Genomic DNA, 57,548 nt, shown 5'->3' with positions numbered 1-57,548 from the left:
CCGGGCGCGAGCGACGCGATGCGCGCCTCCTGGCCCGCCGCGGGCACGTGCACGGCGTCGTCCGGCGTTGCGCCGTCGAACTTCGCCTTGCGCGTGTCGGCAATCGCGATCGTGCTGCCGTCGGACAGCGTCAGCGTGCCGCTGTCGCCGGCCTGCCCGCCGCCGAGCGGATAGAACACGGTGCGGTCGAGCCGGATGCCGTCATCACCGACGGCTGCAACGACGGCCTCGCATTGCGTCAGATAGGCATCTTCACGAAACAGCGCCTCGGTCGTCATCGGGCGAACCTCGTAGCGATGGGGAAACGGTCAGTGTCGTGCCGCGCCGGACAGGCGGCCAGACGCAGATCGCCCGGCGGCCGGACGGCGGCGTACCGGTCGATCAACCGGGCCGGTTGCGCATCCAGTCGGCCGTGTCGTAGAAGGAATGCATGAGCCGCTCGCGCAGCGGCTCGGGCAACCCGATGTCCTCCATCGCCCACGCCATGCAGCGCAGCCATTGGTCGCGCTCGACCGACGCGATCGGGAACGGCAGGTGCCGTGCGCGCAGCCGCGGATGGCCGAACCGGCTGATGTAGTGGTCGGGGCCGCCGAGCCAGCCGCACAGGAACCAGAACAACTTGTCGCGCGAGCCGTCGAGCGACGCCGGATGCAGCGCGCGAATCTCCGCGAACTCGGGCTCGAGATCCATCAGGTCGTAGAAACGGTCCACCATTTCGCGCACGCGGGCTTCGCCGCCCACGAGCTCGAACGCCGTCGGCTGCGACGGCGCATCATCATTCACATCGGTCATACGGATAATCGGAAACGGGATATTGGGGCCGCCGGCAACGCTCATGCGTCGCGCAGCGACTGCAGCGCGGGGCGCCGCAACACATTATGCAGGCTCAGCCAGCCGGCCGCACCGGCGCACGCGACACCAGCCGCGATGCCGGCCGGCACGAGCCACGGATCGACGGCGAGCTGGAAGTCGAACACGCGCGACGCAAGCACCCAGCCGACCACGATCGCGCCCGCCGACGCGAGCGCGCCGGCCAGCGCGCCGACGACGATGAATTCGGCGCGCTGCACCGCGCTCACCTGCGCGCGCGACGCGCCGAGCGCGCGCAGCAGCGCGGCCTCGCGCACGCGCTCGTCGCGCGAGCCGGCAAGCGCCGTGTACAGCACGAGCACGCCGGCCGCGAGCGTGAACGCAAACAGGAACTGCACCGCGCCGACCACCTGCAGCATCATCCGCTGCAGTTGCGCGAGGATCGGCGCGACGTCGATCGCGGTCAGGTTCGGGTAGCGCGCGATCAGCGGATCGAGCAGCGCCGCCTGCTCGGCCGGCAGGTGGAAGCTCGTCAGGTACACGGCCGGAAAATCCTTCAGCACGGGCGGCGGCATCAGCACGAAGAAGTTGACGCGGAACGAGCCCCAGTCGAGCTTGCGCACGCTGGTGATCGGCGCGTCGACCGTCAGCCCCGTCACGTCGAAGCGCAGCGTGTCGCCCGGCTTCACGTTCAGCGTCTTCGCAAGCCCTGCCTCGATCGAGATCTGCGGCCTGGCCGAATGGCCGAACCAGTCACCCGCGACGATCCGGTTGTCGGACGGCAGCTCGGTCGTATACGACAGGTTGAACTCGCGGTCGACGAGCCGGCGCGCCTCGTCCGACGGATACGCGTCCGGGTTCACCGGCTTGCCGTTGATCGCGACGAGACGGCCGCGCACCATCGGCGCCGGCACGGCGTCGCGCACGCCGTGCGCGGCGAGCCACGTGGCGACGTCGGCGCGCTGGTCGGGCTGGATGTCGATCAGGAACTGATTCGGCGCATCGGGCGGCATCGACTGCCGCCAGCCGGCGACGAGGTCGTTGCGCGTGATCGCGATCAGCAGCAGGCACATCAGGCCCAGCGCGAGCGCGGTGATCTGCAGCGCGCTCGCCGTGCCGCGCCGGTGCAGCGACGCGAGCGCGTAGCGCCAGCCGATGCCCGCCGCCACGCGCGCATTGCGCACCGCGCGCGCCGCCGCGTACAGCACGGCCCGCGCGATCAGCGAAAAACCGACCAACGCGCCTGCGAACCCGCCCGCGACGATCAGCCCGAGCTTCAGGTTGCCCGCCGCGACGATCAGCAGCCCCGCGAACAGCACGACGCCGATCGCATACGCGGCCCACGCGGTGCGCGACGCGTCGCCCCAGTCGCGCCGCAGCACGCGCACCGGCGGCACGCGCGTGAGCGGCGCGAGCGGCGGCAGCGCGAAGCCGAGCAGCAGCACGAGCGCGGCGCCGATGCCGACGAGTGCGGGCCAGAGTGTCGGCGGCGGCAACACGACGTCGATCAGGCTGCCGAGCGCAGTCAGGAGCGCCCAGTGGCCGCCGTAGCCAAGCACCGCCCCCGCTACGCCCGAGACGATGCCGATGCCGGCGAATTCGAGCGCGAACAGCGCGCCGAGCGTGCGGCGGCTCACGCCCAGGCAGCGCATCGTCGCGCAGCCGTCGAGATGGCGCCGCATGTAGCGCTGCGCGGCCATCGCGATCGCGACCGCCGCGAGCAGCGCGGTCAGGAGCGCGACGAGCGTCAGGAAATGGCGCGCGCGATCGAGCGTCTGGCGCACCTGCGGCTGGCCCTCCTGCAGCGATTCGAGACCGACGCCGCGCAGCTTGCCGCCGTCGACGCGGCCGTGCGCGTAAGCCTCGAAGCGCGCGACGGCCGGCGTGTCGCCGGCGACCAGCAGCCGGTACGTGACGCGGCTGCCGTAGCCGGTGAGCCCGGTCGCGGCGAGTTCGTCCGCGCGCATCATCAGCCGCGGCGAGAAATTGACGAACGAGAAACCGCGATCGAGTTCGCGGGAGATGGACGCGGCGACCGTGAACGTGCGCAGCCCGACGCGCACGGTGTCGCCCGCCTTCAGATGCAACGCATCGAGCAGCGCCGGATCGGCCCACACGGTGCCGGGCGCGGGAATCGCGCTCGCCTTGTGCGCGGCGATCGCGCCGGCCGGCACGATCTCGACCGCGCCGCGCAATGGATATCCGGGCGACACGGCCTTCACGGCCGCGAGGCGCGAGGGCGCCGCATCGCTCGCCTGGCCGCCTGCGGCCGACGCGATCATGCTCGGGAAGATCGCGGTCGTCGCGGTGCGCAGCCCGAGTGTGTGCGCCTCGCGATCGAACGACGGATCGACGGGATGATCGGCACGCACGACGAAATCGGCGCCAAGCATCTGGCGCGCGTCGCGCTCGAGCCCCTGGCGCAGCCGGTCGGCGAGAAAACCGACGCTCGTCAGCGCCGCGACCGCGAGCACCAACGCCAGCACGAGCAGCGTCAGTTCGCCGGCACGCCAGTCGCGCGCGGTCATCCGCGCGGCCTGGTGGATCAGGTCGCGCCAGCCGAAGCGGCCGGCATGGCCGGGCCGCCCGGCCGGCGACGGGTCAGCGTGCTGCCGCTCGGCGGGTGACGGCGCCTTCAATCGCGCTTGCCCCCGATCGAGTTGAGCCGCGTCACCATGTGGTTCGCCATCCCGCGGAACCCGCCGGACACGCCGCGCCACAGACGCGGCAGCGCCCAGGCCGACGCCGCGATGAACGCCGCGAGCAGCACCAGGAATGCGAGCGGAACGAAGAATGCGAGCGCGAGGCCGCCGAACACGAGCCCGTCCTCGGTGGACGATGCGACCCAGTTGGAGATGGGTTCCGGGGACAGGTTGATCAGCGCGCGCGTGCCGGCCTTCGCGATGTGCGCGGCACCGGCAAGCGAACCACCGGCGAGCCCGGCGACCGCGAGCACGGTCGGGTCGGCATGGCCGAGCGCACCGGCGGCCAGCACCGCGCCGGCCGGAATGCGGATGAAGGTATGCACGGCGTCCCACAGCGAATCGAACGCGGGAATCTTGTCGGCAAGGAATTCGGTGACGGCAAGCACGGCGGCGGCACCGATGACCCACGGCGACGTCAAAACCGCGAGCGTATCAGGCAGATGGAGCCAGCCGACCCGCGCAAGCACGCCGGCGATCAGCACCGTCAGATAAAGGCGCAGCCCGCTCGCCCACGCGAGCCCCGCGCCGAGCGAAATGGCTTCGATCATGGCCCTCTCCTTGCACTTTCCGTGCGCTTTGCCGATTGATCGGATCGAGTCGGTATGACCGGCCGCGCGGCGCGTGGCGACCGGCGCCGCCTGCCGCGAACGGCGCAACGGCATTCAGGCCCGAATGCGTTCCATTATAGACAGGCTATCAGGAGGGCCGGCGCAATTCCGCAGTGCGTCACGGCCGGGCGCGGGCGCCGGCCGGCGCCCGGCGGGTCGGCTTCAGGCAGCCGACGACAGTTTCAGGCCGATCAGCCCAAGCACGATCAGCGACGCGCTCGCGACGCGGGCGACGGTCAGCGCCTCGCCCATCATCACGATCCCGAACACGAACGCGCCGACTGCGCCGATGCCCGTCCACACCGCATACGCGGTGCCGAGCGGCAACTGGCGCATCGCGACCGCGAGCAGCCCGAAGCTGGCGAGCGCCGTCACGATCGTAAACACCGACGGTCCGAGTTTCGTGAAACCCTCGGACGATTTCATGCCGGCCGCCCAGGCCACTTCCAGCAAACCGGCGATCAATAACAATACCCACGCCATCTCGACGTACTCCGTATCGGATGGGGCCGTCCCCGTTGAAGCGAATGACCCAAGGTCGTCCCCGGGTGGCGCCGAGTATAACAAGACGCTTACAGGCATGCCGGCCGGGGCGGCCTGGGGCAAACGGAGCGCCGGGCCGGAGCACGGCCCGGGCACGCCCGCTCCGCCGCGCTCAGTTCGACACGCGCTTGGCGCCGACACCGCCGACGCAGCGGTCGTCGCGGTACAGCGCCCATTCTTCGCACACGCGGCCGTCCTTGAACACGCACATCCCGACCTGCCCGCTCGACAGGTCGCGGATCACGTGGCGACCGCCGAGCTTCTCGCAATTGACCGACGCGGGATTGGCGAGCGCCGTTTGCGGCGCCGAAGGCTGCTGACCAGGCGGCAGCGGCTGCGCGAACGCGCCGGGCGCAGCAAGCGCCAGCGCACCGATGACGACCAGGCGGACGGACATTGCACGCTCCTCGGTTTCGTTCATGGAACGGTCAGCATAGCGGGGAATGCGGGGCCGGTGTGCGCGGCCGGCGCATGCGGCGCCAATGTCGCGTCGATGCAACTTCACCGGCGTGCGGCCTTGCATTCCGGCCGCATCGCGCGGCTGGCATCACGCCGCGCCGACGAGCCGGTAGCCGACGCCCGTTTCGGTGACGATGTGCTCGGGCTGCGCGGGATCGCGCTCGAGCTTCTGGCGCAGGTGCGCCATGTAGATGCGCAGGTAATGATGGCTCTCGACATGCGACGGGCCCCACACGTCGCGCAGCAGCTGGCGATGCGTGAGCACGCGTCCCGCGTGCCGCACGAGCGTCGCGAGCAGCCGGTACTCGAGCGGCGTCAGGTGCACGATCTCGCCGTCGCGCCACACCTGGCGCAGCGCGAGATCGACGGTCACGCTGCCGAAGCCGACCTTCGGCGATTCGTTCGCGCCGCCCTGGTTGCGCCGGCGCAGTTGCGCGCGGATCCGCGCGCGCAGCTCGGACACGCCGAACGGCTTGGTCAGGTAGTCGTCGGCGCCCGCGTCGAGCGCGGCGACCTTCTCCTCTTCCTGCGTGCGCGCGGACAGCACGATCACCGGCACCTCGGACCAGCCGCGCAGTTCGCGGATCACGTCGAGGCCGTCGGTATCGGGCAAGCCGAGGTCGACGATCACGAGATCGGGCTTGCGGGTCGCCGCATCGATCAGCCCCTGCTTGCCCGTCTCCGCCTCGAACACGGCGATGTCCTCCTCTTCGAGCGCGGCGCGCACGAAACGGCGGATCTGTTTTTCGTCCTCGATCAGGACGACGGTCAGGCTCGGTTCACTCATGGTCTGGCAATGGCTCGGAGGGGGACGATGCGCCGGGTACGTCGGTTTCGTCATCGGGTACGGCAGGCACGGCCGGCGGCGTGTCGACCGGCAGCGTGAACCAGAAGCGCGCACCCGTTACGCGGCCGTCGGCCGCCGTGCGGTTGAGCGCGCCGATTCTACCGCCGTGCGCCTCGACGATCGCGCGGCAGATCGCGAGGCCGAGCCCGATGCCCGGCGTCGCCGATTCCTTCTCGCCACGCGTGAACTTGTCGAAGATCCGCGTTTCCATCCCGGCCGGCAAGCCCGGGCCGTGATCGTCGACATGCACGCGCACGAACGGCCTGCCGTCGTCGGTCACGCGTTCGGCGCCGATGTCGATCGACGTGTCGGCCGGCGTGTACTTCGCCGCATTCTCGAACAGGTTGGTGAAGAGCCGCTCCATCAGCACCGCGTCCATCTGCAACAGCGGCAGGTCGGCCGGCAGCGCGACGCGCGCGGGATGACGCGCAAGCACGCGCTTGCATGCGGCAAGCGCCGCGCCGACGGTTTCCTCGAGCAGCGACCACTGGCGCTTGAGCTGCAGGCTGCCGGCCTGCAGCCGCGCCATGTCGAGCAGGTTCGTGACGATGCCCGTCATCCGCAGCGCCTCGTCGTGGATCGCGTCGACGAGCTCGCCCTCGCGCTGCGCGGAACGTTCGGCCGCCGCGGCGTCACCGCGTTGCGCAGCCGCACGCCCGTTCGCGAGCATCGACGAGAAGCCGACGATCGTCGTGAGCGGCGTGCGCAGGTCGTGCGAGATCGCCGACAGCAGCGAGTTGCGCAGCCGTTCGGACTCCATGTTGACGAGCGCGTCGCGCGCGATCTCGACGTAGTGCACGCGTTCGAGCGCGAGCGCGATCTGCGCGGCGAACGCATCGAGCATGCGCAGTTGCTCGGGCACCTCGAGCTCGCGCGGATCGCGCGACGCCACCGCGAGCACGCCGCGCGTGCGCATCGGCGCCTTCAGCGGCAGGTACAGCGCGGCGGTCGCGGGCAGCGTGTCGGTGCCGCGGCCGGCCGGTTTCTGCTGGTCGTACACCCACTGGCCGACGTCACGGTCGAGGTCGGCGCCCGTCAGCGTGACGGCCGCGTCGGGCTCTTCGATCTTCTGCCGCACCTGGTCCGCGCTGTCGGGCAGCAGGAACGCGACGCGCGCGCGAAACACCTCGCTCACGTGGCGGCTGCCGATCTCGACGATCTGCTCGGTCGTCAGCGCCGCACCGAGCTCGCGCGCCATCGCATAGATCGCGCCGGTGCGGCGCTCGCGGCGCTGCGCGATGCTCGCCTGGCGCGTGAGCGTCGACGTCAGGTGGCTGATCACGAGCGACGTGAGCAGCATCCCGAAGAAGGTCAGCAGGTACTGCGTGTCGCTCACCGAGAACGACATGCGCGGCGGCACGAAGAAGTAATCGAACGCGGCGACCGACAGGAACGACTGCAGCACGCCCGGGCCGCGCCCGAGCCGCACGGCCGAGAACACGACGCCGAGCAGGTACAGCATCACGAGGTTCGTGAGGTCGAGCCGCTCGGACACGATGCTCGCGACCCCGGTGATCGCCGCGCAGATCGCGGCCGCATACAGGTAGTGACGCGGCGGCGAACGCCGCATGCCGAATTGCGCGAACGCGTCGCGCCAGTCGCGTGCGCGCGCGTCGAGCGGCGCCGCGCGCACTTCGTCGCTCGCCGACGCGCGAATCAGCATCAGGTCGACGTCGCCCGCGCGTTCGGCGAGCTTTTCGCCGAACGGTCGCGCGAAGCGGCGCGCGAGCCCCGTCTTCGGCGAACCGCCCGCAACCAGCTTCGACACGTTGCGCACCTTTGCATAACCGATCAGCGCGGCGACCGCGTCGTCGCCGGCGAGCGTGGCCGTCTCCGCGCCGAGCTCGGCCGCGAGCTTCAGCGCATCGAGCGTGCGCTGCCGCCGCGCGTCGGGCAGCCGCTGCAGCCGCGGTGTCTCGACGTACACGGCGATCCAGTCGGCCTTCACGCTCGCGGCAAGCCGCGCGGCCGCGCGCACCAGCGTCGGCGCCTCGGGGCCGGGCCCGACGCACACGAGCAGCCGTTCGCGCGCCTGCCAGATGCGCTGGATCGAGCGGTCGGCCCGGTACTCGCGCATCTGCGCGTCGACGCGGTCGGCCGTGCGCCGCAGCGCCAGTTCGCGCAGCGCGATCAGGTTGCCCTTGCGGAAGAAGTTGCGCACCGCGCGCTCCGCCTGCTGCGCGAGATACACCTTGCCGTCGCGCATCCGCTCGAGCAGTTCCTCGGCCGGCAGGTCGACCAGCGTGACCTCGTCGGCCGCGTCGAACACGCGGTCGGGCACGGTCTCCCACACGCGGATGCCGGTGATCGCACCAACCACGTCGTTCAGGCTTTCCAGATGCTGGACGTTGACGGTGGTGTACACCTCGATGCCCGCGTCGAGCAGTTCGTAGACGTCCTGCCAGCGCTTCAGGTGACGCGCGCCCTGCACGTTCGAATGCGCGAGTTCGTCGACGAGGATCAGCTGCGGCGCGCGCGCGAGCGCGCCGTCGAGATCGAATTCGGCAAGCGTGCGGCCGCGATGCTCGATGCGCGCGAGCGGCAGCACGTCGAGGCCGTCGAGCAGCGCGGCGGTTTCGCCGCGGCCGTGGGTCTCCACGATGCCGACGACAACGTCGATGCCATCCTGCAGGCGCTGGCGCGCGGCCTGCAGCATCGCGTAGGTCTTGCCGACGCCGGCTGATGCGCCGAAGAAGATCTTGAGCTGGCCGCGCCGCTGCTTTTCTTCGTCGCGCTGCAGCTTGTCGAGGAGTTGGTCGGGATCGGGGCGGTTCATGCGTGACGAAGGCGAAGCGCCGGGTTGCGCGCGAGTACAGGCATTGTTGTTCCAAATCGCCGCAAAAGGCAAAGACGGCGCATGCGCCGCCGGAAAAGTCGGACCCGGCGCGCCGCAAGCCGCGCCGGAGTGTCCGGATTCGCGTTCAGTGCGTGGCCTGTGCCGCGTCGAGCGCAAGGTTCAGCTTCAGCACGTTCACGCGCGGCTCGCCGAGCACGCCGAACTGGCGGCCCGCCGTGTTCGCGGCGACGAGCAGCGCGACCGCGTCGGCCGTCAGGTTGCGCGCCTTCGCGACACGCTCGACCTGATACGCGGCGGCGGCCGGCGTGATCTCCGGATCGAGGCCGCTCGCCGACGCCGTCACGAGGTCGACCGGCACGGCCTTCGACAGGTCGGTGCCCGCGTCGCGCAGCGCGGCGATGCGCGCCTTCACCTGATCGGCGAGCGACGGATTCAGCGGGCCGAGGTTCGAGCCGCCGGAGCCGCTCGCGTTGTACGGCATCGGCGACGTGGCCGACAACCGGCCCCAGAAGTACTTTGGCGCATCGAACGGCTGGCTGATCAGCGCGGAGCCGATCGCACGGCCGTCCTTCTGGATCAGGCTGCCGTTCGCCTGCGACGGGAACACGGCCTGGCCGAACACGGTCGTCACGGCCGGGTAAGCGAGCCCCGTCACGACGGTCAGTACGACAAAGATCACGACGAGCGGGCGAATCAAGGTTTTCATGATGGTTCCTTCAGGTGCGGCGCATCAGGCCCAGCCGAGCGCGGCGAGCGTCATGTCGATCAGCTTGATGAACGGGAACGGCAGCAGCATGCCGCCGAGGCCATACACCAGCAGGTTGCGGCGCAAGAGCGACGCGGCGCCGAGCGGCCGGTAGGTGACGCCCTTCAGCGCGAGCGGGATCAGCGCGACGATGATCAGCGCGTTGAAGATCACCGCCGACAGGATCGCGGATGCCGGCGAGCTCAGGTGCATGATGTCGAGCACGCGCAGCTGCGGGTACGTCGTCACGAACGCGGCCGGAATGATCGCGAAATACTTCGCGATGTCGTTCGCGATCGAGAACGTCGTCAGCGAACCGCGCGTCATCAGCATCTGCTTGCCGATCTCGACGATCTCGATCAGCTTGGTCGGGTTCGAGTCGAGGTCGACCATGTTGCCGGCTTCCTTCGCGGCCTGCGTGCCGGTGTTCATCGCCACCGCCACGTCGGCCTGCGCGAGCGCCGGCGCGTCGTTGGTGCCGTCGCCCGTCATCGCGACGAGGCGCCCCGCCGCCTGGTGCTCGCGGATCGTCGCGAGCTTGGTTTCCGGCGTCGCTTCCGCGAGGAAGTCGTCGACGCCGGCCTCCGCCGCGATCGCCGCGGCCGTCAGCCGGTTGTCGCCCGTCACCATCACGGTCTTGATGCCCATCCTGCGCAACTCGGCGAAGCGCTCCTTGATGCCGCCCTTCACGATGTCCTTCAGCTCGATCACGCCCAGCACGCGCGCCACGCCGTCATGCAGATCGGCCACGACGAGCGGCGTACTGCCGCGGCGCGCGACGTCGTCGACCGCCCGGCGCACTTCTTCCGGAAAGCGGCTGCCGTGCGTCTCGACGTAGCGGCGGATCGCATCGGCCGCGCCCTTGCGGATTTCTCGGCCGGGAAGATCGACGCCGCTCATCCGCGTCTGCGCGGAAAAGCCGAGGAACGTCGCATGCAGTTGCGCCATGTCGCGCTGGCGGATGTTGAAGCGCTCCTTGGCCAGCACGACGATGCTGCGCCCTTCCGGCGTTTCGTCGGCGAGCGACGACAGCTGCGCGGCGTCGGCCAGCGCTTCCTCGGTCACGCCCGGCGCGGGCACAAACATCGACGCCTGGCGATTGCCGAGCGTGATCGTGCCGGTCTTGTCGAGCAGCAGCACGTCGACGTCGCCGGCCGCCTCCACCGCGCGGCCCGACGTCGCGATCACGTTCGCCTGCATCATCCGGCTCATCCCCGCGACGCCGATCGCGGACAAGAGCCCGCCGATCGTTGTCGGGATCAGGCACACCAGCAGCGCGACGAGCGCGGTGATCGTCACCACGTCGCCGGCCTTCATTGTTTCGACGGAGAACATCGAAAACGGCAGCAGCGTCGCGGTTGCCAGCAGCATCACGATCGTCAGCGCGACGAGCAGGATCGTCAGCGCGACCTCGTTCGGCGTCTTCTTGCGCTTCGCGCCTTCGACCATCGCGATCATCCGGTCGAGGAACGCCTCGCCGGGATTCGCCGTCACCTTCACGACGATCCAGTCCGACAGCACGCGCGTGCCGCCCGTCACCGACGAGAAGTCGCCGCCCGACTCGCGGATCACCGGCGCGGATTCGCCGGTGATCGCCGATTCGTCGACCGATGCGACACCGTCGACGACTTCACCGTCGGCCGGGATCACGTCGCCGGCCTCGACCAGCACGACGTCGCCACGGCGCAGGTCGGACGCGGTCGTGATGCGGATCGGCGACTTCGGGTGCGGCTCGTTCAGCTTCTTCGCCATCACGTCCTTCTTCGCGCTGCGCAGCGACGCGGCCTGCGCCTTCGAACGCCCTTCGGCAAGCGCCTCGGCGAAGTTCGCGAACAGCACGGTGAACCACAGCCACAGCGCGATCGCGAGGATGAAGCCCGCGGGCGCCTCGGCCTGGCCGGCGAGCGCCGCGATCCACAGGATCGTGGTCAGGATGCTGCCGACGTACACGCAGAACATCACCGGGTTGCGGAACTGCGTGCGCGGCGTGAGTTTCTTGAACGAGTCCACGATCGCCGGACGCAGCAGCGCCGGATCGAACATGGACCGTGTTGCGGAATGTTGAGTCATTGCGATCTCTTCAATCTCTTCAGTCTTTTCAAGGTGTCGTCATGCGCTCGCGCATCACGCGCCCAGCCACATCATCAGATGCTCGACGCCCGGGCCGAGCGCGAGCGCCGGCACATAGGTCAGCGCGCCCACCAGCAGCACGGTGCCGAGCAGCAGCACGACGAACAGCGGACCGTGTGTCGGCAGCGTGCCGCTCGTCACCGCGATGCGCTTCTTCGCGGCCAGCGAGCCGGCGATCGCCAGCACCGGCACGATCGTGCCGAAGCGGCCGAACCACATCGCGACCGCGGTCATCCAGTTGTAGAACGGCGTGCCGACCGTCAGGCCCGCGAACGCGCTGCCGTTGTTGTTCGCAGCCGAGCTGAACGCGTACAGGATTTCCGAGAAGCCGTGCGGGCCCGGATTCGCGATGCCGGCCTTGCCCGCGTCCGCCAGCACCGCGATCGACGTGCCGAGCAGCACGAGCAGCGGCGTGAGCAGCACGACGATCGACACCATCTTCATCTCGTACGACTCGATCTTCTTGCCGACGTATTCGGGCGTGCGGCCGATCATCAGGCCGGCGACGAACACCGCGAGCAGCGCGAACACGAGCATCCCGTAGAGGCCGGAACCGACGCCGCCGTAGATCACCTCGCCGAGTTGCATCAGCAGCATCGGCACGAGGCCGCCGAGCGGGGTCAGCGAATCGTGCATCGTGTCGACCGCGCCGCACGACGCGGCCGTGGTCGCGACCGTGAAGATGCCGGTCTGCGCGATGCCGAAGCGCGTTTCCTTGCCTTCCATGTTGCCGCCCGGCTGCAGCGCGCTCGTCGACTGGTCGACGTGAAGCGCTGCGAGCGTCGGGTTGCCGGCCTGCTCGGCGCTCACCTCGACGCCGATCGCCACGGCGAACGCGACCGTCATCGCCGCGAGCACCGCGATCCCCTGCCGGCGATCGCCGATCACGCGGCCGAACACGAGACACAGCGCGGCCGGGATGATCAGGATCGAGAAGACCTGGATGAAGTTCGTGAACGGCGTCGGGTTCTCGAACGGATGCGCGGAGTTCGCGTTGAAGAAGCCGCCGCCGTTGGTGCCGAGCATCTTGATCGCTTCCTGCGACGCGACCGGGCCCATCGCGAGCGTCTGCTTCACGAGCGGGGTCGGCACCGTGACCGGATTGCCCTTGTCGTCCTTCACCGGACTGCCCTGCGCGTCGAGCTTCGGCGCCGCATAGGTGCTCGCCTGCAGCACCGGCACGTCCTGGTACGCCTTCATGTTCTGGATCACGCCCTGGCTCATCAGCAGCGCGGCGATGATCATCGACATCGGCACGAGCACGTACAGCGTCACGCGCGTGAGGTCGACCCAGAAGTTGCCGATCGTCTGCGCGGTGTGGCGCGCAAAGCCGCGGATCAGCGCGATCACGACGACGATGCCGGTCGCCGCCGACAGGAAGTTCTGCACGGTCAGGCCGAGCATCTGCGTCAGGTAGCTGACGGTCTGCTCGGGCGTGTAGTCCTGCCAGTTCGTGTTGGTGACGAAGCTGACAGCCGTGTTGAACGCGCCGTCGACCGTCATCGCGCCGAACTGCTGCGGGTTGCCGGGCAGGGCGCCCTGCAGGCGCAACAGGCCGTATAGGAACAGCGCGCCGAGCGCGTTGAACGCGATCGTCGCGACCGCGTATTGCTTCCAGTTCATTTCGGTGCCGGCATCGACGCCGGCGATGCGGTACAGCACGCGCTCGAGCGGCCCGAGCACGCGCACGACGCGCGAGCTGCCGTCCATCACGGCGGACAGGTAGCGCGCGACCGGCACGGCCGCCGCGAGCAGCACGACGATGAACAGCAGCGTCTGCAACAGGTTGTTCGCGTTCATTCGATGTCCTCCGCGCGCAGCAGCGCAAAGACGAGATACGCGAACAGCAGGGCCGTCGAGGCGCCCGCCAGCCAAAGCATCCAGGTCATGCTCGCCCCCCGCGACCGTATTGCGCGAGCTTCTCGCAACCGGCAAGCAAACCGAGGATCAGCGCTGTGAACAGCACCAGTGCGCCGATGAAAACCCCATCCATTTTTGTGTTCTCCGTCGTCGAAATCGGACGACTAGAACCTTATGGGAACGCGCGTAAAGGACGGATCAAAGGTAACCGGGCGGATATAAAAAACGCGTAAACGCGCGCGGCGGGGAATGGCGGGCGGGACAAGAGAGAGGACGGGCGGCGGCCAGCGCCGCCGCGAGGGTGCGTGCCGGCGTGGTGCCGGCACGCAGGGATGCGTCAGGGAACGAGGATCGTCGAGCCGGTCGTCTTGCGCGACTCGAGGTCGGCATGCGCGCGGCCGACTTCCGCGAGCGGATAACGCTGGTTGATGCTCGTCTTCACCTTGCCTGACAGGATCACGTCGAACAGCTCGGCGGCCGCGGCTTCGAGATCGGCGCGCTTCGCGATGTACGAGAACAGCGTCGGGCGCGTAAAGAACAGCGAGCCGCGCGACGAGAACTCCTTCGAATCGATCGCCGGCAGCGGGCCCGACGCATTGCCGAAGCTGACGAAGTAGCCAAGCGGCGCGAGGCAGTCGAGCGAACCGATGTAGGTATCTTTGCCGATCGAATCGTAGACGACCGGCACGCCCGCGCCGTTCGTGATCTCCTTCACGCGCTGCGTGAAGTTCTCGCGCGTATAGACGATCGGATGATCGCAGCCGTGCGCCTGCGCGAGCGCGGCCTTTTCGTCGGAACCGACCGTCCCGATCACGGTGGCGCCGAGCGCCTTCGCCCACTGGCACACGAGCAGGCCGACACCGCCGGCCGCCGCGTGGATCAGGATCGTGTCGCCGGCCTTCACCGGATACGTGCGGCGCAGCAGGTAGTGCGCGGTCAGCCCTTGCAGCATCACCGATGCCGCGTCGTCGTAGCTGATCCCGTCAGGCAGCTTCACGAGCCGCTCGGCCGGCATCACGCGCTCCTGCGCGTAGGCGCCCGGCGGCTGCCCGACATACGCGACGCGATCGCCCACCTTGAGCGCGGTCACGCCGTCGCCGACGGCCGTCACCTCGCCGGCGGCCTCCATCCCGAGGCCGCCGGGCAGCGGCTGCGGATAGAGACCCGTGCGGAAGTACACGTCGATGTAGTTGAGCCCGACCGCGTGTTGCCGGATCCGGACTTCGCCCGCCTTCGGCGCGCCGACCTCCACATCGACCCACTTCATCACGTCCGGGCCGCCCGGCTGGTCGTATCGGATTGCTTTCGGCATCGTTTTGCTCCTCGTTTGTCTGGAATCTGGAAATCCGGCCCGGCGAATGTATCGACGTCGCGCCGGCGGCAATGCGGGCGAACGCGGGTCGTAGCGGACGATTCTCGCGCGTCGTGCGCGGTCGTGCAGCGCGTCGATGCAATCCCTTTACATCGGTAGGGTTTTCGCTGAAAACGGATTGCATGAGCCCAGCGTGCGAAGGACGGCGTGGTATGAGACCGATCGCTGCCGTTCGTTTCCCTGCCGGCGACGTCAATGATGTTCGGCACACTTTGTCACGTTTTACGTCATGCCACGCTCTCCGCGATGGCCGAAATATGCCGATCCGTCATTTCTCGCCGCGTCGACGCGCTTTTCCCCGAACCGGCGAATGCCGATGTCGACCGGCCCGGCACTTGGTCTCGCCAGGGTCATTTACGAGATGGCCACCGTGCTAATTTGCCCGCTGCCCAATTCGCTAGGTCAACGCCATGAAGCACTTTCTTGTCAGGAACGTGTTTGCTTTCGCGTCGTTGTCCGCAAGTATCGGCAGCGCAACCGCGGCTCCGCTACCGCGTGCGGACGGCGCCCGTCTGCTCGACGGCCTGAGCCGTTCCGACAACAGTCCGTAGCCGACGCCGAGCGCCACGCGATGGCCTGGTATCTGGCGGGCGTGTCCGATGCGACCGAAGGCAAGGACTGGTGCGACAACGGGCGTGTCAAACCGGGAGAAATCGATTCGGAAGTGCTCGGTGATCTCGGGAAACGGCCAAGGGGGGTGTCAGAATTTCCGTGTTCAAGGCGGGTTGAGATTCACACGGACGGTCGAACGAATTGATCGAGGGAGTCGAATCCCTTCTACCGTTCGCCGGAACGAGCAATTCACCATAAGCAGGTCGCTCACGCGCGAGGTCCGCGCGTTGGCCGGCGCCGTGACCTGTCCGCCGACGGCTTCGCCGAACGCGCAAGCGCGCTCGTCTGCTCGATCGCGTGTTGCGTGATCACGCCAACACGCTGTGCCGTCAGGAGCGGCGCACTTAAGCACCGAACCCGACAGCGAAGCACCCGCACCGGCACAATCCGCCGATCGGATACGGAGCCCTTTCAGACAGAACTCGACCGTTAATGCGGAGCGCTCCAGAACAGCTCGCTAGCAAACGTCCTGCATGTTGCGCGCCAGATCGTCGAGCAGCATCCGCGCGGTCGCGACGTTGGTCGCGACCGGCACGTCGTGCACATCGCATGCGCGCACCAGCGCGGTGATGTCCGGATCGTGCGGCTGCGCGGTCATCGGATCGCGCAGGAACACGACGATGTCGACGCGGCCTTCGGCCAGCTCCGCACCGATCTGCAGATCGCCGCCCTGCGGCCCCGACAGCTTGCGCTCGACCTCGAGCCCGTGCGCGGCGGCGATGCGGCTGCCCGTCGTGCCCGTCGCGACCAGCCGGCACTGCGCGAGCGCCTCGCGGAACTGGCCTGCGAGCGCGACGATCTCGTCCTTCTTCGCGTCGTGCGCGATCAATGCGATGCGGGGTTTGCTCATCTCCGTTTCCTTTGTCGTTCAGTCGTTGTCGTCGTTGAATGGCGGTGCGCGCGTCAGAACGTGCCCGGATACGCGCCGCCGTCGAGCAGCCAGTTCTGCCCGGTGATATAGCCGGCATGCACGCTGCAGAGGAACGCACACGCCGCGCCGAATTCGGCGCGCGTGCCGAGGCGCCCGGCCGGGATGTCCTTCGTGCGGCGCGCGCGCATCTCGTCGACCGTCACGCCCTGCGCCTTCGCCGACGCGGCGAGCGTCGTCGCGATCCGGTCGGTGTCGAACAGCCCCGGCAGCAGGTTGTTGATCGTCACGCCCTGCCCCGCGACCTTGCGCGACAGCCCCGCGACGAAGCCGGTCAGCCCCGAGCGAGCGCCGTTCGACAGCGCGAGCACGTCGATCGGCGCCTTCACCGCCGAACTCGTGATGTTGACGATCCGGCCGAAGCCGCGCCCGATCATCCCGTCGACGGTCGCACGGATCAGCTCGATCGGCGTCAGCATGTTCGACTCGAGCGCGCGGATCCAGTCGTCGTGCGAGAAATCGCGGAAGTCGCCGGGCGGCGGGCCGCCGGCATTCGTCACGAGAATGTCGGGCTGCGGGCAGGCGGCGAGCGCGGCCGCGCGCCCGTCGGGCGTCGTGATGTCGCAGGCGACCGCCGTGATCGACACGTTCGACTCGGCGCGGATCTCCTCCGCGGCTTCCTCCAGCGTGTCGCGCGTGCGGGCGACGATCACGAGATTCACGCCCTCGGCGGCCAGCGCTTCCGCGCAGCCGCGACCGAGCCCCTTGCTCGCCGCGCATACGAGCGCGGTCTTTCCTGCGATGCCGAGATCCATCGTCGATTCCTCTATGGCGACGCGCGCCGGCGCGGCCCCGGCCGCATCGCCGGACGGGCGAACGATCGCGAACGGATGCGAATGGGCGAACACGGCGCGCGGATTGTCGTGAGACGTCGATAATATCCGGATCGCGCGGCGCGCCTTGGTAAAATTGCGGCCATAAGCGGCGGCTGGCCTGGCGCCCGCCGCCGCTTCCGATCCCCTTTTGCCGCCAAGGCACCCCCGTCATGAAACAGGACAGCCGTTTCCCGAATCTCTTCATCACCGATCACCCGCTGATCCAGCACAAGCTCACGCACATGCGCGACAAGGACACGTCGACGCGCACGTTCCGCGAGCTGCTGCGAGAAATCACGCTGCTGATGGGCTACGAGATCACCCGCAACCTGCCGATCACGACCAAGCGGGTCGAAACCCCGCTGGTGGCGGTCGACGCGCCGGTGATCGCGGGCAAGAAACTCGCGATCGTGCCCGTGCTGCGTGCCGGCATCGGGATGTCGGACGGCCTGCTCGACCTGGTCCCGTCCGCGCGAGTCGGCCACATCGGCGTGTATCGCGCGGAAGATCACCGCCCGGTCGAATACCTGGTGCGCCTGCCCGATCTCGAGGACCGGATCTTCATCCTGTGCGACCCGATGGTCGCGACCGGCTACTCGGCCGTGCACGCGGTCGACGTGCTCAAGCGCCGCAACGTGCCGGCCGCGAACATCATGTTCGTCGCGCTCGTCGCCGCGCCCGAAGGCGTGCAGGTATTCCAGGACGCGCATCCGGACGTGAAGCTGTTCGTCGCGTCGCTCGATTCGCACCTGAACGAGCACGCGTACATCGTGCCGGGCCTCGGCGACGCGGGCGACCGCCTGTTCGGCACCAAGAACTGACGCGCGTGCGCCGCCGGGCCGCGCGGCCCGGCACGCCGCGACGGCCGCACCGGCCGTTCGGCCATGCGCGGCGGCCCCGAAGCGACGGTCGCCGCGTGATAAAATCACGTTCCACTCGACACGCGCGGCCCCGCGGCATCACGCCCGCCAGAACGGCCGCCGATTCAACGACACATTGGCACAATCGCCCGCGCGAGCGCGCCCGGGCACGGAGAAAGGTATGGCTGGTCATTCGAAATGGGCCAACATCAAGCATAAGAAGGCAGCGGCCGACGCGAAGCGCGGCAAGATCTGGACCCGCCTGATCAAGGAAATCCAGGTCGCGGCCCGCCTCGGCGGCGGCGACGCGAGCTCGAACCCGCGTCTGCGTCTCGCGGTCGACAAGGCGGCCGACGCGAACATGCCGAAGGACAACGTCAAGCGCGCGATCGACCGCGGCGTCGGCGGCGCGGACGGCGCGAACTACGAAGAAATCCGTTACGAAGGCTACGGCATCAGCGGCGCGGCGATCATCGTCGACACGCTGACCGACAACCGCACCCGCACGGTCGCGGAAGTCCGCCACGCGTTCTCGAAGTTCGGCGGCAACATGGGCACCGACGGTTCGGTCGCGTTCATGTTCGATCACGTCGGCCAGTTCCTGTTCGCGCCCGGCACGTCGGAAGACGCGCTGATGGAAGCGGCGCTCGAAGCCGGCGCGGACGACGTCAGCACGAACGAAGACGGCTCGATCGAGGTGCTGTGCGACTGGCAGGCGTTCTCGGCGGTGAAGGACGCGCTCGAAGCCGCGGGCTTCAAGGCCGAGCTCGCCGAAGTGACGATGAAGCCGCAGAACGAAGTCGAATTTACCGGCGACGATGCGGCGAAGATGCAGAAGCTCCTGGACGCGCTCGAGAACCTCGACGACGTGCAGGAGGTGTATACGAACGCCGTCATCGTCGAGGAATGACATGCCGGCCGCCGTGCGCAGTGTCGCGGCGGCGGCCCGACCGATTTCGCGGCCGGCGCGCCTGAGCGTGCCGGCCGCCCTGTTTTCTAGTCTGCGGGGAATCCCATGAAACTACTCGTCGTCGGTTCCGGCGGCCGCGAACATGCGCTCGCGTGGAAGCTCGCGCAGTCGCCGCGCGTCCAGATGGTCTACGTCGCGCCCGGCAATGGTGGCACGGCGCAGGACGAGCGTCTGCAAAACGTCGACATCACGTCGCTCGACGCGCTGGCCGATTTCGCGGAAAGCGAAGGCGTCGCGTTCACGCTCGTCGGGCCGGAAGCGCCGCTCGCGGCCGGCATCGTCAACCTGTTCCGCGCTCGCGGCCTGAAGGTGTTCGGCCCGACCCGCGAAGCCGCGCAGCTCGAAAGCTCGAAGGATTTCGCGAAGGCGTTCATGAAGCGCCACGGCATTCCGACCGCCGACTACGAAACCTTCTCCGCCCCCGCCGCCGCGCATGCGTACATCGACGCTAAGGGTGCGCCGATCGTCGTGAAGGCCGACGGCCTCGCGGCCGGCAAGGGCGTCGTCGTCGCGATGACGCTGGAAGAAGCGCACGCCGCGGTCGACATGATGCTGTCGGGCAACAAGCTCGGCGACGCCGGCGCGCGCGTCGTGATCGAGGAATTCCTCGACGGCGAGGAAGCGAGCTTCATCGTGATGGTCGACGGCAAGCACGCGCTGGCACTGGCTTCCAGCCAGGACCACAAGCGCCTGCTCGACGAGGACCGCGGCCCCAACACGGGCGGCATGGGCGCCTATTCGCCCGCACCGATCGTCACGCCGCAGATGCATGCACGCGTGATGCGCGAAATCATCATGCCTACAGTGCGCGGGATGGAGAAGGACGGCATCCGCTTCACGGGTTTCCTGTATGCGGGCCTGATGATCGACAAGGAAGGCAATCCGCGCACGCTCGAGTTCAACTGCCGGATGGGCGACCCCGAGACGCAGCCGATCATGGCGCGCCTGAAGAGCGATTTCTCGAAGGTCGTCGAGCAGGCGATCGCGGGCACGCTCGACGCGGTCGAGCTCGACTGGGACCGCCGCACCGCGCTCGGCGTCGTGCTAGCCGCGCACGGCTATCCGGACGCGCCGCGCAAGGGCGACCGCATCAACGGAATCCCGGCCGAGACCGAACAGGCCGTGACGTTCCATGCGGGCACGACGCTCGCCGAAGGCGACAAGCTCGTCACGTCGGGCGGCCGCGTGCTGTGCGTGGTCGGCCTCGCCGATTCGGTGCGCGAAGCGCAGCAGCATGCGTACGACACGATCAACCAGATCAATTTCGAAGGCATGCAGTACCGCCGCGACATCGGCTTCCGCGCACTGAATCGCAAGAGCACGTGACGTCCGCTTCGGGCGCGCCGCAACGCCGCGCGCCCGCTCCTCTGCCGGGGTTCGATAGAATGCCCGGCAGATGCCTTTTTTACGGCTCCCGCTTCGCGCGGGGGCACCCAGTCCAGACATGACCGATTCGACCTACGACGTGGCGCGCGTGCGCACGTACCTCCAGGGCCTGCAGACTCGCATCGCCGACGCGCTCGGCGCGCTCGACGGCACGCCGCTTGCGACCGACGCATGGCAGCGCGGGCCTGAAGAGCGCCTGCGCGGCGGTGGCTGCACGCGGATTCTCGAAGGCGGTCGCGTGTTCGAGCGCGCGGGCATCGGTTTTTCCGACGTCGCGGGCGACGCGCTGCCGCCGTCGGCGAGCGCCGCGCGCCCGCAACTGGCCGGCCGCGGCTTCGAAGCGCTCGGCGTGTCGCTCGTGCTGCACCCGCGCAACCCGTACTGCCCGACCGTGCACATGAACGTGCGGATGCTGATCGCGACGAAGCCGGGTGAAGCGCCGATCTTCTGGTTCGGCGGCGGCATGGATCTGACACCGGTTTATCCGTTCGAGGACGACGCGCGGCATTTCCACCAGACTTGCAAGGACGCGCTCGATCCGTTCGGCGCCGAACTCTATCCGCGTTTCAAGACGTGGTGCGACGAGTATTTCTTCCTCAAGCACCGCAACGAGACGCGCGGCATCGGCGGGATCTTCTTCGACGATTTCTCCGAACCCGGGTTCGAACGCTCGTTTGAGATGATGCAAGGCGTCGGCGACGCGTTCCTGAACGCGTACCTGCCGATCGTCGAACGCCGTGTCGCGCTGCCATACGGCGAGCGCGAACGCGACTTCCAGGCTTACCGGCGCGGCCGCTATGTCGAATTCAACCTCGTGTTCGACCGCGGCACGCTGTTCGGCCTGCAAAGCGGCGGGCGGACCGAATCGATCCTGATGTCGATGCCGCCGGTCGCGAACTGGCGCTACAACTGGCAGCCCGAGCCGGGCTCGCCGGAAGCGCGCCTGAGCGAGTTCCTCGTGCCGCGCGACTGGGTCTGACCCGCTGCGCTCCGTCGCCCCAAGAACAGGACACGTTTTCTGAACACCATCGCCCGCCCCGCTCCGCAGCCGCTGTTACGTCGCATCGGCCTGCTTGGCGGCACGTTCGACCCGATCCACGACGGCCACCTCGCGCTCGCGCGACGGTTCGCCGACGTGCTCGGCCTCACCGAGCTCGCGCTACTGCCCGCCGGGCAGCCGTACCAGAAGCGCGACGTGTCGGCCGCCGAGCATCGGCTCGCGATGACGCGCGCCGCCGCCGGCTCGCTGTCGCTGCCCGGCGTGACGGTTACCGTCGCGACCGACGAGATCGAGCACACGGGGCCGACCTATACGGTCGAGACGCTCGCGCGCTGGCGCGAGCGGATCGGCCCCGATGCTTCGCTATCGTTGCTGATCGGCGCCGACCAGCTGGTGCGGCTCGACACCTGGCGCGACTGGCGCAAGCTGTTCGACTACGCGCACGTGTGCGCATCGACGCGCCCGGGCTTCGACCTCGGCGCGGCGCCGCCGGACGTCACGCAGGAAATCGCGCGGCGGCAGGCCGGCGCCGACGTGCTGAAGGCGACGCCGGCGGGCCACCTGCTGATCGACACGACGCTGTCGTTCGATATCGCAGCAACCGACATCCGTGCGCACCTGCGCGAATGCATCGCGCGTCACGCGCAAATGCCCGATGCGTCGGCCGAGCATGTGCCGGCCGCCGTCTGGGCCTATATTCTTCAACATCGTCTCTACCATTCCTGATTCCATGGATATCCGCAAACTGCAGCGCGTGATCGTCGACGCTCTCGAAGACATCAAGGCGCAAGACATCAAGGTGTTCAACACCAGCCACCTGACCGAACTGTTCGACCGCGTGATCGTCGCGTCGGGCACGTCGAACCGCCAGACCAAGGCACTCGCGTCGAGCGTGCGCGACAAGGTCAAGGAAGCCGGCGGCGACATCGTCAGCTCCGAGGGCGAAGACACCGGCGAATGGGTGCTGGTCGACTGCGGCGACGCGGTCGTGCACATCCTGCAGCCGGCGCTGCGCCAGTACTACAACCTCGAGGAAATCTGGGGCGACAAGCCCGTGCGGATGAAGCTCGGCGGCGGCAAGGGCCCGAACGGCGTCGCAACGGCCAGCGAAGACGAGGACGAAGAGGAAGAAGCGAGCGCACGCCCGGCGCGCAAGACGGCCGCCCGCCGCCGCTGAGTCCCGGCGAGTCGTCCGATGAAGCTTTTCATCCTCGCGGTCGGCCACAAGATGCCCGGCTGGATCGCGTCCGGCTTCGACGAATACACGAAGCGGATGCCGCCCGAGCTGCGCATCGAGCTGCGCGAGATCAAGCCCGAACTGCGTTCGGGCGGCCGCAGCGCGGAAAGCGTGATGGCGGCCGAGCGACAGAAGATCGAAGCCGCGCTGCCGAAGGGCGCGCGCATCGTCGCGCTCGACGAACGCGGCCGCGACTGGACCACGATGCAGCTCGCGCAGGCGCTGCCCGGCTGGCAGCAGGACGGCCGCGACGTCGCATTCGTGATCGGCGGCGCCGACGGGCTCGATCCGGAACTCAAGGCGCGTGCCGATACGTTGCTGCGCATCTCCAGCATGACGCTGCCGCACGGCATGGTACGCGTGCTGCTTGCCGAACAGCTTTACCGGGCGTGGAGCATCACGCAGAATCACCCCTATCACCGCGCATGACGTGTCGTCCTCGGACGCGCGCCGCGCGCGCTCAATGAGATAACGACACCATGCCGTCCAGCACGCCCGCCACCCTTTTCCCGACCCTTTACCTCGCTTCGCAAAGCCCGCGCCGCCAGGAGCTGCTGCAGCAGATCGGCGTACGCTTCGAATTGCTGCTGCCGCGCCCCGACGAGGACGCCGAGGCGCTCGAAGCCGAACTGCCCGGCGAAGCCGCCGACGCGTACGTGCAACGCGTGACCGTCGCGAAGGCCGAGGCCGCGCGTGCGCGCCTCGTCGCGAGCGGCAAGCCGGCCGCGCCGGTGCTCGTCGCCGATACCACGGTGACGATCGACGGTACGATCCTCGGCAAGCCGGCCGACGCCGACGACGCACTCGCGATGCTGACCCGCCTCGCGGGCCGCGAGCACGCGGTGCTGACCGCCGTCGCCGTGATCGGCGCTAACGGCGAACTGCTGCCGCCCGCGCTGTCGCGCTCGTCGGTGCACTTCACGGCCGCGCCGCGCGTCGCGTTCGAGCGTTACATCGAAACCGGCGAGCCGTTCGGCAAGGCCGGCGCATACGCGATCCAGGGGCGCGCGGCCGAATTCATCGAGCGAATCGACGGCTCCCATTCGGGTATCATGGGTCTGCCCCTTTTTGAGACTGCCGCGCTGCTCCGCACCGCGCGCGTCGCCTTCTGAACCGCACCATGAACGAAGAAATCCTGATCAACCTCACGCCCCAGGAAACGCGGGTCGCACTCGTCCAGCAAGGCGCGGTGCAGGAGCTTCACGTCGAGCGCACGCTGTCGCGCGGACGCGTCGGCAACATCTATCTCGGCAAAGTCGTGCGCGTGCTGCCCGGCATGCAGTCGGCGTTCATCGACATCGGCCTGGAGCGCGCGGCGTTCCTGCACGTCGCGGACATCTGGCATCCACGCCTCGCCGGCGAGCCGCAGTCGAGCGCGCAGCACCAGCCGATCGAGAAGACCGTGTTCGAAGGCCAGACGCTGATGGTCCAGGTAATCAAGGATCCGATCGGCACGAAGGGCGCGCGACTGTCGACGCAAGTCAGCATCGCGGGCCGCACGCTCGTCTACCTGCCGCAGGAGCCGCACATCGGCATCTCGCAGAAGATCGAGAGCGAGGCCGAACGCGAGGCCGTGCGCGCGCGGCTGACCGCCGTGATCCCGGCGGACGAGAAAGGCGGCTACATCGTGCGCACGATCGCCGAGGATGCGACCTCCGAAGAACTGGCCGGCGACGTCGCCTACCTGCGCAAGACCTGGGCGACGATCGTGGCGCTTGCGCAGCGGCTGCCGGCGACGAGCCTGCTGTACCAGGATCTCGATCTCGCGCAGCGCGTGCTGCGCGATTTCGCGAACGACGACACGACGCGCATCCAGGTCGATTCGCGCGAGACGTACCAGCGCCTCTCGGAATTCGCGGCCGAGTTCACGCCGGCGGTGAGTCCGAAGCTGCACCATTACACCGGCGAGCGGCCGCTGTTCGACCTGTACAACATCGAGACGGAGATCCAGCGCGCGCTGTCGCGCCGCGTCGACCTGAAGTCGGGCGGCTACCTGATGATCGATCAGACCGAGGCGATGACGACGATCGACGTGAACACCGGCGGCTACGTCGGCGCGCGCAACTTCGACGACACGATCTTCAAGACCAACCTCGAGGCCGCGCATACGATCGCGCGGCAGCTGCGGCTGCGCAACCTCGGCGGGATCATCATCATCGACTTCATCGACATGGAGAACGCCGAGCATCGCGATGCGGTGCTGTCGGAGCTGAAGAAGGCGCTGTCGCGCGACCGCACGCGCGTGACGGTCAACGGCTTCTCGCAGCTCGGGCTCGTCGAGATGACGCGCAAGCGCACGCGCGAATCGCTCGCGCACGTGCTGTGCGAGCCGTGCCCGACCTGCCAGGGCAAGGGCCAGGTGAAAACGTCGCGCACCGTGTGCTACGACATCCTGCGCGAGATCCTGCGCGAGTCGCGCCAGTTCAACCCGCGCGAATTCCGCGTGATCGCCGCGCAGCAGGTGATCGACCTGTTCCTCGACGAGGAGTCGCAGCATCTCGCGATGCTGATCGACTTCATCGGCAAGCCGGTGTCGCTGCAGGTCGAGTCGAACCTGAGCCAGGAGCAGTACGATATCGTGCTGATGTAGGGAGATCGCCGCCAACCCTTGCCGCGGGCGTCGAGCAAAAATATCGGTTATCTCGCCGATCTTCGAGGGCTCAGGCAACGTAAGCGAACACCCCATTGCGGGCGAAGCACGGTCGCTCGAGTCCAACGTGGTTCACAGACCGTTTGACGCACCGCAGCAGTGTCACTATAATTCGCGTCGCGGGGTGGAGCAGTCTGGCAGCTCGTCGGGCTCATAACCCGAAGGTCATAGGTTCAAATCCTATCCCCGCAACCAATATCGAAGCCCGCTTTGCGACAGCAAGCGGGCTTTTTGCATTTCGCCGATTCGCTTGTTCATTTCTCGCGGGCGACCTGGTCTCGTGCGGCGCACTCGATCGCGTCCGTATCCCATCGGCCGATACGCATCGCTTCTTCCAGCATGCCGAGGGTAAGGGCCACACGCGGCGGCTTGCGGTAACGCTCGGAAAACAACCCGAGAAACGTCGCCACCATCTCCTGCCCCTCAGGGCCGAAGTAGCGGTCGTAAGGAAAGTCGGCAGCATGCACACCGAACGTTTCCGCCCATTTGTCGATGAATTCGATTGCATCGATTCCGGTCACGCGCAGATCCTCTTCGAGACGTGACGACGGTTTGATCCACAACTTGCCGCCGAACAACGGACGGCCAAGCGCTTCGTGCGTGAAGGCAGCCAGCTTTTCCCACATATCGGCAGACACGATCAAAACACCCTGTTTTCTGTTGTTGTTCGAATAGCCGCTGACCTTAGCAAAGCCGAAGAGGCTCGCCATCCCTGTATCATTCGGGTCATACGTGCAATGCGCCGCCGGGCCAGACCACACGGCGAAAACCACATCGAGCAATTGTTTAACAATGGTTTCCTGATCAATCGCGCGACAACACGATATCGCGACGGCGCAACGTCACCCCTTCACTGCGGGCCCTGGCCACACGACACATCGACATGTGTGCCCGCATCAGCCGCTGCGCTATCCTTTCCCACCTCTCATTCACTCGTCACACACCATGAGCCAACGCCACAACCGCCGCCAGCGCAAGAAACTCCACATCGCCGAGTTCCAGGAACTCGCGTTCAACGCGACCGCGCAATACCGCAACGAACTGTCCGACCTCGAGCGCGGCCAGCTGATCGATGCGTTCATCGATTTCGTCGAAGCGAACGGGCTGCTGACCGTCGCGTCCGCCGACGAAGGGATCGGCGCGTACGTGATCTCCGGCGCGCCGCGCGGCACGACGACCGACGCCGACCGCGAAAGCGTGCGCGCCTGGCTGGCCGCACGTCCGGAGCTGACCGACGTCCAGGTCAGCGAGTTCAGCGACGCGTGGTATCCGGACGCCTGACGTTCGGGCGCACCGCCCTCGGGCGATGCCCGCATCTGGCCCGCCCTGACGGCGGGCCACGCAGGTGCCGCCTGCTCCCTCCCCCCTCCCCCTCCGCCGCCGCCCCACCAATCACACGACGCACATCGCGTCGATCGTGATTACCCCGACTCCGGCAATGAATCGGACGCTTACTTCAATTTAACGATCATTAAAAGACGTCTCACGCCGACGGACCTACTCTGATCGCACGAATCCGGTGATATCGGGCACGATCGGCAAGCAAGACGAAAGAATGCAAACGATTCGTCCTGCAAGCGCTCCGGGTTCCGCCTCAGGCGAATACGCGACACGGCGACAGGTCAATCAGGGAGACAACTACGATGCGCCCGCCGCGCCACTTCCGCAGCGACGACACGTCGGCGCACACGAAAGCCGCCTGATCCATTTCCATAATCGAGACGAGGACGACATGAACACGCCCACCACCCATCAAGCAGGACTCCGAATGATCATGATCGCGGCAGGCGTCGCGGCGCTGATGTCGCTGTCCGCGTGCGGCGGCTCCGGCACGCTGAGCCAGGGCACCAGCGGCTCCGGATCGGGGTCCGGCGACACGACTGCGTCGACCGGCGGCTCGGGCAACGGCGCGAGCGGCACGTCGGCCAACGGCGTCGGCCAGACGACCGCGGCATCGAGCAACATCGTGACGGCCGGCGGCGGCGCCATATCGGGTGTCGGTACAACGATCGCCGCGCAGTCGCTGCCCGGCACGAACCCCGCGACGACGCAAGGGCTCGGCACGGTCGTGCAGGACGTCGGCGCGGCCGTCACGACGCTCGGCGCCGGCCTCGGCTCGGGTCTCGGCCAGCTCGGTGCGTCGTCGAACCCGGTCGGCACGACGGTCGCGAGCACGGGGGGCGTGGTCACGAATCTCGGGCAGGCCGTCGCCGCGACGGGCGGTGTCGTGTCGAGCCTCGGCGCCAGCGGTTCGGCACTGGCGCCGCTCGCGCCCGCCACGTCGCCCGTCGGCGGTGCCGTGACGATGCTCGGCAACACGATCGCGGGCGGTGGCGCGACGCTCGGCACGCAACTGTCGAGCGGCCCGGTCGCCCAGGTGACGGGCACGGCCAGTTCCGCGATCACGCCGATCACGACGACGGTCGGGTCGGTCACGCAGACGGTCGCGGCGAGCGCGCCGCTCGGCGCACCGTTGACGAATCTCGTGACGACCGTCGGTAACGGCGTCGCGAACGCCGGCACGACACTCGCGAATACCGGCAACAATCCGGTCACGACCGGCGTCGGCAACGTCGTGACCGCGACCGGCAACACGGTCGCGACCGCGGGCACCGCACTGCTCGGCGGCGGCGGCGCCGCCGCCGCGACGAATCCGCTCGCTCCGGTGACGGGGCTCCTGTCGACCGGCGCGCTCGGCGGCACTGCGGGCGGCAGCAACCCGGCAGGCGCACTCACGTCGGCGGTCGGTGCCGTGACGGCGGCGGCCGGCACCTCGCCGGTCGGCGGCCTGACGGGCGGGACGGGCGGCACCGGCGTGCTGTCGAAGACCGGCGGCGGCCTGCTCGCCCCGGTGACGACGACGCTCGGCGCGCTGGCCAGGTAACGTCACGTCGGCCGCCCATGCGGCGCCCGTACCGTCGTCGACGGTCGGGCGCCGCGTTCGTTGCGGCACGCGATGGCGCCCGCCCCGCGACCGATCGCCGCGCTTTCCCCGCCATCCCGCTCTCGATCCTGCGCAGAAATCGGTCCTGAAAGGAAGACACGTTAAACTCTCACCTCGCGTGGTGCGCCGCCCGCACCCGCCATCCATCGCCAGCCGCGAGCCTCCGGGCCCGCCCCCGACCCATGGAGTGAGTGTCAATGAGCGGCGGACTTCCGTTTCCCGCATCCCGCATGTCGTTCCCGTCTTCGACGGTCTTTCTGGTGCTCGCAGCCGCCGCGCTGCTGTCCGGCTGCGGGCTGCTGCCGACCCAGAATCCGCCCGCGCCGATCAGCGAGGCGCTCGTCGAGCCGATCGAGGAAGCCGCCGGCGAACCGCTGACGATGCCGCCCGTGCCGCCGCCCGTGCAGCCGGAAGAACCGGAAGCACCGAAAAAACCGCACCGCGAAGTGACGCGGCCGAAGCCGGTGCAGCGCACCGAATCGCCGACGCCGACGCCTCCGCCGCCGGCCCCGCTCGTCGCGACCCGCACGCTCGACCGTACGCAGATCCATGCACTGCTCGACAGCGAAGTCGCGCGCCGCAACGGCAAGGTCATCGGCCGCGCGGTCGACATGGTGGCCGACGCGAACGGCAAGCCGCGCGAAATGATCGTCAACCTTCAGGGCTTCATGGGCGTCGGCGACCGCAAGGTCATCTTCCCGTGGAACGTATTCCGCTTCACGCCGGGCGGCAAGCAGGAGCCCATCGTGCTCGACGTGCCGTCGGGCGAACTGCCGCCTGCCGCAAGGCCCAAGGCCGTGCCGCTGTCCGGTTCGGCCGCGGCGTCACCCGCAACGCGACTGCCGATGCTCGACAGCGACGTCGAGCGCCCGAACGGCGCGAAGATCGGCCGCGTCGTCGACGTGCTGATCGACCGCGCCGCGCAACCGCAGGCCGTCGTGCTCGACCTCGGCGGGCTCGTCAATACCGACCGCCGCTCGATCGCCGCGAGCTGGGGCGCGCTGCGCTTCGTCACGCGCGACAAGGCGCTGCATCCGCAGCTCGACCTGAACGATGCGCAGATCAAGGCGTCGCCGCCCTACGCGGCCGACAAGCCGATCGTCGCGGTCTCGCCGCCTGCCACCGCCGCCGCGCCGGCTTCGTCTGCGAGTGCCGCCCGATGACGATCAAGCATTCCGTCAGCGTTCGCAGTCTCCGGGCTCTCGACTGGCTCAACTTCTTCGTTGCAAACGTTCAAACCGGGTTCGGTCCGTTCATCGCGTCCTACCTCGCGTCGCACAAGTGGACGCAGGGCGAGATCGGCATGGTGCTGTCGATCGGCACGATCAGCGCGATGGTCAGCCAGGTGCCGGGCGGCGCCGCCGTCGACGCGCTGAAGAACAAGAAAGGCGCGGCCGCATGGGCGATCGCGGCCATCATCCTGTCCGCGGTGCTGCTCGCGTCGAGCCCGACGATCGTGCCGGTGATCGCGGCCGAAGTGTTCCACGGCTTCGCGAGCTGCATGCTCGTGCCGGCGATGGCCGCGATCTCGTTCTCGCTGGTCGGCCGCGCGGATCTCGGCGACCGGCTCGGCCGCAACGCGCGCTGGGCCTCGATCGGCAGCGCAGTTGCGGCGGGCCTGATGGGGCTCACCGGCGAGTATTTCTCCGCGCGGGCGGTGTTCTGGCTGACCGCGGTGCTGGCGTTGCCCGCGCTGTTCGCGCTCGCGATGATCCAGCCGACGCACGAGGTGATCCCGCATTCGTCGAAGCCCGACGACCACGACGAAGGCGAGGAACGCGAAACGCTGCTCGAGTTGCTGCGCGATCGCCGGATGCTGATCTTCGCGGCATGCGTCGTGCTGTTCCACCTGTCGAACGCGGCGATGCTCAACCTCGCGGCCGGCGAAGTGACGGCCGGGATGGGCGAGAACGTGCAGCTCGTGATCGCCGCGTGCATCATCGTGCCGCAGGCGATCGTCGCGATGCTGTCGCCGTGGGTCGGCCGCTCCGCGCAACGCTGGGGACGCCGGCCGATCCTGCTGCTCGGCTTCTCGGCGCTGCCGGTGCGCGCGTTGCTGTTCGCCGGCGTGAGCAGCCCGTACCTGCTCGTGCCGGTGCAGATGCTCGACGGCATCAGCGCGGCCGTGTTCGGCGTGATGCTGCCGCTGATCGCGGCCGACGTCGCGGGCGGCAAGGGCCGCTACAACCTGTGCATCGGGCTGTTCGGTCTCGCGGCCGGGATCGGCGCGACGCTCAGCACGGCCGTGGCCGGGTATGTCGCCGATCATTTCGGCAACGCGATCAGCTTCTTCGGGCTCGCCGCGGCCGGCACGCTCGCGGTGCTGCTGGTCTGGCTCGCGATGCCCGAGACGCGCGTCGAGAACGGCGACGCGACCGCCGGCGAGCCGGCCGCCGCATCGTCCGAACAGGCGCACTGACGCGTCGCCCCCGCTTCCTGGCACGACACGATGGATACGATCAGGACACTCAACGAAGCCCGCCAGCAGATCCAGCAGTCGATTTTCGACCTGTTCAAGGGGCTGACCTTCGGCGAACGGCTCACGCAAGGCGCGCTGATGGCGCTGCAGGCCGTCTGCGGCGCGTGCCTCGCATACGCGATCGGCCGCGCGCTCCACACCGAGCAGGCCGTGTGGGCGGCGATCACCGCGATCGCCGTCACGCAGCACAATTACTCGGACACGATGTCGCTGTCGCGCGACCAGTTCATCGGCGCGATGATCGGCGGCCTGGTCGGCTTCGCGGGCGCGGCACTCGGCGGCGACCGCCTCGTCGCCTATGCGCTTGCGGTCGCGATCACGGTCGTCAGTTGCTGGTGCCTGAACGTCGGCAGCGCGGCACGGCTCGGCGGCGTGACCGCGACGATCGTGCTGCTGTTCCCGGGCAACGGCCCGCTATGGGACATTCCGCTGATGCGGCTCGGGGAAGTCGCGCTCGGCACCGTCTGTGCGCTGGCCGTGTGCTGGGCGATGTCGCGAATCGAGCGGCGCTGGTTCCGCCGGGCGGCGGACAAGGGCAACTGACGCGGCTGCCGGGACGCACGCCCCGGCAGCCGGATGAATCGATGATCGGTGGGAAACGTTACGGGCCGACCCGCAGCACGATGCCCGAACCGATCTGCACGAGCAGATAGTCGCCGCCGACGCCGACCCAGTGATAGCCGCGCGGCGGCGGGCTCAGGTGGTAGCCGCGCCAGTCGTCGACGACGTACTGGCGATCGCGGAATTCGTTCGGAATCCGGTCGCCCTTGTGCCAGTCGCGGCGCGGCTGGTCGGCCCAGCGCGGCGGCACGTCGTCTTCGTGGCGCATCTGGCCCGGTGGCATGTGCTTCGGGCCGTGGCCGCGCTGCATGCCGTGGTTCCCGTGGTTGTCGTAGTTACCGTGATCCTGCGCCATCGCGGCCGGCGCGGCGAAACCCGCCGCGACCAGCGCGGCCAGCATCATCCCGTGCATCCTCTTCATTGTCCTTCCCTCCGTGTTGTCACGTCGAACCGGAAACAATCGGACCTGCACGGTCAAGACTAGCACACCGGCGTGAGCCGCCGTCACGCCGCCTGCTGCTGGTATTGGATCCGGTGGAGGTGCGCGTACAGCCCGCCGTGGCGCAGCAGTTCGTCGTGGCTGCCCTCTTCGACGATCTTGCCGGCTTCGAGCACGAGGATCCGGTCCGCACGCTCGATCGTCGACAGCCGGTGCGCGATCACGAGCGTCGTGCGCCCTTCCATCAGCCGCTCGAGCGCGGCCTGCACGTGGCGCTCGGATTCCGAATCGAGCGCCGAGGTCGCCTCGTCGAGGATCAGGATCGGCGCGTCCTTGTAGATCGCGCGCGCGATCGCGAGCCGCTGCCGCTGGCCGCCCGACAGGCGCATCCCGTTGCCGCCGACCAGCGTATCGAGCCCGTCGGGCATCGCGGCGACCGCGTCGGCGAGGTTCGCGGCCTCGAGTGCCGCCTGCACGCGTGCGCGGTCGGGCGTCTGGCCGTACGCGACGTTCGCGGCGATCGTGTCGTTGAACAGCACGACGTCCTGGCTGACCATCGCCATCTGGCCGCGCAGCGCGTGGATGTCGTAGTCGGCCACCGGCACGCCGTCGACCAGGATCGCGCCGTCCGTCGGGTCGAAGAAGCGCGGCAGCAGGTTCACGAGGGTCGTCTTGCCGCTGCCCGACGGCCCCGCGAGCGCGATCATCTCGCCCGGCGCGACCTTGAACGAAATGCGGTCGAGCGTCGGCCGCTCGGATGCGCCGTAATCGAACGACACGTTGCGGAATTCGATCTCGCCGCGCGCGTGCGGCAGCGCGCGGCCGCCGCCCTGCGGCTCGGCCGGCTCGTCGATCAGCCCGAAGATCAGCTCGGCGGCCGTCATCCCGCGCTGCAGCGGCTGGTTGACGTCGATCAGGTGCTTGAGCGGCGAAATCACCAGCAGCATCGACGTGACGAACGCGACGAAGCCGCCGACCGTCGTCTGGTCGTTGGTCGACTGCACGACCGCGATCGTGATCACGACTGCGAGCGCGATCGACGCGAGGAACTGCGTCAGCGGCTGCGCGAGCCCGCCCGAGATCGTCATGCGCATCGCGTAGCCGCGCAGGCGCTTGCTCATCGTCGTGAAGCGGTCCATCTCGTACGTCTCGCCGTTGTGCACCTTGACGACCTTGTAGCCGCCGACCGTCTCCTCGACGATGTACGACAGCTCGTTGGTCAGCGTCTGGTGCTCGCGGTTCAGGCGGCGCAGGCGGCGGTTGATCTTGCTGACGAGCCAGCCGATGCCCGGCAGGATCACCGCGACGATCAGCGTGAGCCGCCAGTTCAGGTAGAACAGGTAGCCGAGCAGGAACATCACGGTCAGCGAGTCGCGCACGAGCGTGACCATCACGCCGGTCAGCACCGACAGGATCTGGTTGACCTCGAACACGATCGCGTTGATCACGGTGCTCGCGGTCTCGCGCTGGAAGAACGACGCACCCGTGTGCAGCATCCGCTGGAACATCTCGAGCCGCAATTGCAGCAGGATGCGGTTCGACACGTAGTTGAGCAGGTAATTCGACGCGTACTGCGACACGCCGCGCACGAGTGCAAGGCCGATCACGGCCATCGGCACGTACCATTTCGCGCGGTCGCTGCCGTGCGAGCCGAAGCCGTGGTCGAGCAGCGGCTTGAGCAGCGCCGGAATCCCGGCTTCCGTGGCCGCGACGACGCCCATCGTCATCACGGCGAGCAGCACGATGCCGATCAGCGGCCGGATGTACGGCCACAGGCGCTTGAGGACCGTGACCGGCGACGTACCGGTGCCGTCCATCGGTTTGCGAAGAGTGTTCTGGGTTTCCAAGGCAATCCTTCTTGAGCCGCGACGCGGCGCCCGAGACATGGCTGCCCGGGATTCGCCCCGTCCGGCGGGTGCCGAAAAAGGCCCAACATTATAGCTGCACCGCCCCCGCCGGCACGGCCGCTGCCGAAGCGGCCGCTGGCCGGCGCGCGGGTATACTGCCGCTCACCGTTTTCTCCGCCTTTTCGACGATTTCATGGCAGAACCCACCCTCGGCGTCGCCCTCATCGCCCTCAACGCGGCCGCGCGGCTCGCGCAGTGCCTCGACGCGCTGACCTTCGCCGACGACGTCGTCGTGATCGACGGCGGCAGCACCGACGATACCGTCGCGATTGCCCGCGCGCACGGCGCCCGCGTGATCGTCGAGCGCGACTGGCCTGGCTTCGGTCCGCAGAAGAACCGCGCGCTCGACGCGCTCGACACCGACTGGATCCTGTCGCTCGACACCGACGAGGTGGTCAGCCCGGAGCTCGCGCAATCGATCCGCGCAGCCATCCGCGCGCCGGGCGCACAGGTCTACGCGCTCGACCGGCTGTCGAGCTTCTGCGGCCAGTGGATCCGCCACAGCGGCTGGTATCCGGACTGGGTGCCGCGCCTGTTCCGGCGAGGCACCGCCCGCTTCTCCGACGATCTGGTGCACGAACGGCTCGTGTTCGACACGCCCGCGCAGCGGCTGCCGGGCAAGCTGATGCACTATTCGTACGAGGATTTCGAGACCGTCGTGCGCAAGCTCGATGCGTATTCGACGGCCGGCGCGCGCCAGCGCCGCGCGGCCGGCCAGCGCGGCGGCTTCGGCAAGGCGCTCGCGCGCGGCGCGTGGGCGTTCGTGCGGACCTACGTGCTGCGACGCGGGTTTCTCGACGGCCGGGCGGGCTTCATGATCGCCGTGTTCAACGCGGAAACGGTGTACTACCGGTTCCTGAAGCTCGGCCACGAAGCGGCCCGCTGAGCGCCCCCCGCGCAGCCCTCGCCCTGACACCGCCGGCATGCGGCCGGCCCGGCGTTACAATGCCGGGCTGCCCGCGTGGCATGCGCGCCCGAGCGCGGCGCCGCGCCCCGCGCCGCCGACACGACGACCACCGAATCCGACCGCCATGTTCTCCATCATCATCCCGACCTGGAACAACCTGCCGTACCTCAAGCTCGTCGTCGACAGCCTGCGCCGTCATTCGGCGTACGACCACCAGATCATCGTGCACGTGAACGACGGCTCGGACGGCACGCTCGACTGGGTGCGCAGCGAAGGCATCGAGCACACCGCGTCGCCGGCCAACATCGGCATCTGCCACGCGGTGAACCTGGCCGCCGCGCGCGCGACGCGCGACTACGTCGTCTACATGAACGACGACATGTACTGCTGCCCCGGCTGGGACGCGGCGCTCGTGCGGCGCATCGAGCAGATGCCGACCGACCTGTTCATGCTGTCCGGCACGATGGTCGAGCCGGTCGACACGCGCAACCCGTGCGTCGTCGTCAGCAATTTCGGGCGCGACGCCGAACAGTTCGATGCGGCCGGCCTCGTCGCCGCCACGCCGCGGCTCGCGCGCGCGGACTGGCTCGGCTCGACCTGGCCGCCGACGCTCGTGCACCGCGACTGGTGGAACCGCATCGGCGGCTACAGCAGCGAACTGTCGCCGGGGATGAGCAGCGACAACGACTTCTCGATGAAATTCTGGGACGCCGGCTGCCGGATCTTCCTCGGCGTCGGCGACAGCCTCGTCTATCACTTCCAGCAGAAGAGCACCGGCAAGATCGTCAAGAACGACGGCCGCCGCCAGTTCCTCAACAAATGGGGCATGACGCAGGCCACGTTCGACCGCTATTACCTGCATCGCGGCGAGCCGGCCGGCTCGCGCATCGCGCTCGACACGCCGGCCGTCGAAGGACGCCTCAAGCGCGCGCTATTGCGCTCGCGGATCAAGCGCGCATTCGGCTGATCAGACCCCGGAAACGACACGGAAACACACGCCGCTTCGCGTATACTGCGCGCTTCGTCCCGGGCACTGCCGCCGCGGGACGCGCGGCGCGCAGCACGGTGCCCGCATGCCGCATTCGTCCATTCGACAGGTTCCGATGCTTTCGTTTTCCGCTCCCGCCACGCGGCGCCTGACCGCCGCTCGCGCCTTCGCCGTCGTCGCGCTCTGCATGGTGCCCGTCTCGACCGCGCTGACCAACGTGTTCTGCGGGCTGTTCGCGGCCGCTCTCGTCATCTCCCCTGAATTCTGGCGCGACCTGCGCTCGTTCGTCACCGAACCGGCGTCGCTGGCCGCGCTGCTGATCCTCGCGTCGCTGGCCGCGAGCGTCGCCTATACGGTCGCGCCGCACCCGAAGGCGTGGAACTGGGTCGCCAAGTACGACAAGCTGCTGCTGCTGCCGTTTGCCGTACTCGCGTTCCGCCATTCGAACTGGGCGCCGATCGTGCGGCGCGCGTGGTTCGGCACGCTGTGCGTGATCCTGCTGCTGTCGACCACCAACTATCTCGGGCTGACCGCGATCGGGCCCGCGCATGCGTCCGATCTGCCGCTGTCGCGCGCATGGGTGTTCAAAAACCACATCGCGGCCGGCATGTTCGGCGCGCTGCTGTTCTACCAGGCCGCCGACCTCGCGCTGGCGGCCCGCACCGCGCTGTCGCGCACCGCGTATGCGGCCGTCGCCGCATGGTCGCTGATCAACGTGTTCGTGATGCTGCAGGGGCGCACCGGGCAGGTCATCGCGCTGCTGCTGCTCCTCGTCGTCGCGGTGCGTTTCATACTGCTGCTGCGCCGCCAGTCGGCACTGCGCGCGGGTCTCGCCGCCGGGACGCTGGTCCTGGCCGGCGTTGCGCTCGTCGTCGCCGCATGCACGGTGCACAACGGCCGCCTCGTGAAGGTCGTGACGGAAGTGCAGCAGTACCGGCAGACCGATGCGGCCACGTCGACCGGGCTGCGGCTCGAGTGGTACAAGAAGGGGCTCGAGCTGTATCGCCAGCGCCCGGTAATCGGCTATGGGGCGGGCGGTCTCGAGTCCGAGTTCGAGAAGCTCACGGCCGGCAAGACGGCTGCCGAAGGCCAGCTCACGTCGAATCCGCATAACGAATATCTGCTGATGGCCGTACAGCTCGGCACGCTCGGCGTACTGCTGTTCCTGAACCTGATCGTGCAGATCGCGCGCGGCAGCCGCACGCTCGATCCGCGTTCACGGCACCTGCTGCTCGCGTGGCTCGCGATCTTCGCGATCGGCAGCCTTGCGAATTCGCTGCTGCTCGATTTCGCCGAAGGTCACCTGCTGGTGCTGCTCGCCGGCATCCTGCTCGGCTGCGCCGAGCGCGGCGAAGCGCTGCCGCGCGAGACGTCGGCGATCCGGCGCAGCGCGTAACCCGTCACGCACCCGACCGGCGGAACGGCGCGGCCGCCTGCCGCCGGATCGGCTCAATGGCGTCGCACCCGCGTCGCTGCCGGATACGCGACCACGCGCCTTCGACGCGTCGTGTCGCCGCTCTCAACTGTCCAGATCAGGAAACGCCCGGCTTTCGCGCGTCAGTTTGAACGCGCGCGATGCAGCCGCGACGTGTCGACGACCGCGTCGGCGGCGCCCGGCGGCTTCAACCCGAGCATCTCGGCCGCCGCCGCCTTGACGCGCTGCGCGCCGAGATTGACGAGGCAGTCGCTATGGCTGTCGACATGGCGCTCGCAGCCCTCCTGCCGGCACGGCACGCAATCGCCCTCACCCTGCAGCAGCCACACGTTGCCGTGCCGCGCGGAGCCGCGCAGTGCCCACGGGTTTTCGGTCGGCGGCCAGTGCTGCGGCCACGGCCCCCAGCGCACCGGGTCGGACGGACCGAACAGCGCGATCGTGGCGGTGCCCGTCGCGGCCGCGACGTGCGTCGCCCCCGTATCGGGCCCGATGAACAGTCGCGCGCGCCGCACCAGCTCGGCGCTTTCGCCGAACGTGAGGCGGCCGACCAGGTTCAGCACGTCGCCGCCCGCCTCGGCCGCGACCTGCTCCGCATACTCGCGCTCGCGATCGGCCGGGCCGCCCGACAGCGCGATCGCGAACCCCTGCGCGCGCAGCCATTCGATCATCTCGACCCAGCCTTCGAGCCGCCATTGCTTGTAGCGGAACATCGGATACGGATGCAGCACGACGAGCGGCTTGCCGTCGCGGATGCCCGGCGACTCCGCGAGCCAGGCGTCGAAACGCGCGCGCCGCGCGGGATCGTCGCCGATGCCCGGCGCGACGACCTCGGATACCGGCTCGATGCCAATCACCGGCGCGAGCGCAAGCGTGCTGACGACCGTATGCGCGGACTCGTGATGATTGATCGCGATGCCGTTCAGCATCATCCGCGTGAGCCACGTGACACGGTTCGGATCGACGAGGCCGACGCGCTTGCGGCCGGCGAACCAGCTATAGAAGCGCGGCCGGTCGGAGCTCAGTGCCGCGCACGCGAGATCGTAGCGGCGCCACATCGACAGCGCGTCGCGCAGCCGCTCCCGGAAGCCGGCGCGCTGCGCGACGACGATCACGCGCCGTACGTCGGGGTTGTGCTCCAGCACGCCCTCGGTGCCGCGAAACACCAGCATGTCGATCTGTGCGTCGGGCCAGCGCGCCTTCAGCGAACGCACGAGCGGCGTCGTCAGCAGCACGTCGCCGATGCGGCGCGGTGCTGCGACGAGAATGGTTCTGGGCGGGCGGGCGGAAGAAAACAGGGCCACGGCAATCGTTCCGTCTAGCTGGCTGGACAAGGCTCGCAATGTACAGGATTTTGCGGCCGGTGGCGTGGCGTGACGCCGGGGAGCGTGCTGCGGGTGTCGGTGGCACGTCTCGGCGGCGGCCGGTAGCCGGTGCCACCCATTCCGGCAACGCGACGGCAACGACGCGACACGCGCGGCGGGCCTGCGGCCACCGCTTCTCGTTGCGCACGCTTGCTTTCGCTTGCCCGTCCGGTGGCAGCGCGGGCAATGCCGGCGCTGCCGGACTTCAGGGACGCTACGAAACGATTGCGCCGCCCCCGGGTGCCGCGAACATGGCGGCCGGAAGCAGCATCGCGCTGCATCGCGTGCCGCGCGAAACCGTCCCCGTTTCACGCTCGCGATGTCGCCGCCGGCCGGCGGACGGACCGCGGCCGGCGCCGCATCTGCGTCGCGCGACGGATTGTATAGCGTCCGGATGACAGCCCCGAGCACCTGCCAGAACGAAAACGGCCCGCCGCACCGCACGATGGCGATGCGACGGGCCGCACAGGCGACGACCGTCCGGCGGGGCGCGGTCAGTACGTGATTTCGACGACGCTGCCGTCGAATGTCGCGCGCAGCTCCGCGAGCAGCGTGTCGCTCGGCTTCACGCGCCACGCATCGCCGAGACGCATTTCGCCTTGCGCGCGCGCGTTGCTGTAGTGAACCTGCACCGCGAGCCCGTTCGGCAGCGGTGCCTGCGGGCGACGGCCGCCGTCGCGACCGCCGCCGCGCGGCGCGGGCACGTCGACCGCTGGCGCGGCCGCCTGATCGTCCTTCGATACGTGCGGTTCGAGCACACGGCGCAGCGCCCCCGCATCGGCATTGCCGTTCATCGTGAGCCGCACCGCCTGCGCGTAGCGGCTGCGCGCGCGCTCGATATCCATCACGGTGTCGGCCGTGAAGCGGATGCCGCCGGTGAACGCGTCGTTGCGCGCCTGCCCCTGCACGATCAGCAGTTCGTCTTCCTTGAACAGGGCCTTGTTCGCCTCGAACTGCTCGTTGAAGATCGTGATCTCGCACTGGCCCGAACCGTCGTCGAGCAACGCGATCAGCATCTTGCCGCGCTGGGTCATCTGCGTGCGCAACGACGCGATGATGCCCGCGACGAGCTTGTCGCGACCTTCCTTCAGGTCGCCGACCTTCTGCCGCACGAACCGGCGCACTTCGTCGCGATACGCGTCGAACAGGTGGCCGGACAGGTAGAAGCCGAGCGCGCCCTTCTCTTCCTGCAGGCGGCGCTTGTCGTCCCACGCGGGTTCGTCGACGAGCGCATGCGCATGCGGCGACTCGGCCCCCATGTCGAACAGGCCGGCCTGCATCGCGTTCGCCGCGGCCTGCTCGGCCGCTTCCATCGCGAGCGGCACCGACGCGAGCATCTGCGCGCGGTTCGCGTTCAGCGAATCGAATGCGCCGGCGCGGATCAGCGCCTCGACCGTGCGGCGGTTGACCACGCGCCGGTCGATCCGCTCGCAGAAGTCGAACAGGTCGGTGAACGGCTTTTCCTCGCGCGCACGCAGGATTTCCTCGATCGCGTTCTGGCCGCTGCCCTTCACCGCGCCGAGGCCATAGCGGATCGTGCGCGAGCGCTTGCCGTCGGCTTCGGCGACCGGCTCGAACCGGTAATGCGACTGGTTGATGTCCGGCGGCAGCACAGCGAGGTTGTTCACGACGCAGTCGTCGAACAGGATCTTCACCTTGTCGGTGTCGTCCATCGCGAGCGTCATGTTGGCCGCCATGAATTCGGCCGGATGATGCGCCTTCAGCCACGCGGTGTAATAAGCGAGCAATGCGTAAGCCGCCGCGTGCGACTTGTTGAAGCCGTAGCCCGCGAACTTCTCCATCAAGTCGAAGATCTCGTCGGACTTCTCGCGCGTGAGGCCGTTCGTCGCCGCGCCCTCGGCGAAGATCTCGCGGTGCTTGGCCATCTCCTCGGGCTTCTTCTTGCCCATCGCGCGACGCAGCAAGTCGGCGCCGCCGAGCGAGTAGCCGCCGATGATCTGCGCCATCTGCATCACCTGCTCCTGATAGACCATGATGCCGTAGGTCTCTTTCAGGACGGGTTCGACGCGCGGATCCGGATAGTCGACCTTCTCGCGGCCATGCTTTCGTGCGCAGAAGCTCGGGATCAGATCCATCGGGCCCGGACGGTACAACGACACGAGCGCGATGATGTCCTCGAAACGGTCGGGCTGCGCGTCCTTCAGCATGCCCTGCATCCCGCGGCTTTCCAGCTGGAACACGGCGACCGTGTTGGCCTTCTTCAGGATCTGGAACGACGCCGGATCGTCGAGCGGCACCTGCGCGAGCGACCAGTCGGCCTTCGACGCGTCCAGCCGGCGAATGTAGCGCTCGGCCCAGTCGAGGATCGTCAGCGTCGTGAGGCCCAGAAAGTCGAACTTCACGAGGCCGACGGCTTCGACGTCGTCCTTGTCGTACTGGCTGACGACACCGCCGTCGTCGCCCTGCGTGTACAGCGGGCAGAAATCGGTCAGCTTGCCGGGCGCGATCAGCACGCCGCCCGCGTGCATCCCGACGTTACGCGTGAGGCCCTCGACGCGCTGCGCGAGGTCGAGCAGCTGGTGCACTTCGTCCTCGTGGTCGTAGCGCTCCTGCAGTTGCGGCTCTTCCTTCATCGCGTCGGCGATCGTCACGTGCTTGCCCGGCTTGAACGGGATCAGCTTCGCGACGCCGTCGGTGAACATGTAGCCGAGGTCGAGCACGCGGCCGATGTCGCGCACGGCCGCCTTCGCGGCCATCGTGCCGAAGGTGGCGATCTGCGACACGGCGTCCGCGCCGTATTTTTCCTTCACGTACTGGATCACGCGATCGCGGCCGTGCTGGCAGAAGTCGATGTCGAAGTCGGGCATCGACACGCGTTCCGGATTCAGGAATCGCTCGAACAGCAGGTTGTAGCGCAGCGGATCCAGATCGGTAATGCCGAGCGCGTACGCGACCAGCGAACCCGCACCCGAGCCGCGGCCCGGACCGACCGGCACGCCGTTGTTCTTCGCCCAGTTGATGAAGTCGGCAACGATCAGGAAGTAGCCGGGGAAGCCCATCTTCGTGATGGTCCCGCACTCGAATTCGAGCCGCTTGTAGTACGTGTCGCGCTGCGCGTCGCGCTCTCCGGTATCCGGATACAGTTGTTCAAGGCGCTTCTCGAGCCCCTCCTTCGACAACTGGACCAGGTAGTCGTCGAGCGACATGCCGTCCGGCGTCGGGAACAGCGGCAGCTTCGGCTTGCCGAGCTCGAGCTTCAGGTTGCAGCGCTTCGCGATCTCGACCGTGTTCGCGATCGCCGACGGCAGGTCGGCGAACAGCGCAGCCATGTCGTCCTGCGTGCGGAAGTACTGATCGGTCGTGAAACGCTTCTGGCGCCGCGGATTCGCGAGCATGTCGCCTTCCGAGATGCACACGCGCGCTTCGTGCGCGGTGAAATCGTCGTCGGTCATGAACTGCGTCGGATGCGTCGCGACGACCGGCAGCTTCAACGACGCGGCGAGCGACGCGGCCTGCTGGATGTACGCCTCGGCGCCCGACTGGCCGTAACGCTGCAGTTCGATGTAGAAACCGCCCGGGAACACCTTCGCCCAGCGCTCGGCATGGCGGCGCGCGGCTTCCTCGTTACCGGCAGCGAACGCGAGCCCGATATCGCCCTGCTGCGCGCCCGACAGCGCGAGCAGCCCTTGCGACAGTTCGCCGTCGAGCCAGCTCGCATCGAGCTCCGCGCGGCCGCGGTACTGGTTCGTGAGCCACGCCTTCGACAGCAGCTCGCACAGGTTCAGGTAGCCGACCTTGTCCTTCACCAGCAGCAGCAGGCGCGACGGTTTGTCGCGATCGTCCGGATTGGTGATCCAGACGTCGCAGCCGGCGATCGGCTTGATGCCCTTGCCGCGGGCTTCCTGGTAGAAACGGACGAGGCCGAATGCGTTGCCGAGATCGGTGAGGGCGAGCGCGCCCTGGCCGTCTGCGGCCGCCGCCTTGACGATGTCGTCGAGACGCACGATGCCGTCGGCAATCGAGAATTCGGAGTGGACGCGAAGATGGACGAAGCGGGGATCTGACATGGGCGTTATTGTAGCCGCGTCGTCGCGCAGGCTGCCCAAAAAATCCCCGTGCCCGGCCGTTCGGCCGATGCGCGCGATGCCGGCCGAACGGTCAGGTGCCGGCGCACGCGCAGTTTGCGGGATAATACGGGTTTTCGAATCATCGCCCCGGCTTCGCACCCTTTTTTGCGGGGCCGCCGTGCGCCCCGCCGCACGGCCGCGGCCGTTTCCCGTCGGACCATCATGACCATCGTCAACCTCGCCGCCTACCACTTCGTATCGCTCGACGCGACCGAGCAATGGCGCCCGCTCGTCACCGCCCGCTGCAACGAACTCGGCCTGCGCGGCACGATCCTGCTCGCGCCGGAAGGCATCAACCTGTTCATCGCCGGCCCGCGCGAAGCGGCCGACGCGTTCATCGACTACCTCCGCCACGATCCGCTGTTCGAAGGCAAGTTCGCGACGCTGCAGTTCAAGGAGAGCCTGTCCGACTCGCAGCCGTTCCGCCGGATGCTCGTGCGCCTGAAGCGCGAGATCATCACGATGAAGAAGCCGGCGATCAAGCCCGAGCTCGGCCGCGCGCCGTCGGTCGACGCACGCACGCTGAAGGCGTGGCTCGACCGCGGCCACGACGACGCCGGCCGCCCGGTCGTGATGCTCGACACGCGCAATGCATTCGAAGTGGACGTCGGCACGTTCGACGACGCGCTCGACTACCGGATCGACAAGTTCAGCGAGTTCCCGGAAGTCATCGACGCGAACCGTGCCGATCTCGAGGGCAAGACGGTCGTGTCGTTCTGCACCGGCGGGATCCGCTGCGAGAAGGCGGCGATCCACATGAAGGAAATCGGCATCGATAACGTGTACCAGCTCGAGGGCGGGATCCTGAAGTATTTCGAGGAAGTCGGCGGCGCGCACTATCACGGCGACTGCTTCGTGTTCGACTACCGCACCGCGCTGAACCCGCAGTTGCAGCCGACCGAGAACGTCACGTGCTTCGCATGCCGCGCGGTCGTCACGCCGGAAGCCCAGCAATCGCCGAGCTACGTGCCCGGCACGTCGTGCCCGGCCTGCGCGCAGGCAGCCAGCGCCGCGTAAGCGCGCGTTGCGCCGCGCCCCGATGAACGGCTACCGCGGCCGCTTTGCGCCGTCGCCCACCGGTCCGCTGCATTTCGGCTCGCTGGTCGGTGCGCTCGCGAGCTGGCTCGACGCACGCGCGCACGGTGGCACGTGGCTCGTGCGCATCGAGGACATCGACGGCCCGCGCACGGTGCCCGGCGCCGCGGACGACATCCTCGCGACGCTCGCGCATTTCGGCATGACGCCAGACGAACCGCCCGTATGGCAAAGCACGCGCGATGCCGATTACGCGGCCGCGCTCGACCGGCTCGTCGCCGCGGGGCTCGTCTATCCGTGCGGCTGCACGCGCAAGGAAATCGCCGATTCGCTGCGTGCCGTGCACGAGCGCCACACGACTCTCGCGTATCCAGGCACCTGCCGCACCGGCCTGCATGGCAAGCCCGCGCGCGCATGGCGGCTGCGCGTGCCGGACGGCGACGATGCGATCGTCACATTCGACGACCGCTGGCAGCACACGCAAGCGCAGAACCTCGCGACCGAAGTCGGCGATTTCGTGTTGAAGCGCGCGGACGGCCAATGGGCGTATCAGCTCGCGGTCGTGGTCGACGATGCCGACGCGGGCATCACCCACGTCGTGCGCGGCGCCGACCTGCTCGATTCGACCGCGCGCCAGATCTATCTGCAGCGCTGTCTCGGTGTGCCGACACCCGCCTACCTGCACGTGCCCGTCGTCGTCGATGCGAACGGCGAAAAGCTCAGCAAGCAGACGGGCGCGATCGCGCTCGAACGCGACGATCCGCTGCCGGCGCTGCAGGCCGCCGCCGCGCATCTCGGTCTTGCGACCGATGGCGATCTGTCGGGCGCCACAATGGATGCCTTCTACGCGGCCGCGACCGATGCGTGGGCGCGTCGCTTCGGGCCGCGCGCCGGCTGAATCGTCCGCGGGACACCGGTCGGTGCCAACCGCGTTCCTGCATCCGTCAGCGCCGCATCCGATCGCATGAAGGCGTGGCGAAAGCCGGAACCGCACGCCCGCTGACTACCCGGCACCGAGGGCACTCCGTCGACTGCCCCGCCCCCGCTCGGCATGAAATCACCCACCTCTTCGCAATCGTCTCGCCCAATGAAAAACGGGCGCATGCTCATCGCATGCACCCGCTTCTGCGGCAGCGCTCGCGCGCCGCACCAACCGCCTGAACCGCCCGCTTACGCCGACGGCTTGCGCGGCATCCCGAACCCGCCGAGCAGCGCGGCGACCTGACGCTTCGGCCCCTTCTTCTCGGGCTGCTGCGCGGACTTCGTCTCTTCCGGCTGCTTCGCCGGCACTGACGGTTCGTACGGCTTCAGGAAGAAATCGTCGACCGGCGCCTCGTGGCGACGGTGATGGCCGCGCTCGGAACTGCCCGAACGACGCCCCGACGCACCGCGATGCTCTTCGCGATCACGCCGGCCGCCGCGTTCGCCGCTGCGCTCGCCACCGCGATTGCTGCCCCGCTCGTCGTGATGATGACGCGCCGGCTTGTCGAGCGCGAGCGTCTGCACGTCGAGCGGACGCTTGATCAGTTTTTCGATATCGGCGAGCTGTTTGCGCTCGTTCGGGCTGCACAGCGACAGCGCATCGCCCGTCGCGCCCGCGCGGCCCGTGCGGCCGATCCGGTGCACGTAGTCTTCCGCGTTGAACGGCAGGTCGAAGTTGATCACGGCCGGCAGTTCGGCGATGTCGAGACCGCGCGCGGCCACGTCGGTCGCGACCAGCGCCTCGATCTCGCCGCGCTTGAACGCGTCGAGCGCCTGCATCCGCTCGATCTGCGTCTTGTCGCCGTGGATCGCCGACGCGACCACGCCGTCGCGCTCGAGGTTGCGCGCGAGCCGGCTCGCGCCGATCTTGCTGTTGCAGAACACGATCACCTGCTTGAGGCCACGATCGCGCAGCAACTGCACGACGGCCGCCTGCTTGTCGCCTTCGGCGACGTCGTAGACGATCTGCGTGACGTTCGCGTTGGTCGAGTTGCTGCGCGCGACTTCGATCGTCTGCGGGCTGCGCAGGTAGGTCGATGCGAGCTTCTTGATTTCGCCCGAGAACGTGGCCGAGAACAGCAGCGTCTGGCGCTCCTTCGGCAGCAGGTTCAGGATGCGCTGCAGATCGGGCAGGAAGCCCATGTCGAGCATCCGGTCTGCTTCGTCGAGCACGAGGATCTGGACCTGGCCGAGATTGGCCGTCTTTTGCTGCACGTGGTCGAGCAGGCGGCCCGGCGTCGCGATCAGGATCTCGACGCCGCGGCGCAGCTCGGCCATCTGCGGATTCATGTCGACGCCGCCGAACACGACCGCGCTACGCAGCGGCGTGTGCTTCGCATACGCGTGCACGTTCGCGGCGACCTGGTCGGCGAGTTCGCGGGTCGGCGTGAGGATCAGCGCGCGCACCGGGTGGCGCGCCGGGGACGCGCTCGTGTTGGCCTGCGGCAGCAGGCGCTGGATGATCGGCAGCGAGAAGCTCGCGGTCTTGCCGGTGCCCGTTTGCGCGGCGCCCATGACGTCGCGGCCGGCGAGCACGACCGGAATGGCCTGCGCCTGGATCGGCGTCGGCGTCGTATAGCCCTGCTCCGCAATGGCTTTCAGGATATCGGCGGCAAGGCCGAATTGATCGAAGGTTGCGTCGACTGGCTTGGCGACAGAATCGGACATGGTGGCGTTTCGCTCAAAAGGCGCGGCGGGGACATCGTGCGTCAGGCCGGCCGGGCCTGCGCTCATCACAATTCGGAAGTAGACGGAGCCGCGGCGCGCCGCGCGGCGCCGCTCTGGCGCTTGGGACCGGTTCGATTCGAACAGCGGGCGCCACAGGCCGTGCGGACTCCGTTCGGCGCGAATGCCGGCGGAAAGGGCCGTATTGTAGCACTGCGCAGCAATCTGTCCGTGACAACGCCGCGAACTGCCCCGGTGGCGGTTCGCGGCGGGTGCCGGCAGGCGGGGCGCGGACGATGCATCGAGCGATCGGACTATCGCGATCGGCCGATGGTCTGCATTAGGGGTCGAATCCCCGCCATGTCGACCGGAAAAACGCCGGGCGCGGCCGGCGAGCCCGAGCGTCGCCCGGTTCGCCGCCCGGTTCGAGCCCGATCCGAGCCCGCCCCGGCTGGCCGCGCGGTCGCGGCGACCGGCACGCTCGCATGGCATACCCGGTCGCGCGCGGCGCTCAGCCCTTCTTCTTTTTCTTCTTCTCGACCTGAACGCAGTCGCCAAGCAGCGGTGCCGCATTCTGGTCGGCAATCTCGTCACGCAGCGTCCCTTCCTTGCCCTTCGTCCACCACGTATAGCGTCCGGCCTGATAACGCACGCCCGACGCCGATACGGTGTCGACGAACAGCAACTGCTGCCCGTTGACCGGCACCAGCGCGAAGCTCTGGCCGTTGCCCGCGCGCCAGTACGACACGCGGATCGGCTGCTTCTGGTTCGCGCACTGATAGGCGGTCTGCTGGCGCGAATCGGCGTCGATCTCCTCGACGGTCAGTTGCGCGGCATGCGCGACGGAAACGGCGGTGCCGGCCAGCGCGAGCGCGGCGAAGGTTTGGCGAATCATGCAGGTCCTCTCACGAGACAGGTGGAAGCGCACCCGCGCGGGGCGCGCGGTGGTTATCGCGGGGGGGTATGGATCGAGAGTTCGTCGGTCAGGGATCGATGACGTCGGCGCACGCATCGGTGGGCGCGGCCGCGACATGGCCGACGACCGGCACGATCTTCAGCCCGGCCGATGCGATCCGGCACGGCGCGGCCGCAAGGCCGCATCCCGCGAGACTCGCGACGAGCGCCAGCGCGGCGCCCAGCCTGCCGATACGGCCGATCCGCTTCCACGTCGATGCCATCGCGCCCTCCCGGTCTCGTCAGCGCGCCGACACCGGCCGCACAGCCGCCGCGGCGCGCTTCGCGCGTTCGCGGGCTTCGTCGACGGTCGCGCCGGTCGCGAGTGCGACGCCCATGCGCCGCTTCGCAAAGCTTTCCGGTTTGCCGAACAGGCGCAGGTCGGCGCCCGGCACGGCCAGCGCATCGCGCACACCCTCGAACGCGATGCCGCGCTCGTCGAGCCCGCCGTAGATCACCGCCGACGCGGCCGGCGAACCGAGCGTCGGATCGACCGGCAGCCCGAGAATCGCGCGCGCATGCAGTTCGAACTCCGACTGGCGCTGCGACGCGAGCGTGACGAGGCCGGTGTCGTGCGGCCGCGGACTCACCTCGGAGAACCAGACGTCGTCGCCGCGCACGAACAGCTCGACGCCGAACATCCCGCGCCCGCCGAGCGCCTCGGTCACCTTGTGCGCGATCTCGCGCGACTTTTCCAGCGCGACAGCGCTCATCGGCTGCGGCTGCCACGATTCGACGTAGTCGCCCGCCACCTGCACGTGACCGACCGGCTCGCAGAAGTAGGTGCGCGTCTCGAGCGTCGCCGGATCGATCGCACGCACGGTCAGCTGCGTGATCTCGTATTCGAAATCGATGAAGCCCTCGACGATCACGCGGCCGTGGTTCACGCGGCCGCCCGCCATCGCGTAGTCCCACGCGGGCTTCACGTCGGCTTCGGTCCGCACGACCGACTGCCCCTTGCCCGACGACGACATCACCGGCTTCACGACGCACGGCATGCCGATCTTCGCGACGGCCGCGCTGAACGCGTCGAACGATTCCGCGAACGCGTACGGCGACGTCGCGAGCCCGAGCTCCTCGGCCGCGAGCCGGCGGATGCCTTCGCGGTTCATCGTGAGCTGCGTCGCGCGTGCGGTCGGGATCACCTCGGCCAGGCCGGCCGCCTCGATCGCCGCGAGCGCGTCGGTCGCGATCGCCTCGATCTCCGGCACGATCAGGTGCGGACGCTCGGCCTCGACGACCGCGCGCAGCGCGGCGGCGTCGGTCATGTCGATCACGTGCGCGCGATGCGCGACCTGATGGCCCGGCGCATCCGGATAGCGGTCGACCGCGACGACTTCGACGCCGAGCCGCTGCAACGCGATGATGACTTCCTTGCCGAGTTCGCCGGCGCCGAGCAGCATGACGCGCGTGGCCGACGGAGAAAGCGGCGTACCGAGCCGCTGACCGATCTGCATGTGATTTCCCGCTGGTTCTGTTGGAGGACGAAAACGGCTTCGATGTTAACACGCTCACCCCACGCGCACCCGCGCCGGTTCAGCCGGTTTCGTCGCGCCGCTGCCCCGCCGCGCGCGGCTCGCGGTCGGGCTGCGAACGTTTTCACGCGCGAAGTGTCGGCTCGCCTCGCGCGGGGCGGGTGCGTTACTCTTACGCCTTGATCAGAATCCGATGAGGAACGAGGCTCATGTCCCACCTGTCCGCAGCCGCACGCGCACGCACCGGCCTGCTTCGCCCGTTGCGCGCGCCGCTCTGCGCGTTGACGCTTGCCACGCTTCTCGCCGCCTGCGCGATGCCGACCCACCCCGATTCCGCCGCCCCCGCACCCGACCCGTACAACCCCGCCGCCGTCCAGCTGCTCGACGACACGAGCTGGGAGCTTACGAGCTGGCTGAACGCCGACGGCACGTCGCGCACGATTCCGCACGGCGACAACGGCGAGCCGATCAAGCTCGCGCTGTCCACCGAATCGGGTGTCCGGCGCGCGAGCGGCTTTTCGGGCTGCAACCGCTACATGGGCACCTACGCGCTCAAGAACGGCCTGCTGAGCTTCGGGCCGCTCGCCGGCACGCGCATGGCATGCCCGAACGCGCTCGGCGGCCAGCTCGAGCACGCGTATCTCGATGCGCTCGCGCACATCGAGAAGACCGGCGTGCAGATGCGCGTGCCACAGCAATTGCAGATCGTGACCGAAGCCGGCGCGACGCTGACCTTCACGCGCCGGAGCCCCTGATGCAGCGCGCGGGCGAAGGCCAACCGGCCGCCCTCGCCACGCGCGGATCCTGGACGCATGCGTCCCGCGGCCTGGAAGCGCATCGACGCCTTCATGCCGCCTTAGAGTCCTGTTCGTCGGCCGGTTAAACTCGGCGGGTCGCGCACAGCGCTCTCCACCCTCTTCCTGTTTCATCAAAGCATGCACACGGTTGTCTTCGGCTGGTTCGGCGTCTCCGCCGTCTGGTTCCTCCTTCTCTTCTGGCGTCTCGTCCAGGCGATGCTGCCCGGCGGCGGCGGACTCGCCGGCCGCGGCTCGATTCGACTGTGGCTCGGCTTCGCGGCCGTATTCATTGCAAGCTGCACGCTGACGAGCCCGCTGTCGGGCCCCGACACGAATGCGCTCGGCCATGCGTTCTCGGGCGGCTTCGCCCACGTGCTCGGCCCGATCGGCACGCCGGTCGCGATGGTCGTGCTGTTGTTCGCGGGCCTGCCGTGGCTGACCGGCATCGGCTGGCGGCAGTTCGCCGCGTGGGTCGACACGTCGTTCGGCGTCAAGCTCGCGCGCGACGTCGACGACGACGATGTGCGCGGCGTCGCCGACCTGCCGCGCAGCGCGCTGCACCGCGACGACGACATCGTGCAACCGACCACCGCCCATACCGTCAACTCGATGGCGCCGCGGCAGAACGGCCGGTATTCGCGCCCGACGCTGTGGAAACCCGATCCGCAGGCCCGGCCGAAGCCGCGCAGCAACGCAGCGCCGCGTCCGCTCGCGGAGCCGGTCGCGCCATCGGGCTGGCTGAAGCCGACGCCGGCCAATCGCATGCCCGCGCCACCCGCACCGGGCACGGCGAGCGCAATGCCCCCCCCGACCACGGGCAGCACCGCCAGCCTCGCGCGCGCCGCCGCGAACGCACAAGTCCCGCGCCCGAGTCCGGCCCCGCTTCCGGCCGGGTTCGAGCCCGTTCGGCCACAACCGACCACCGCGCGGCCGGCCGCGGCCGCGCTGAAGCAGCAGGCCGCGCCGCGCACCGCGGTCACGCCGCGCCCGGCCGGCGCAACGCCGCAGCGCACGCCCGCGCGCCCGATCACGGGAGCCAGCGCTGCCGGCCAGTCGCAGGATGCCGCGCGACGCCGCCCGACGCCGCCGACACCGGTACGCGCGCCGCTCTACGCGTGGGTGCAGCAGCCCTCGGAGCCGATCACGCCGGCGCCGAGCGTTCACGACACGCTGCGCTCCATCGAGGCCAGCACCGCGCAGTGGGCGGCGCTGGATGGTGTGCGGTCGACCGATGCGTCGCCGGCCACGGCCGGCAGCATGGCCGCATCGGCATCGACTGCCGTACCGGCGGACGTCGTGACGGGTGCGCATCAGGTCGCGCCTCGCGGCGCAGGCCGTCCGGATGCGCATGAAGCCGCGCCCGTTGCGTACGACGACAACGCACCGATCGTGCTGGATGCGTTCGTGCCGGCCGAGCCGAGCGTGCGCACGCCTGCTGTCGATACACGCACCGGCATCTCGGCGTTCGGTGACGCTGCGCGGCATGCCGTGTCGGATCTCGGCGTCGAGGCCGATGCGCCGATGCATGATGCGGACGGCGAGCATCGGCATGACGCCGATGTCCTAGCCGTGCCGGCATTCGATGCGCCAATTGACTTTGCACCGTGGGAAGACATCGTCAGCCAGCCGGTTTCCGGATTCGGCCTGTCGCATCCAAGCCGCGTTGCCGCACCGCTGTCGGGCACGGGTGAGCCGGCTGCGGCACCCGCGGCTGTCGAAGCGCCCGTGGCCACCGTCACACCCACGGCGAGCAATACGGGGCGCATCGTCGATGCGCAGCATGCAGCAACGGCCGCGGAAATCGTCGGGCAGTTCCGATCGCAATCCGCACCTCCTGCCGAGGCCGCCATATCGGTCGATGCGAAACAAGACGCGCACGCAGCCCACGACGGTGTGAAGGCCGTCCAGCACGTCGCGCCGACCACTCCCCTCCCCGCTTCGTCGATCGCGGCAACGCCAACGCGTCCGCTTGCCGACACGACGCCTGTCGCAGCAGCGACGGCGGCGGCACGGGCCGACGCCGTGACGGGAACGGTCTGGAAGGCAGCGGAACAGCACATCGGCGAAACCGCGCCGCTGCCTTCAGACACGCAACGCGCGGCACCGCCGACACCTGCTACGTCGACCTCCGCGAATGCTGAACCTGCTTCCGTCAATGCCACTGCGCCTGCGTCGTGGACGAAACCGTTGTCCTCTGAACCCTTCGCTGCCGCGCAGGCAGCGCCGGCAGCCGGTGCGTCGTCACACGCCGGTGCCGCGTCCGGCTCTGCTGCAACGGCACTGACGAACACACCAAACGGCATACCTGCCGCCGCAACGCCTTCGTTCGCCGGCGTGACGAACACGGCCTCCGGTTCGCTGTCGCAACCGGCTGCATCGGCTGCATCGGCTGCATCGGCTGCATCGGCCGCGCCCGTTGCCTCGGTTGCGCCGTGCGAGCCGGCGCGTGCCACGGGCACTGCGTACGGTTCCAGCGATCGCGTGCCGGCTGCTGCATCGTCGGCGATCGGCGCCGCGGGTCCGGCATCCGGTAACGTCACGCCGGCACCCGCACCGTTCGCAGCCGCCGCGGTATCCGCGACGGGCGCCTCGGGTATGACCGCCGCGCAGCCTCTCGCGCCGGCTCCGACCGTGGCAGCCTCCTCGGCACCTGCATCGACCGGCCCGTCCTTCGGCGCAATCGCATCGCAACCGGCACCGAGCGCGCCGGTGTCGCTTGCCACCGTGTCTTCGGCCCCGTCGGGTAGCGCATTTACCGCAACGTCGACCGCATCGGCCGCACCGTCGGCAACGCCGTCGAACCGCATGCCCGACGCCTCGGCGATCGGTCGACCGTCCATGTCGACTGGCGCAACACAGATGGCAACCGGCGCCGCGCCCGCCGCCACCGTCCCGGCATCGTCTTCCGGCGCACTCGCCCCGACGAGCACGGTCGCGGCCGCTTCACCCGCTGCGTTCGGCACCGCGCCCGCCGCGACAGGTGGCGCGCTTGCCTCCATCGCCGCAACCACCGCCGCGACGGCTTCGGCCGCGCTCCCTTCGGCGTCGGCATTGCCGGCCTCCTCCGCTCCGGGCGCATCCATCGACGCAGCGATACCGACGCAACCCATCGGGTCCGCCCTGGCGCCGCAGGCCCAGTCGTTCGCCACCCCGCCGGCCCCCGCTGCTTCGCCTGCGAGCTGGTCCATGCCCGGCGCCGGTGCAACATCCGCGACCACCGGCACGGCCATCCCGACCGCGACGACCGCAACGCTTCCCGCACCCACAGTGCCGACCGCAGTCGATACCGCCGCCCCCGCGGAATCGAGCGCCCCGGCCCCCGACGCATCGGCCGCACCCGCGCGCCAGCCGCGCCCGAATGCGTTCGAATTCCACGCACCGGCGTCGTTCAACGTCGAACTGCCGACGCTCGACCTGCTCGAGCCCGCCTCCGACGACGTCGAAACGATCACCGAAGAACACCTCGCGCAGACGGCCCAGGTGATCGAACAGCGCCTGCAGGAGTTCAAGGTGCCGGTGACAGTGGTCGGCGCATCGGCGGGCCCGGTGATCACGCGCTTCGAGATCGAACCTGCGCTCGGCGTGCGCGGCAGCCAGATCGTCGGCCTGATGAAGGACCTGTCGCGCGGCCTCGGCCTCACGTCGATCCGCGTCGTCGAGACGATTCCCGGCAAGACCTGCATGGGCCTCGAGCTGCCGAACGCGAAACGCCAGATGATCCGGCTGTCGGAGATCCTAGAATCGCGCCAGTACCAGCATTCGACGTCGCAGCTGACGATCGCGATGGGCAAGGACATCACCGGCCACCCGGTCGTCACCGATCTCGCGAAGGCGCCGCACATGCTGGTCGCCGGCACGACGGGCTCGGGCAAGTCGGTCGCGATCAACGCGATGATCCTGTCGCTGCTGTACAAGGCGACGCCCGAAGACGTGCGGCTGATCATGATCGATCCGAAGATGCTCGAGCTGTCGGTCTACGAAGGCATCCCGCACCTGCTCGCGCCGGTCGTCACCGACATGAAGCTCGCGGCGAACGCACTGAACTGGTGCGTCGGCGAAATGGAGAAGCGCTACCGGCTGATGTCGGCCGTCGGCGTGCGCAACCTCGCGGGCTTCAACCAGAAGATCCGCGACGCGGAGGCGAAGGAAAAGAAGATCGGCAACCCGTTCTCGCTGACGCCCGACGATCCCGAGCCGCTGTCGAAGCTGCCGCTGATCGTCGTCGTGATCGACGAGCTGGCCGACCTGATGATGGTCGCCGGCAAGAAGATCGAGGAACTGATCGCCCGCCTCGCGCAGAAGGCGCGCGCGGCCGGCATCCACCTGATCCTCGCGACGCAGCGGCCGTCCGTCGACGTGATCACCGGCCTCATCAAGGCGAACATCCCGACGCGCGTCGCGTTCCAGGTGTCGTCGAAGATCGACTCGCGCACGATCCTCGATCAGATGGGCGCCGAATCGCTGCTCGGCCAGGGCGACATGCTGTTCCTGCCGCCGGGCACGGGCTACCCGCAGCGCGTGCATGGCGCGTTCGTCGCCGACGAGGAAGTGCACCGGATCGTCGAATACCTGAAGCAGTTCGGCGAGCCGCAGTACGAGGAAGGGATTCTCGACGGTCCGGCCGCCGACGGTGCGACGCAGGACCTGTTCGGCGAAGCGCCGGACGCGGAAGCCGATCCGCTGTATGACGAAGCGGTCGCGTTCGTCGTGCGCACGCGGCGCGCGTCGATCTCGTCGGTGCAGCGCCAGCTGCGCATCGGCTACAACCGCGCCGCGCGCCTCGTCGAACAGATGGAAGCGGCCGGGCTCGTGTCGCCGATGGGCATCAACGGCAGCCGCGAGGTGCTCGTGCCGGCCGCAGCCGACTGAGCATGGCGGCCGCACGGCCGCCGCCGATCGACACGGGCGCGCCGCACAAGCGGCCGCCCGAACGCAAAGGGCGCTGCCGAGGCAGCGCCCTTTTTACATTGACCGCGATTTATTGCGCGACCGGCACCAGCTTGAAGTCGACCGGGCTGCCCACCGCCACCTTCTGCGGATTCGGGCGGAGCTGCCCCGTTTCGACGTCGCGGCTGAACACGTAGAACGTGTCGCTGTCCTGGTTGCCGACGATCAGCCACTTGCCGGTCGGATCGATCAGGAATTCGCGCGGCGTCTTGCCGAGGCTCGACTGGCGGCCGACGGTCTTCAGCCGGCCGTCGGCCTGGTTCACCGCGTAGATCACGATGTCGTTCACGTCGCCGCGGTTGCTGACGTACAGGAAGCGGCCGTCCGGCGACAGGTGGATCGCGCCGCCGCCGACCTTGCCCTTGAAGCCCGGCACCGTCATCGGCAGCGTCTCGACCGGCGTCAGCTTGCCGGCGTGGTAGCCGAACACCTCGACCGATGCGTTGAGTTCGCTCGTCACGTACGCGAACCGGCCATCGGCGCTGAACACCATGTGACGCGGGCCAGAGCCGGCCTTCACGGGCGTGTAGCGCGTATCGGTCGGGCTGATCAGCCCGCGGCTGCCGTCCACCGTGTAGCGGTAGCCGTAGATCTTGTCCGCACCGAGGTCCTGCACGAACAGGTAGCGCCCATCCGGCGAGAACACCGTCGAGTGCACGTGTGCGCCGTCCTGGCGCCCCTTCACGGGCCCCGTGCCTTCATGATGCACCGTCAGCACGGCCGCGCCGACCGCGCCGCCGTCGCGGATCGGGAACACCGCGAAGCTGCCGCCCGGATCGGCCGCGACCGAGTAGTTGGCCGTGACGAGATACTTGCCGTCCGGCGACAGCGCGAGATAGCAAGGGTCGTTCCCTTCCGACGACACGCGGTCGATGAACGTGAGCGCCCCCGTCTTCGGATCGAAGCTGAACGCGCTGACGCCGCCGCGCTGCGCGGCCGGCCCGTTGTCGCCGGGCAGTTCGTTGACCGCGTATACGGTGCGACCGTCGCGGCTCGGCAACAGATAGGACGGATTCACGGTCTTCGCCGACGACACGGGCGCGACGCTGCCCGTTTTCGTATCGAAGTGGTACACGTAGATTCCGTCGCTGCCGTGCCCCGTATAGGTGCCGACGAGCAGGTTGTAGACGCCGTCGGCCGGTGCCGGCGATTGCTGTGCGAAAGCGTGGGTCGCGGACAGGGAAAGCACGACCGCGAAACCTTTCATCCAGTGAGCGAGCCTAAGCGGGAACCCTCGTGTCGAAGCGCGTGCGTCATGCTCGCGTAAACGGTTGGGCATTGAATCCTCCTTGCATCGAGTCGCTTCAAGTGTTGAGATAGGGCGAAACGCCGGCCGTTCATGCGCTCCGCCGCCCGGCCGAGTATACGGGGCGCGACGCCGGCACGTGAAGCCCGGGCGCCGCAGCCTGCATTGTGAACTCGAATAACCGAAGGACCGCTTGCCCATGCCTGCCCTGATAGAAGACTACGCCCTCGTCGGCGACGGCCACACCGCCGCGCTGATTTCGAAAGACGGCTCCGTCGACTGGCTGTGCTGGCCCCGCTTCGATTCGGGCGCCTGTTTCGCGGCGCTGGTCGGCACCCCCGAGCACGGCCGCTGGCTGCTCGCGCCGGCCGCCGACGCCGCGATCACGCACACGACACGCCGCTACCGCGGCGACACGCTGATCCTTGAAACCGACTACGAAAGCGCCGACGGTGCCGTCACCGTGATCGACTTCATGCCGCCCGGCAACGGCTGGTCGGAGCTCGTGCGGATCGTCGTCGGCCGGCACGGCACGATGAAGATGCGCATGGAACTGGTGTTGCGCTTCGACTACGGTTTCTCGATTCCGTGGGTCACGCAGCTGTCGCGCGAGAACGGCGTGAAGGCAATCGCCGGTCCCGATACGGTCGTGCTGCGCACGCCCGTACCGCTCACCGGCAAGAACCTGCATACGCTCGCCGAATTCACGGTGAGCGCCGACGAGCGCATCCCGTTCTCGCTCAGCTACGCGGCGTCCCACCTGCGGCTGCCGCCCGCGCGCGATTCGCTGTCGATGCTCGCGCGCGCCGAGAACTACTGGCTCGAATGGTCGGGGCGCTGCCAGGTGCAGGGCCGCTACGCGGCGGCCGTGCGCCGCTCGCTGATCACGCTGAAGGCGCTCGCGTACGAGCCGACCGGCGGCATCGTCGCGGCACCCACCACGTCGCTGCCCGAGAAGATCGGCGGCAACCGCAACTGGGACTACCGCTACTGCTGGCTGCGCGACGCGACGATCACGCTGCTCGCACTGATGCGCGGCGGCTACTACGACGAGGCACGCGCGTGGCGCACGTGGCTCGGCCGCGTGATGGCCGGCTCGCCCGAGCAGATCCAGATCATGTACGGGATCGCGGGCGAGCGCCGGCTGCCGGAAATGGAGCTCGACTGGCTGCCGGGCTACCAGGATTCGAAGCCGGTGCGCGTGGGCAACGGCGCCGCGAACCAGCTCCAGCTCGACGTGTTCGGCGAAGTGATGGCCGCGTTGCACCTCGCGCGCGTGGGCGGCCTGCAGGCCGACGACACGGTATGGTCCGTGCAGTGTTCGCTGCTCGACCATCTCGAGAAGATCTGGCAGGAACCCGACGAGGGCATCTGGGAAACGCGCGGCGGCCGCCGCCATTTCACGTTCTCGAAGGTGATGGCATGGGTCGCGTTCGACCGCGCGATCAAGTCGGCCGAGATGTTCCGGCTGCCCGCGTCGCTCGACCGCTGGCGTGCGTTGCGCGACCAAATCCACGCCGACGTGTGCGACAACGCGTGGCATGAAGGCAAACAGGCGTTTGCACAGAGCTACGGCAGCGACGAGCTCGACGCGAGCGTGCTGCTGATGCCGCTGCTCGGCTTCCTGCCGCCGGAAGACCCGCGTGTCGTCGGCACGGTCGACGCGGTCGAGCGGGAATTGCTGCACGACGGGCTCGTGATGCGCTACCGCACGACCGAGTACGACGACGGTCTGCCGCCCGGCGAAGGCACGTTTCTCGCATGCAGCTTCTGGCTGGTCGACAACTACGCGCTGCTCGGCCGGATCGACGACGCGCACCGGCTGTTCAGCCGGCTGCTCGCGCTGTCCAACGACCTCGGGCTGCTCGCCGAGGAATACGACCCGGTCGAAGGCCGGCTCGTCGGCAATTTCCCGCAGGCGTTCTCGCACGTGGCGCTGGTGCATACCGCGATGAACCTGATGCACCACGAAGAGGCAATGGCGCGCGCGGCCGGCCAGCCCGCG

General features: G+C 68.7%; 48 protein-coding genes and 1 tRNA gene (2 of these 49 cut by a window edge). 24 read left to right on the top strand and 25 right to left on the bottom strand.

Translation table 11 applies throughout. The annotated features are described in order from the left end of the window. The 13 genes from DIE15_RS18775 to DIE15_RS18715 form a co-directional block, all read right to left on the bottom strand. Positions 1-278: the beginning of an alanyl-tRNA editing protein gene (locus tag DIE15_RS18775; RefSeq protein ID WP_057929234.1), read on the bottom strand. Its footprint begins 454 nt before the window's first position; 278 of the gene's 732 nt are visible here — the first part of the coding sequence; the start codon lies at positions 276-278; its stop codon lies beyond the left edge, outside the window. Positions 279-381: 103 nt separating this feature from the next. Next, positions 382-792 carry a group II truncated hemoglobin gene (locus DIE15_RS18770; RefSeq protein WP_057929235.1) on the bottom strand — a complete coding sequence of 137 codons (411 nt, stop codon included), beginning with the start codon at positions 790-792 and terminating at the stop codon, positions 382-384. A gap of 41 nt (positions 793-833) precedes the next feature. Further along, a complete protein-coding gene (locus DIE15_RS18765) occupies positions 834-3,338 on the bottom strand; it encodes an ABC transporter permease (RefSeq protein WP_124834071.1) in 2,505 nt (834 codons plus the stop codon). A gap of 107 nt (positions 3,339-3,445) precedes the next feature. Next, positions 3,446-4,063: a DUF4126 domain-containing protein gene (locus DIE15_RS18760; RefSeq protein ID WP_057929256.1), complete on the bottom strand. Its 618-nt coding sequence runs from the start codon at positions 4,061-4,063 to the stop codon at positions 3,446-3,448. Between the two features lie 222 nt (positions 4,064-4,285). Next, positions 4,286-4,606, bottom strand: coding sequence for a quaternary ammonium compound efflux SMR transporter SugE (gene sugE / locus DIE15_RS18755; protein WP_057929236.1), 321 nt, complete (start codon positions 4,604-4,606; stop codon positions 4,286-4,288). Positions 4,607-4,778: 172 nt separating this feature from the next. Next, positions 4,779-5,063 (bottom strand): DUF333 domain-containing protein, encoded by a 285-nt coding sequence (locus DIE15_RS18750; RefSeq protein ID WP_057929257.1) that lies wholly within the window; start codon positions 5,061-5,063, stop codon positions 4,779-4,781. Positions 5,064-5,213: 150 nt separating this feature from the next. Beyond that, on the bottom strand, positions 5,214-5,912 hold the full coding sequence (kdpE, locus tag DIE15_RS18745; protein WP_057929237.1) for a two-component system response regulator KdpE: 699 nt from the start codon (positions 5,910-5,912) through the stop codon (positions 5,214-5,216). Further along, a complete protein-coding gene (locus DIE15_RS18740) occupies positions 5,905-8,748 on the bottom strand; it encodes a sensor histidine kinase KdpD (protein ID WP_124834045.1) in 2,844 nt (947 codons plus the stop codon). The genes kdpE and DIE15_RS18740 overlap by 8 nt, the downstream gene beginning before the upstream one ends. 145 nt (positions 8,749-8,893) lie before the next feature. Continuing rightward, on the bottom strand, positions 8,894-9,475 hold the full coding sequence (gene kdpC, locus DIE15_RS18735; RefSeq protein WP_124834044.1) for a potassium-transporting ATPase subunit KdpC: 582 nt from the start codon (positions 9,473-9,475) through the stop codon (positions 8,894-8,896). Between the two features lie 24 nt (positions 9,476-9,499). Continuing rightward, the gene (kdpB, locus tag DIE15_RS18730) at positions 9,500-11,584 is read right to left on the bottom strand and encodes a potassium-transporting ATPase subunit KdpB (RefSeq protein WP_124834043.1); all 2,085 of its coding nucleotides are present in this window, start codon (positions 11,582-11,584) and stop codon (positions 9,500-9,502) included. 54 nt (positions 11,585-11,638) lie between these two features. Next, positions 11,639-13,444 carry a potassium-transporting ATPase subunit KdpA gene (kdpA, locus tag DIE15_RS18725; RefSeq protein ID WP_124834042.1) on the bottom strand — a complete coding sequence of 602 codons (1,806 nt, stop codon included), beginning with the start codon at positions 13,442-13,444 and terminating at the stop codon, positions 11,639-11,641. Then, a complete protein-coding gene (kdpF, locus tag DIE15_RS18720) occupies positions 13,441-13,533 on the bottom strand; it encodes a K(+)-transporting ATPase subunit F (protein WP_006752209.1) in 93 nt (30 codons plus the stop codon). Before kdpF ends, kdpA begins: the two co-directional genes overlap by 4 nt. A 308-nt stretch (positions 13,534-13,841) precedes the next feature. Then, positions 13,842-14,816: a quinone oxidoreductase gene (locus DIE15_RS18715; protein WP_057929242.1), complete on the bottom strand. Its 975-nt coding sequence runs from the start codon at positions 14,814-14,816 to the stop codon at positions 13,842-13,844. 289 nt (positions 14,817-15,105) lie between these two features. On the opposite strand from DIE15_RS18715, the gene DIE15_RS38155 reads away from it, so the two are divergent. Then, positions 15,106-15,633, top strand: a complete 528-nt coding sequence (locus DIE15_RS38155; RefSeq protein WP_409364305.1) for a Rap1a/Tai family immunity protein — start codon at positions 15,106-15,108, stop codon at positions 15,631-15,633. Between the two features lie 312 nt (positions 15,634-15,945). Here the strand turns inward: DIE15_RS38155 and DIE15_RS18710 are convergent, their stop codons facing one another. Then, entirely contained in the window at positions 15,946-16,338 is a 393-nt protein-coding gene (locus tag DIE15_RS18710; RefSeq protein WP_057929243.1) for a methylglyoxal synthase, read from the bottom strand. A 53-nt stretch (positions 16,339-16,391) separates the two neighbouring features. After that, a complete protein-coding gene (locus DIE15_RS18705; protein WP_124834041.1) occupies positions 16,392-17,171 on the bottom strand; it encodes an SDR family oxidoreductase in 780 nt (259 codons plus the stop codon). A gap of 230 nt (positions 17,172-17,401) precedes the next feature. Between DIE15_RS18705 and upp the strand changes: the two genes are divergently transcribed. The 10 genes from upp (at position 17,402) to DIE15_RS18655 (ending at position 25,529) form a co-directional block, all read left to right on the top strand. After that, positions 17,402-18,052, top strand: a complete 651-nt coding sequence (gene upp, locus DIE15_RS18700; RefSeq protein WP_006478229.1) for a uracil phosphoribosyltransferase — start codon at positions 17,402-17,404, stop codon at positions 18,050-18,052. 220 nt (positions 18,053-18,272) lie between these two features. Beyond that, positions 18,273-19,001, top strand: coding sequence for a YebC/PmpR family DNA-binding transcriptional regulator (locus DIE15_RS18695; protein ID WP_057929244.1), 729 nt, complete (start codon positions 18,273-18,275; stop codon positions 18,999-19,001). 105 nt (positions 19,002-19,106) lie between these two features. After that, positions 19,107-20,387: a phosphoribosylamine--glycine ligase gene (purD, locus tag DIE15_RS18690; RefSeq protein ID WP_124834040.1), complete on the top strand. Its 1,281-nt coding sequence runs from the start codon at positions 19,107-19,109 to the stop codon at positions 20,385-20,387. A gap of 118 nt (positions 20,388-20,505) precedes the next feature. Continuing rightward, on the top strand, positions 20,506-21,426 hold the full coding sequence (gene hemF, locus DIE15_RS18685) for an oxygen-dependent coproporphyrinogen oxidase (protein WP_124834039.1): 921 nt from the start codon (positions 20,506-20,508) through the stop codon (positions 21,424-21,426). A gap of 90 nt (positions 21,427-21,516) precedes the next feature. Further along, positions 21,517-22,173, top strand: coding sequence for a nicotinate-nucleotide adenylyltransferase (locus DIE15_RS18680; RefSeq protein WP_409364308.1), 657 nt, complete (start codon positions 21,517-21,519; stop codon positions 22,171-22,173). Between the two features lie 4 nt (positions 22,174-22,177). Beyond that, the gene (rsfS, locus tag DIE15_RS18675) at positions 22,178-22,624 is read left to right on the top strand and encodes a ribosome silencing factor (RefSeq protein WP_057929248.1); all 447 of its coding nucleotides are present in this window, start codon (positions 22,178-22,180) and stop codon (positions 22,622-22,624) included. Between the two features lie 18 nt (positions 22,625-22,642). Beyond that, complete coding sequence (gene rlmH, locus DIE15_RS18670) at positions 22,643-23,113, top strand: 23S rRNA (pseudouridine(1915)-N(3))-methyltransferase RlmH (protein ID WP_057929249.1); 471 nt, start codon at positions 22,643-22,645, stop codon at positions 23,111-23,113. Positions 23,114-23,163: 50 nt separating this feature from the next. Beyond that, positions 23,164-23,796: a nucleoside triphosphate pyrophosphatase gene (locus DIE15_RS18665; protein ID WP_124834038.1), complete on the top strand. Its 633-nt coding sequence runs from the start codon at positions 23,164-23,166 to the stop codon at positions 23,794-23,796. A gap of 8 nt (positions 23,797-23,804) precedes the next feature. Then, positions 23,805-25,274 (top strand): ribonuclease G, encoded by a 1,470-nt coding sequence (gene rng / locus DIE15_RS18660; protein WP_057929251.1) that lies wholly within the window; start codon positions 23,805-23,807, stop codon positions 25,272-25,274. Between the two features lie 178 nt (positions 25,275-25,452). Beyond that, positions 25,453-25,529 (top strand) — tRNA-Met (locus DIE15_RS18655). A 59-nt stretch (positions 25,530-25,588) separates the two neighbouring features. On the opposite strand, the gene DIE15_RS18650 is transcribed toward DIE15_RS18655, so the two are convergent. Next, a complete protein-coding gene (locus DIE15_RS18650; protein WP_409364307.1) occupies positions 25,589-25,960 on the bottom strand; it encodes a DUF1493 family protein in 372 nt (123 codons plus the stop codon). Between the two features lie 319 nt (positions 25,961-26,279). Between DIE15_RS18650 and DIE15_RS18645 the strand changes: the two genes are divergently transcribed. The 5 genes from DIE15_RS18645 (at position 26,280) to DIE15_RS18625 (ending at position 31,300) form a co-directional block, all read left to right on the top strand. Beyond that, entirely contained in the window at positions 26,280-26,615 is a 336-nt protein-coding gene (locus DIE15_RS18645) for a YggL family protein (protein WP_057929252.1), read from the top strand. Positions 26,616-27,066: 451 nt separating this feature from the next. Further along, entirely contained in the window at positions 27,067-28,218 is a 1,152-nt protein-coding gene (locus DIE15_RS18640; RefSeq protein WP_124834037.1) for a collagen-like triple helix repeat-containing protein, read from the top strand. A gap of 257 nt (positions 28,219-28,475) precedes the next feature. Further along, entirely contained in the window at positions 28,476-29,441 is a 966-nt protein-coding gene (locus DIE15_RS18635) for a PRC-barrel domain-containing protein (RefSeq protein WP_057928977.1), read from the top strand. Further along, positions 29,438-30,697, top strand: coding sequence for an MFS transporter (locus DIE15_RS18630; RefSeq protein ID WP_057928978.1), 1,260 nt, complete (start codon positions 29,438-29,440; stop codon positions 30,695-30,697). The genes DIE15_RS18635 and DIE15_RS18630 overlap by 4 nt, the downstream gene beginning before the upstream one ends. A gap of 30 nt (positions 30,698-30,727) precedes the next feature. Continuing rightward, positions 30,728-31,300: an aromatic acid exporter family protein gene (locus DIE15_RS18625; protein WP_057928979.1), complete on the top strand. Its 573-nt coding sequence runs from the start codon at positions 30,728-30,730 to the stop codon at positions 31,298-31,300. 58 nt (positions 31,301-31,358) lie between these two features. Here DIE15_RS18625 and DIE15_RS18620 read toward each other — a convergent pair whose 3' ends face one another. Next, positions 31,359-31,739: an RcnB family protein gene (locus DIE15_RS18620; protein ID WP_057928980.1), complete on the bottom strand. Its 381-nt coding sequence runs from the start codon at positions 31,737-31,739 to the stop codon at positions 31,359-31,361. An 83-nt stretch (positions 31,740-31,822) separates the two neighbouring features. Beyond that, a complete protein-coding gene (gene msbA, locus DIE15_RS18615; protein ID WP_057928981.1) occupies positions 31,823-33,574 on the bottom strand; it encodes a lipid A export permease/ATP-binding protein MsbA in 1,752 nt (583 codons plus the stop codon). 223 nt (positions 33,575-33,797) lie between these two features. On the opposite strand from msbA, the gene DIE15_RS18610 reads away from it, so the two are divergent. The 3 genes from DIE15_RS18610 (at position 33,798) to DIE15_RS18600 (ending at position 36,955) form a co-directional block, all read left to right on the top strand. Then, complete coding sequence (locus DIE15_RS18610; RefSeq protein WP_057928982.1) at positions 33,798-34,550, top strand: glycosyltransferase family 2 protein; 753 nt, start codon at positions 33,798-33,800, stop codon at positions 34,548-34,550. A 145-nt stretch (positions 34,551-34,695) separates the two neighbouring features. Then, the gene (locus tag DIE15_RS18605; protein ID WP_124834035.1) at positions 34,696-35,538 is read left to right on the top strand and encodes a glycosyltransferase family 2 protein; all 843 of its coding nucleotides are present in this window, start codon (positions 34,696-34,698) and stop codon (positions 35,536-35,538) included. Positions 35,539-35,674: 136 nt separating this feature from the next. Next, a complete protein-coding gene (locus DIE15_RS18600; protein WP_124834034.1) occupies positions 35,675-36,955 on the top strand; it encodes an O-antigen ligase in 1,281 nt (426 codons plus the stop codon). Between the two features lie 161 nt (positions 36,956-37,116). On the opposite strand, the gene DIE15_RS18595 is transcribed toward DIE15_RS18600, so the two are convergent. Together DIE15_RS18595 and dnaE are read right to left on the bottom strand one after the other, a co-directional pair. Continuing rightward, positions 37,117-38,295, bottom strand: coding sequence for a glycosyltransferase family 9 protein (locus DIE15_RS18595; RefSeq protein WP_124834033.1), 1,179 nt, complete (start codon positions 38,293-38,295; stop codon positions 37,117-37,119). A gap of 554 nt (positions 38,296-38,849) precedes the next feature. Beyond that, the gene (gene dnaE / locus DIE15_RS18590) at positions 38,850-42,383 is read right to left on the bottom strand and encodes a DNA polymerase III subunit alpha (protein ID WP_124834032.1); all 3,534 of its coding nucleotides are present in this window, start codon (positions 42,381-42,383) and stop codon (positions 38,850-38,852) included. Between the two features lie 222 nt (positions 42,384-42,605). Here dnaE and DIE15_RS18585 point away from each other — a divergent pair, with 222 nt between their 5' ends. Both DIE15_RS18585 and gluQRS read left to right on the top strand, forming a co-directional pair. Beyond that, entirely contained in the window at positions 42,606-43,460 is an 855-nt protein-coding gene (locus DIE15_RS18585) for a sulfurtransferase (RefSeq protein WP_057928987.1), read from the top strand. 22 nt (positions 43,461-43,482) lie between these two features. Then, positions 43,483-44,376: a tRNA glutamyl-Q(34) synthetase GluQRS gene (gene gluQRS / locus DIE15_RS18580; protein ID WP_057928988.1), complete on the top strand. Its 894-nt coding sequence runs from the start codon at positions 43,483-43,485 to the stop codon at positions 44,374-44,376. A 272-nt stretch (positions 44,377-44,648) separates the two neighbouring features. Here gluQRS and DIE15_RS18575 read toward each other — a convergent pair whose 3' ends face one another. The 4 genes from DIE15_RS18575 to purT form a co-directional block, all read right to left on the bottom strand. After that, positions 44,649-46,193: a DEAD/DEAH box helicase gene (locus DIE15_RS18575; protein ID WP_124834031.1), complete on the bottom strand. Its 1,545-nt coding sequence runs from the start codon at positions 46,191-46,193 to the stop codon at positions 44,649-44,651. A 442-nt stretch (positions 46,194-46,635) separates the two neighbouring features. Further along, the gene (locus tag DIE15_RS18565; RefSeq protein ID WP_057928990.1) at positions 46,636-47,019 is read right to left on the bottom strand and encodes an MliC family protein; all 384 of its coding nucleotides are present in this window, start codon (positions 47,017-47,019) and stop codon (positions 46,636-46,638) included. A gap of 88 nt (positions 47,020-47,107) precedes the next feature. Beyond that, positions 47,108-47,302: a DUF6726 family protein gene (locus DIE15_RS18560; RefSeq protein ID WP_057928991.1), complete on the bottom strand. Its 195-nt coding sequence runs from the start codon at positions 47,300-47,302 to the stop codon at positions 47,108-47,110. A gap of 18 nt (positions 47,303-47,320) precedes the next feature. After that, entirely contained in the window at positions 47,321-48,535 is a 1,215-nt protein-coding gene (gene purT / locus DIE15_RS18555) for a formate-dependent phosphoribosylglycinamide formyltransferase (protein WP_057928992.1), read from the bottom strand. Positions 48,536-48,762: 227 nt separating this feature from the next. Here purT and DIE15_RS18550 point away from each other — a divergent pair, with 227 nt between their 5' ends. Together DIE15_RS18550 and DIE15_RS18545 are read left to right on the top strand one after the other, a co-directional pair. After that, positions 48,763-49,308, top strand: a complete 546-nt coding sequence (locus tag DIE15_RS18550) for an META domain-containing protein (protein WP_124834030.1) — start codon at positions 48,763-48,765, stop codon at positions 49,306-49,308. 180 nt (positions 49,309-49,488) lie between these two features. Beyond that, a complete protein-coding gene (locus DIE15_RS18545; RefSeq protein ID WP_124834029.1) occupies positions 49,489-54,219 on the top strand; it encodes a DNA translocase FtsK in 4,731 nt (1,576 codons plus the stop codon). A gap of 109 nt (positions 54,220-54,328) precedes the next feature. Here DIE15_RS18545 and DIE15_RS18540 read toward each other — a convergent pair whose 3' ends face one another. Then, positions 54,329-55,576 carry a lactonase family protein gene (locus tag DIE15_RS18540; RefSeq protein ID WP_082664862.1) on the bottom strand — a complete coding sequence of 416 codons (1,248 nt, stop codon included), beginning with the start codon at positions 55,574-55,576 and terminating at the stop codon, positions 54,329-54,331. A gap of 166 nt (positions 55,577-55,742) precedes the next feature. Here DIE15_RS18540 and DIE15_RS18530 point away from each other — a divergent pair, with 166 nt between their 5' ends. Beyond that, a protein-coding gene (locus tag DIE15_RS18530; protein WP_057928995.1) for a glycoside hydrolase family 15 protein crosses the window boundary here: on the top strand, positions 55,743-57,548 show its 5' portion. It continues 24 nt past the right edge of the window; the window shows 1,806 of its 1,830 coding nt (coding positions 1-1,806); it begins with the start codon at positions 55,743-55,745; its stop codon lies off the right edge, out of view.

It is taken from the genome of Burkholderia sp. Bp9031, assembly GCF_003857965.1.
Taxonomy (GTDB): Bacteria; Pseudomonadota; Gammaproteobacteria; order Burkholderiales; family Burkholderiaceae; genus Burkholderia; species Burkholderia ambifaria_A.
This window is presented reverse-complemented; position numbering and strand designations above follow the sequence as displayed.

What these genes read in the sequence shown, in the direction of transcription:
- DIE15_RS18665 (WP_124834038.1), top strand. Translation starts at nt 23,164, where the DNA reads ATGCCGTCCAGCACGCCCGCCACCCTTTTCCCGACCCTTTACCTCGCT.
- DIE15_RS18600 (WP_124834034.1), top strand. Translation starts at nt 35,675, where the DNA reads ATGCTTTCGTTTTCCGCTCCCGCCACGCGGCGCCTGACCGCCGCTCGC.
- DIE15_RS18610 (WP_057928982.1), top strand. Translation starts at nt 33,798, where the DNA reads ATGGCAGAACCCACCCTCGGCGTCGCCCTCATCGCCCTCAACGCGGCC.
- DIE15_RS18650 (WP_409364307.1), bottom strand. Translation starts at nt 25,960, where the DNA reads ATGTGGGAAAAGCTGGCTGCCTTCACGCACGAAGCGCTTGGCCGTCCG.
- gluQRS (WP_057928988.1), top strand. Translation starts at nt 43,483, where the DNA reads ATGAACGGCTACCGCGGCCGCTTTGCGCCGTCGCCCACCGGTCCGCTG.
- DIE15_RS18715 (WP_057929242.1), bottom strand. Translation starts at nt 14,816, where the DNA reads ATGCCGAAAGCAATCCGATACGACCAGCCGGGCGGCCCGGACGTGATG.
- DIE15_RS18695 (WP_057929244.1), top strand. Translation starts at nt 18,273, where the DNA reads ATGGCTGGTCATTCGAAATGGGCCAACATCAAGCATAAGAAGGCAGCG.
- purT (WP_057928992.1), bottom strand. Translation starts at nt 48,535, where the DNA reads ATGCAGATCGGTCAGCGGCTCGGTACGCCGCTTTCTCCGTCGGCCACG.
- DIE15_RS18740 (WP_124834045.1), bottom strand. Translation starts at nt 8,748, where the DNA reads ATGAACCGCCCCGATCCCGACCAACTCCTCGACAAGCTGCAGCGCGAC.
- DIE15_RS18605 (WP_124834035.1), top strand. Translation starts at nt 34,696, where the DNA reads ATGTTCTCCATCATCATCCCGACCTGGAACAACCTGCCGTACCTCAAG.
- DIE15_RS18545 (WP_124834029.1), top strand. Translation starts at nt 49,489, where the DNA reads ATGCACACGGTTGTCTTCGGCTGGTTCGGCGTCTCCGCCGTCTGGTTC.
- DIE15_RS18750 (WP_057929257.1), bottom strand. Translation starts at nt 5,063, where the DNA reads ATGTCCGTCCGCCTGGTCGTCATCGGTGCGCTGGCGCTTGCTGCGCCC.
- dnaE (WP_124834032.1), bottom strand. Translation starts at nt 42,383, where the DNA reads ATGTCAGATCCCCGCTTCGTCCATCTTCGCGTCCACTCCGAATTCTCG.
- kdpC (WP_124834044.1), bottom strand. Translation starts at nt 9,475, where the DNA reads ATGAAAACCTTGATTCGCCCGCTCGTCGTGATCTTTGTCGTACTGACC.
- rng (WP_057929251.1), top strand. Translation starts at nt 23,805, where the DNA reads ATGAACGAAGAAATCCTGATCAACCTCACGCCCCAGGAAACGCGGGTC.
- DIE15_RS18625 (WP_057928979.1), top strand. Translation starts at nt 30,728, where the DNA reads ATGGATACGATCAGGACACTCAACGAAGCCCGCCAGCAGATCCAGCAG.
- msbA (WP_057928981.1), bottom strand. Translation starts at nt 33,574, where the DNA reads ATGGACGGCACCGGTACGTCGCCGGTCACGGTCCTCAAGCGCCTGTGG.
- DIE15_RS18645 (WP_057929252.1), top strand. Translation starts at nt 26,280, where the DNA reads ATGAGCCAACGCCACAACCGCCGCCAGCGCAAGAAACTCCACATCGCC.
- DIE15_RS18585 (WP_057928987.1), top strand. Translation starts at nt 42,606, where the DNA reads ATGACCATCGTCAACCTCGCCGCCTACCACTTCGTATCGCTCGACGCG.
- rsfS (WP_057929248.1), top strand. Translation starts at nt 22,178, where the DNA reads ATGGATATCCGCAAACTGCAGCGCGTGATCGTCGACGCTCTCGAAGAC.
- sugE (WP_057929236.1), bottom strand. Translation starts at nt 4,606, where the DNA reads ATGGCGTGGGTATTGTTATTGATCGCCGGTTTGCTGGAAGTGGCCTGG.
- kdpF (WP_006752209.1), bottom strand. Translation starts at nt 13,533, where the DNA reads ATGACCTGGATGCTTTGGCTGGCGGGCGCCTCGACGGCCCTGCTGTTC.
- kdpE (WP_057929237.1), bottom strand. Translation starts at nt 5,912, where the DNA reads ATGAGTGAACCGAGCCTGACCGTCGTCCTGATCGAGGACGAAAAACAG.
- DIE15_RS38155 (WP_409364305.1), top strand. Translation starts at nt 15,106, where the DNA reads ATGCCACGCTCTCCGCGATGGCCGAAATATGCCGATCCGTCATTTCTC.
- DIE15_RS18635 (WP_057928977.1), top strand. Translation starts at nt 28,476, where the DNA reads ATGAGCGGCGGACTTCCGTTTCCCGCATCCCGCATGTCGTTCCCGTCT.
- DIE15_RS18565 (WP_057928990.1), bottom strand. Translation starts at nt 47,019, where the DNA reads ATGATTCGCCAAACCTTCGCCGCGCTCGCGCTGGCCGGCACCGCCGTT.
- DIE15_RS18705 (WP_124834041.1), bottom strand. Translation starts at nt 17,171, where the DNA reads ATGGATCTCGGCATCGCAGGAAAGACCGCGCTCGTATGCGCGGCGAGC.
- DIE15_RS18640 (WP_124834037.1), top strand. Translation starts at nt 27,067, where the DNA reads ATGAACACGCCCACCACCCATCAAGCAGGACTCCGAATGATCATGATC.
- DIE15_RS18770 (WP_057929235.1), bottom strand. Translation starts at nt 792, where the DNA reads ATGACCGATGTGAATGATGATGCGCCGTCGCAGCCGACGGCGTTCGAG.
- DIE15_RS18575 (WP_124834031.1), bottom strand. Translation starts at nt 46,193, where the DNA reads ATGAGCGCAGGCCCGGCCGGCCTGACGCACGATGTCCCCGCCGCGCCT.
- kdpB (WP_124834043.1), bottom strand. Translation starts at nt 11,584, where the DNA reads ATGACTCAACATTCCGCAACACGGTCCATGTTCGATCCGGCGCTGCTG.
- DIE15_RS18765 (WP_124834071.1), bottom strand. Translation starts at nt 3,338, where the DNA reads ATGACCGCGCGCGACTGGCGTGCCGGCGAACTGACGCTGCTCGTGCTG.
- DIE15_RS18630 (WP_057928978.1), top strand. Translation starts at nt 29,438, where the DNA reads ATGACGATCAAGCATTCCGTCAGCGTTCGCAGTCTCCGGGCTCTCGAC.
- DIE15_RS18710 (WP_057929243.1), bottom strand. Translation starts at nt 16,338, where the DNA reads ATGAGCAAACCCCGCATCGCATTGATCGCGCACGACGCGAAGAAGGAC.
- rlmH (WP_057929249.1), top strand. Translation starts at nt 22,643, where the DNA reads ATGAAGCTTTTCATCCTCGCGGTCGGCCACAAGATGCCCGGCTGGATC.
- upp (WP_006478229.1), top strand. Translation starts at nt 17,402, where the DNA reads ATGAAACAGGACAGCCGTTTCCCGAATCTCTTCATCACCGATCACCCG.
- DIE15_RS18540 (WP_082664862.1), bottom strand. Translation starts at nt 55,576, where the DNA reads ATGCCCAACCGTTTACGCGAGCATGACGCACGCGCTTCGACACGAGGG.
- DIE15_RS18550 (WP_124834030.1), top strand. Translation starts at nt 48,763, where the DNA reads ATGTCCCACCTGTCCGCAGCCGCACGCGCACGCACCGGCCTGCTTCGC.
- hemF (WP_124834039.1), top strand. Translation starts at nt 20,506, where the DNA reads ATGACCGATTCGACCTACGACGTGGCGCGCGTGCGCACGTACCTCCAG.
- DIE15_RS18560 (WP_057928991.1), bottom strand. Translation starts at nt 47,302, where the DNA reads ATGGCATCGACGTGGAAGCGGATCGGCCGTATCGGCAGGCTGGGCGCC.
- kdpA (WP_124834042.1), bottom strand. Translation starts at nt 13,444, where the DNA reads ATGAACGCGAACAACCTGTTGCAGACGCTGCTGTTCATCGTCGTGCTG.
- DIE15_RS18760 (WP_057929256.1), bottom strand. Translation starts at nt 4,063, where the DNA reads ATGATCGAAGCCATTTCGCTCGGCGCGGGGCTCGCGTGGGCGAGCGGG.
- purD (WP_124834040.1), top strand. Translation starts at nt 19,107, where the DNA reads ATGAAACTACTCGTCGTCGGTTCCGGCGGCCGCGAACATGCGCTCGCG.
- DIE15_RS18620 (WP_057928980.1), bottom strand. Translation starts at nt 31,739, where the DNA reads ATGAAGAGGATGCACGGGATGATGCTGGCCGCGCTGGTCGCGGCGGGT.